58 protein-coding genes, 1 other RNA gene, 1 pseudogene and 1 other annotated feature (2 of these 61 cut by a window edge) are annotated in these 57671 nt (G+C 42.8%); of the genes and pseudogenes, 53 read left to right on the plus strand and 7 right to left on the minus strand.

Annotated elements, in window-relative coordinates:
* From safA to yajC, 10 genes and pseudogenes are all read left to right on the plus strand, one after another.
* Nucleotides 1-1001, plus strand: the 3' portion of a protein-coding gene (gene safA / locus G476_RS24005; RefSeq protein ID WP_051314661.1) for a SafA/ExsA family spore coat assembly protein. It extends 418 nt beyond the left edge of the window; the window shows 1001 of its 1419 coding nt (coding positions 419-1419); its start codon lies beyond the left edge, outside the window; its stop codon occupies nucleotides 999-1001.
* A 195-nt stretch (nucleotides 1002-1196) separates the two neighbouring features.
* On the plus strand, nucleotides 1197-2069 hold the full coding sequence (locus G476_RS0104845) for a YhcN/YlaJ family sporulation lipoprotein (RefSeq protein WP_026689087.1): 873 nt from the start codon (nucleotides 1197-1199) through the stop codon (nucleotides 2067-2069).
* Between the two features lie 100 nt (nucleotides 2070-2169).
* Nucleotides 2170-2865, plus strand: a pseudogene (locus G476_RS21285) (YebC/PmpR family DNA-binding transcriptional regulator).
* Nucleotides 2866-2970: 105 nt separating this feature from the next.
* Nucleotides 2971-3519 (plus strand): BofC C-terminal domain-containing protein, encoded by a 549-nt coding sequence (locus G476_RS0104855; protein ID WP_026689088.1) that lies wholly within the window; start codon nucleotides 2971-2973, stop codon nucleotides 3517-3519.
* Between the two features lie 144 nt (nucleotides 3520-3663).
* Nucleotides 3664-4281, plus strand: a complete 618-nt coding sequence (ruvA, locus tag G476_RS0104860) for a Holliday junction branch migration protein RuvA (protein WP_026689089.1) — start codon at nucleotides 3664-3666, stop codon at nucleotides 4279-4281.
* Nucleotides 4282-4506: 225 nt separating this feature from the next.
* Entirely contained in the window at nucleotides 4507-5508 is a 1002-nt protein-coding gene (ruvB, locus tag G476_RS0104865; protein ID WP_026689090.1) for a Holliday junction branch migration DNA helicase RuvB, read from the plus strand.
* Complete coding sequence (locus G476_RS0104870; RefSeq protein WP_026689091.1) at nucleotides 5508-5726, plus strand: DUF2905 domain-containing protein; 219 nt, start codon at nucleotides 5508-5510, stop codon at nucleotides 5724-5726. The genes ruvB and G476_RS0104870 overlap by 1 nt, the downstream gene beginning before the upstream one ends.
* Before the next feature lie 231 nt (nucleotides 5727-5957).
* The gene (queA, locus tag G476_RS0104875) at nucleotides 5958-6986 is read left to right on the plus strand and encodes a tRNA preQ1(34) S-adenosylmethionine ribosyltransferase-isomerase QueA (RefSeq protein ID WP_026689092.1); all 1029 of its coding nucleotides are present in this window, start codon (nucleotides 5958-5960) and stop codon (nucleotides 6984-6986) included.
* A gap of 24 nt (nucleotides 6987-7010) precedes the next feature.
* On the plus strand, nucleotides 7011-8150 hold the full coding sequence (gene tgt, locus G476_RS0104880; RefSeq protein WP_026689093.1) for a tRNA guanosine(34) transglycosylase Tgt: 1140 nt from the start codon (nucleotides 7011-7013) through the stop codon (nucleotides 8148-8150).
* Nucleotides 8151-8317: 167 nt separating this feature from the next.
* Nucleotides 8318-8581 carry a preprotein translocase subunit YajC gene (gene yajC / locus G476_RS0104885; RefSeq protein ID WP_026689094.1) on the plus strand — a complete coding sequence of 88 codons (264 nt, stop codon included), beginning with the start codon at nucleotides 8318-8320 and terminating at the stop codon, nucleotides 8579-8581.
* A gap of 81 nt (nucleotides 8582-8662) precedes the next feature.
* Here yajC and G476_RS0104890 read toward each other — a convergent pair whose 3' ends face one another.
* Nucleotides 8663-9049 (minus strand): TIGR04086 family membrane protein, encoded by a 387-nt coding sequence (locus G476_RS0104890; protein ID WP_026689095.1) that lies wholly within the window; start codon nucleotides 9047-9049, stop codon nucleotides 8663-8665.
* Between the two features lie 140 nt (nucleotides 9050-9189).
* Here G476_RS0104890 and G476_RS0104895 point away from each other — a divergent pair, with 140 nt between their 5' ends.
* The 3 genes from G476_RS0104895 (at nucleotide 9190) to G476_RS23485 (ending at nucleotide 11541) form a co-directional block, all read left to right on the plus strand.
* Nucleotides 9190-10476, plus strand: a complete 1287-nt coding sequence (locus G476_RS0104895) for an ArsB/NhaD family transporter (RefSeq protein ID WP_026689096.1) — start codon at nucleotides 9190-9192, stop codon at nucleotides 10474-10476.
* A 137-nt stretch (nucleotides 10477-10613) separates the two neighbouring features.
* Nucleotides 10614-11264: a DUF421 domain-containing protein gene (locus G476_RS0104900; RefSeq protein ID WP_245579630.1), complete on the plus strand. Its 651-nt coding sequence runs from the start codon at nucleotides 10614-10616 to the stop codon at nucleotides 11262-11264.
* 106 nt (nucleotides 11265-11370) lie between these two features.
* Entirely contained in the window at nucleotides 11371-11541 is a 171-nt protein-coding gene (locus G476_RS23485; RefSeq protein ID WP_156906519.1) for a hypothetical protein, read from the plus strand.
* 136 nt (nucleotides 11542-11677) lie between these two features.
* Here G476_RS23485 and spoVB read toward each other — a convergent pair whose 3' ends face one another.
* Complete coding sequence (spoVB, locus tag G476_RS0104910) at nucleotides 11678-13231, minus strand: stage V sporulation protein B (RefSeq protein WP_026689099.1); 1554 nt, start codon at nucleotides 13229-13231, stop codon at nucleotides 11678-11680.
* Between the two features lie 231 nt (nucleotides 13232-13462).
* On the opposite strand from spoVB, the gene G476_RS0104915 reads away from it, so the two are divergent.
* The 14 genes from G476_RS0104915 to ssrS all read left to right on the plus strand — a co-directional run bounded on the left by G476_RS0104915 (nucleotide 13463) and on the right by ssrS (nucleotide 29066).
* Nucleotides 13463-13954, plus strand: coding sequence for a COG2426 family protein (locus G476_RS0104915; protein WP_051314662.1), 492 nt, complete (start codon nucleotides 13463-13465; stop codon nucleotides 13952-13954).
* A 22-nt stretch (nucleotides 13955-13976) separates the two neighbouring features.
* On the plus strand, nucleotides 13977-14312 hold the full coding sequence (locus G476_RS21290; protein WP_051314663.1) for a post-transcriptional regulator: 336 nt from the start codon (nucleotides 13977-13979) through the stop codon (nucleotides 14310-14312).
* A gap of 238 nt (nucleotides 14313-14550) precedes the next feature.
* Nucleotides 14551-15861, plus strand: coding sequence for a protein translocase subunit SecD (gene secD, locus G476_RS23195; protein WP_084405618.1), 1311 nt, complete (start codon nucleotides 14551-14553; stop codon nucleotides 15859-15861).
* Nucleotides 15851-16783: a protein translocase subunit SecF gene (gene secF, locus G476_RS23200; protein ID WP_084405620.1), complete on the plus strand. Its 933-nt coding sequence runs from the start codon at nucleotides 15851-15853 to the stop codon at nucleotides 16781-16783. The genes secD and secF overlap by 11 nt, the downstream gene beginning before the upstream one ends.
* Nucleotides 16784-17208: 425 nt before the next feature.
* Entirely contained in the window at nucleotides 17209-18120 is a 912-nt protein-coding gene (locus G476_RS0104935; RefSeq protein WP_026689102.1) for a cation diffusion facilitator family transporter, read from the plus strand.
* 21 nt (nucleotides 18121-18141) lie between these two features.
* A complete protein-coding gene (locus G476_RS0104940) occupies nucleotides 18142-18471 on the plus strand; it encodes a LapA family protein (RefSeq protein ID WP_026689103.1) in 330 nt (109 codons plus the stop codon).
* Nucleotides 18472-18530: 59 nt separating this feature from the next.
* Nucleotides 18531-20876 carry a single-stranded-DNA-specific exonuclease RecJ gene (gene recJ, locus G476_RS0104945; protein WP_026689104.1) on the plus strand — a complete coding sequence of 782 codons (2346 nt, stop codon included), beginning with the start codon at nucleotides 18531-18533 and terminating at the stop codon, nucleotides 20874-20876.
* A 28-nt stretch (nucleotides 20877-20904) separates the two neighbouring features.
* A complete protein-coding gene (locus tag G476_RS0104950; RefSeq protein ID WP_026689105.1) occupies nucleotides 20905-21417 on the plus strand; it encodes an adenine phosphoribosyltransferase in 513 nt (170 codons plus the stop codon).
* A 369-nt stretch (nucleotides 21418-21786) separates the two neighbouring features.
* Nucleotides 21787-23970: a RelA/SpoT family protein gene (locus G476_RS0104955; RefSeq protein ID WP_026689106.1), complete on the plus strand. Its 2184-nt coding sequence runs from the start codon at nucleotides 21787-21789 to the stop codon at nucleotides 23968-23970.
* Nucleotides 23971-24098: 128 nt separating this feature from the next.
* On the plus strand, nucleotides 24099-24542 hold the full coding sequence (gene dtd, locus G476_RS0104960) for a D-aminoacyl-tRNA deacylase (protein ID WP_026689107.1): 444 nt from the start codon (nucleotides 24099-24101) through the stop codon (nucleotides 24540-24542).
* 70 nt (nucleotides 24543-24612) lie between these two features.
* Nucleotides 24613-24789 carry a hypothetical protein gene (locus G476_RS23790; RefSeq protein ID WP_169720873.1) on the plus strand — a complete coding sequence of 59 codons (177 nt, stop codon included), beginning with the start codon at nucleotides 24613-24615 and terminating at the stop codon, nucleotides 24787-24789.
* A gap of 71 nt (nucleotides 24790-24860) precedes the next feature.
* Nucleotides 24861-25117 (plus strand) — a binding site (T-box leader).
* A gap of 167 nt (nucleotides 25118-25284) precedes the next feature.
* Nucleotides 25285-26565 (plus strand): histidine--tRNA ligase, encoded by a 1281-nt coding sequence (hisS, locus tag G476_RS21300; RefSeq protein WP_035186123.1) that lies wholly within the window; start codon nucleotides 25285-25287, stop codon nucleotides 26563-26565.
* Nucleotides 26566-26567: 2 nt separating this feature from the next.
* Entirely contained in the window at nucleotides 26568-28349 is a 1782-nt protein-coding gene (gene aspS, locus G476_RS0104975; RefSeq protein WP_026689108.1) for an aspartate--tRNA ligase, read from the plus strand.
* Between the two features lie 532 nt (nucleotides 28350-28881).
* Nucleotides 28882-29066, plus strand: a non-coding RNA gene (gene ssrS / locus G476_RS23205) — 6S RNA.
* Between the two features lie 252 nt (nucleotides 29067-29318).
* Here the strand turns inward: ssrS and G476_RS0104980 are convergent.
* Both G476_RS0104980 and G476_RS0104985 read right to left on the minus strand, forming a co-directional pair.
* Nucleotides 29319-30041, minus strand: a complete 723-nt coding sequence (locus tag G476_RS0104980) for an RsfA family transcriptional regulator (RefSeq protein ID WP_026689109.1) — start codon at nucleotides 30039-30041, stop codon at nucleotides 29319-29321.
* Nucleotides 30042-30372: 331 nt separating this feature from the next.
* Nucleotides 30373-31701, minus strand: coding sequence for an AAA family ATPase (locus tag G476_RS0104985; RefSeq protein ID WP_026689110.1), 1329 nt, complete (start codon nucleotides 31699-31701; stop codon nucleotides 30373-30375).
* 160 nt (nucleotides 31702-31861) lie between these two features.
* On the opposite strand from G476_RS0104985, the gene G476_RS0104990 reads away from it, so the two are divergent.
* The 21 genes from G476_RS0104990 to G476_RS0105090 all read left to right on the plus strand — a co-directional run bounded on the left by G476_RS0104990 (nucleotide 31862) and on the right by G476_RS0105090 (nucleotide 51678).
* The gene (locus G476_RS0104990) at nucleotides 31862-32509 is read left to right on the plus strand and encodes a YczE/YyaS/YitT family protein (protein WP_035186126.1); all 648 of its coding nucleotides are present in this window, start codon (nucleotides 31862-31864) and stop codon (nucleotides 32507-32509) included.
* Nucleotides 32493-32912, plus strand: coding sequence for a cysteine metabolism transcriptional regulator CymR (cymR, locus tag G476_RS0104995; RefSeq protein ID WP_026689112.1), 420 nt, complete (start codon nucleotides 32493-32495; stop codon nucleotides 32910-32912). The genes G476_RS0104990 and cymR overlap by 17 nt, the downstream gene beginning before the upstream one ends.
* Nucleotides 32913-33051: 139 nt before the next feature.
* Nucleotides 33052-34194 (plus strand): cysteine desulfurase family protein, encoded by a 1143-nt coding sequence (locus tag G476_RS0105000; protein WP_026689113.1) that lies wholly within the window; start codon nucleotides 33052-33054, stop codon nucleotides 34192-34194.
* Between the two features lie 36 nt (nucleotides 34195-34230).
* Nucleotides 34231-35322 carry a tRNA 2-thiouridine(34) synthase MnmA gene (mnmA, locus tag G476_RS0105005; RefSeq protein ID WP_205620301.1) on the plus strand — a complete coding sequence of 364 codons (1092 nt, stop codon included), beginning with the start codon at nucleotides 34231-34233 and terminating at the stop codon, nucleotides 35320-35322.
* A gap of 24 nt (nucleotides 35323-35346) precedes the next feature.
* Nucleotides 35347-36012, plus strand: a complete 666-nt coding sequence (locus G476_RS0105010; RefSeq protein ID WP_026689115.1) for a tetratricopeptide repeat protein — start codon at nucleotides 35347-35349, stop codon at nucleotides 36010-36012.
* Nucleotides 36013-36051: 39 nt separating this feature from the next.
* Nucleotides 36052-38355, plus strand: coding sequence for an SF1B family DNA helicase RecD2 (gene recD2 / locus G476_RS21305; RefSeq protein ID WP_035186129.1), 2304 nt, complete (start codon nucleotides 36052-36054; stop codon nucleotides 38353-38355).
* A gap of 26 nt (nucleotides 38356-38381) precedes the next feature.
* Nucleotides 38382-38855 carry a PRC-barrel domain-containing protein gene (locus G476_RS0105020; protein ID WP_026689116.1) on the plus strand — a complete coding sequence of 158 codons (474 nt, stop codon included), beginning with the start codon at nucleotides 38382-38384 and terminating at the stop codon, nucleotides 38853-38855.
* Between the two features lie 20 nt (nucleotides 38856-38875).
* Complete coding sequence (locus G476_RS0105025) at nucleotides 38876-39070, plus strand: hypothetical protein (protein WP_026689117.1); 195 nt, start codon at nucleotides 38876-38878, stop codon at nucleotides 39068-39070.
* A 17-nt stretch (nucleotides 39071-39087) separates the two neighbouring features.
* Nucleotides 39088-39285 (plus strand): hypothetical protein, encoded by a 198-nt coding sequence (locus G476_RS0105030; protein WP_026689118.1) that lies wholly within the window; start codon nucleotides 39088-39090, stop codon nucleotides 39283-39285.
* 161 nt (nucleotides 39286-39446) lie between these two features.
* Nucleotides 39447-40526 carry an AI-2E family transporter gene (locus G476_RS0105035; RefSeq protein WP_026689119.1) on the plus strand — a complete coding sequence of 360 codons (1080 nt, stop codon included), beginning with the start codon at nucleotides 39447-39449 and terminating at the stop codon, nucleotides 40524-40526.
* Nucleotides 40527-40859: 333 nt separating this feature from the next.
* Nucleotides 40860-43496 (plus strand): alanine--tRNA ligase, encoded by a 2637-nt coding sequence (gene alaS / locus G476_RS0105040; RefSeq protein ID WP_026689120.1) that lies wholly within the window; start codon nucleotides 40860-40862, stop codon nucleotides 43494-43496.
* Nucleotides 43497-43571: 75 nt separating this feature from the next.
* Entirely contained in the window at nucleotides 43572-43838 is a 267-nt protein-coding gene (locus G476_RS0105045; protein WP_026689121.1) for an IreB family regulatory phosphoprotein, read from the plus strand.
* 2 nt (nucleotides 43839-43840) lie between these two features.
* Nucleotides 43841-44266, plus strand: a complete 426-nt coding sequence (ruvX, locus tag G476_RS0105050) for a Holliday junction resolvase RuvX (RefSeq protein WP_026689122.1) — start codon at nucleotides 43841-43843, stop codon at nucleotides 44264-44266.
* 55 nt (nucleotides 44267-44321) lie between these two features.
* On the plus strand, nucleotides 44322-44630 hold the full coding sequence (locus G476_RS0105055) for a DUF1292 domain-containing protein (RefSeq protein WP_026689123.1): 309 nt from the start codon (nucleotides 44322-44324) through the stop codon (nucleotides 44628-44630).
* A gap of 469 nt (nucleotides 44631-45099) precedes the next feature.
* Entirely contained in the window at nucleotides 45100-46233 is a 1134-nt protein-coding gene (gene mltG, locus G476_RS0105060) for an endolytic transglycosylase MltG (RefSeq protein WP_026689124.1), read from the plus strand.
* Nucleotides 46234-46368: 135 nt separating this feature from the next.
* Nucleotides 46369-47034 (plus strand): O-methyltransferase, encoded by a 666-nt coding sequence (locus G476_RS0105065; protein ID WP_026689125.1) that lies wholly within the window; start codon nucleotides 46369-46371, stop codon nucleotides 47032-47034.
* Nucleotides 47035-47039: 5 nt separating this feature from the next.
* Nucleotides 47040-47969: a peptidase U32 family protein gene (locus G476_RS0105070; RefSeq protein WP_026689126.1), complete on the plus strand. Its 930-nt coding sequence runs from the start codon at nucleotides 47040-47042 to the stop codon at nucleotides 47967-47969.
* 13 nt (nucleotides 47970-47982) lie between these two features.
* A complete protein-coding gene (locus tag G476_RS0105075; RefSeq protein WP_026689127.1) occupies nucleotides 47983-49245 on the plus strand; it encodes a peptidase U32 family protein in 1263 nt (420 codons plus the stop codon).
* Nucleotides 49245-49880 (plus strand): uridine kinase, encoded by a 636-nt coding sequence (gene udk, locus G476_RS0105080; protein WP_026689128.1) that lies wholly within the window; start codon nucleotides 49245-49247, stop codon nucleotides 49878-49880. The genes G476_RS0105075 and udk overlap by 1 nt, the downstream gene beginning before the upstream one ends.
* Nucleotides 49881-50206: 326 nt before the next feature.
* Nucleotides 50207-50680: a transcription elongation factor GreA gene (gene greA / locus G476_RS0105085; protein ID WP_026689129.1), complete on the plus strand. Its 474-nt coding sequence runs from the start codon at nucleotides 50207-50209 to the stop codon at nucleotides 50678-50680.
* Nucleotides 50681-50916: 236 nt separating this feature from the next.
* Entirely contained in the window at nucleotides 50917-51678 is a 762-nt protein-coding gene (locus G476_RS0105090) for a YrrS family protein (protein WP_026689130.1), read from the plus strand.
* A gap of 148 nt (nucleotides 51679-51826) precedes the next feature.
* Here G476_RS0105090 and G476_RS0105095 read toward each other — a convergent pair whose 3' ends face one another.
* Nucleotides 51827-52033, minus strand: a complete 207-nt coding sequence (locus G476_RS0105095; protein WP_026689131.1) for a DUF2536 family protein — start codon at nucleotides 52031-52033, stop codon at nucleotides 51827-51829.
* 144 nt (nucleotides 52034-52177) lie between these two features.
* Between G476_RS0105095 and G476_RS0105100 the strand changes: the two genes are divergently transcribed.
* The 4 genes from G476_RS0105100 to G476_RS0105115 all read left to right on the plus strand — a co-directional run bounded on the left by G476_RS0105100 (nucleotide 52178) and on the right by G476_RS0105115 (nucleotide 56516).
* A complete protein-coding gene (locus G476_RS0105100; RefSeq protein ID WP_026689132.1) occupies nucleotides 52178-53587 on the plus strand; it encodes a sodium/glutamate symporter in 1410 nt (469 codons plus the stop codon).
* Nucleotides 53588-53684: 97 nt separating this feature from the next.
* Nucleotides 53685-54386: a 5'-methylthioadenosine/S-adenosylhomocysteine nucleosidase gene (gene mtnN / locus G476_RS0105105; RefSeq protein ID WP_026689133.1), complete on the plus strand. Its 702-nt coding sequence runs from the start codon at nucleotides 53685-53687 to the stop codon at nucleotides 54384-54386.
* Nucleotides 54387-54488: 102 nt separating this feature from the next.
* On the plus strand, nucleotides 54489-54725 hold the full coding sequence (locus tag G476_RS0105110) for a YrhC family protein (protein WP_051314664.1): 237 nt from the start codon (nucleotides 54489-54491) through the stop codon (nucleotides 54723-54725).
* Between the two features lie 306 nt (nucleotides 54726-55031).
* The gene (locus G476_RS0105115) at nucleotides 55032-56516 is read left to right on the plus strand and encodes an MDR family MFS transporter (protein ID WP_026689135.1); all 1485 of its coding nucleotides are present in this window, start codon (nucleotides 55032-55034) and stop codon (nucleotides 56514-56516) included.
* Here the strand turns inward: G476_RS0105115 and G476_RS0105120 are convergent.
* The gene (locus G476_RS0105120) at nucleotides 56513-57130 is read right to left on the minus strand and encodes an NUDIX hydrolase (protein ID WP_026689136.1); all 618 of its coding nucleotides are present in this window, start codon (nucleotides 57128-57130) and stop codon (nucleotides 56513-56515) included. The two genes, G476_RS0105115 and G476_RS0105120, sit on opposite strands and share 4 nt — an antisense overlap.
* A gap of 150 nt (nucleotides 57131-57280) precedes the next feature.
* Between G476_RS0105120 and G476_RS0105130 the strand changes: the two genes are divergently transcribed.
* Nucleotides 57281-57526 (plus strand): HPr family phosphocarrier protein, encoded by a 246-nt coding sequence (locus G476_RS0105130; protein WP_026689137.1) that lies wholly within the window; start codon nucleotides 57281-57283, stop codon nucleotides 57524-57526.
* 33 nt (nucleotides 57527-57559) lie between these two features.
* On the opposite strand, the gene G476_RS0105135 is transcribed toward G476_RS0105130, so the two are convergent.
* Nucleotides 57560-57671: the end of a S9 family peptidase gene (locus G476_RS0105135; protein WP_035186135.1), read on the minus strand. 1871 nt of this gene lie beyond the right edge of the window; 112 of the gene's 1983 nt are visible here — the last part of the coding sequence; its start codon lies off the right edge, out of view — the gene reads right to left on this strand; the stop codon is at nucleotides 57560-57562.

Raw genomic sequence — 57671 nt, forward strand, 5'->3', positions numbered from 1 at the left:
TTCCGAAAGCTGCCGCTCCACCTAAAATGCCAAAACCTAAAGAGGAGCCAAAAAAAGTAGCTCCTGCTGCCAAGGAAGAGCCTAAGAAAGCTCCTCCAAAACAGCAGCCAAAGCAACAACCTAAAATGCAACCAAAGCAGCAACCTAAAATGCAACCGAAGCAACAGCCGAAACAACAGCCAAAGCAACAACCTCAAGTAGCTGCGCAACAAGCGCCTAAAACAATGAAAGGCGATCAGGCTCAAAAAGCAAGCCCGAATCAAATGATGCCAGGGCAAGTAATGGGAGCTCAAATGCAGCCGAATCAAATGATGCCAGGGCAAGTAATGGGAGCTCAAATGCAGCCGAATCAAATGATGCCAGGGCAAGTTATGGGAGCTCAGATGCAGCCGAATCAAATGATGCCAGGGCAAGTGATGGGGGCTCAGATGCAACCAAACCAAATGATGCCTCAGCAAGTCATGGGAATGGAGATGCAACCAAATCAAATGATTCCGCAAGTGATGGGGCAGCAGATGATGCCACAAGTGATGGGTCAACAAATGATGCCTCACCATCATTGTTATCCATATCCGATCAGTCCCGTCATGCCAGGATGTGCGTGTCAAGGTGGGATGATGCCACAAGTGATGGGAGCGCAGATGCAACCAAATCAAATGATGCCAAATATGATGATGCCAAACCAAATGATGCCGCAAGTGATGGGCCAGCAAATGATGCCAAATATGATGATGCATGAAAACATGATGATGAATCACGACGACCTTATGAATGATGATGATTTTGAGATGAATGAAGCTGACCTATCTGGTTTATACCAACCAGGAGATATGGCACATATGTATGGGGATCTGACTGAGCAACAGTTTCAACCCCAACAGATGCAATCGTTTATGCAGAATCCGTACGGGTATGTTGCCCATAGTGGAATGAATGGTTACCAAATGCGCCAACCATTGTATTATCAAGGATGGAACCAAGCACAAGAAAACGAAGATTAATCGACGATTAAAAAGGTACTCATTGAGCTCATTAACATGCTCTATGGGTTCCTTTTTTTATGTTCAAAAACAGGTGTTTATTCATCCTTTTAATGACATCTAATTTGTTCAAGGTAATGGCGCGGTTTCCTTTAACTAACAGAATCAATTCTCCTCAACCACCACATCCTATATGGTGAAAGGAGGGTTACAAATATGAAGAAATGGTTTATGAGCTTAACGGCGGCTGTAATGCTTGTTGTAGGTCTTACAGGTTGTGGTGGTGATATGAACGAAGAAGGTGACCAGGAGGGCTTTTTCACACGGGGGTACAATAACCGTACTACCGGACAAGACGCTGGTTATATGAATCGTCGTCAAGGTATGACTGGAAGCTACTACGGTCAGAACTATGGTTATAAAAACTATGGGATGAATCGTGGGCGTGAAACAGAGCGCTATGGCAACAGAGCAGCTAATTACGGAAATCCGATGACTGGGTACAAAACTCGTGCAAGAGGAACGGATGGGCGTAATACAGGTTTTCTTGGCATGAACCGTCGCGGTGGTATGCAGGGGCAAGGTCGAGGAATTGTTGGTAATGACCGTGCTGGATACGTTGATAACAATGGAGTCCTAAATCGATTCCAAGCTCGAGGTAACCGTTTGGGTGGTTATGATAATCACCAACGTTTCTCAACTAAGAACCAAAGAGGTCTTGGGAACCGTTACTCTGGGTACTATGATGGAGAAGAAGGACACAAAGCCCGTCGTATTGCCAATCGTGTAGAAGATATGGACAATGTAGATGATTGCCGAGTTATTGTTAACGGTAATGATGTTGTTGTCGGTCTTGACACACACGGCGACAGCCAACGTACTGAGCAAAAAGTTCGCAAGCTGGTTTCAAACATGGACGATGATTTCGATGTTTACGTTGTAACAGATCGTGAACAGCTTGATCAAGTCCGTACAATGGACGATCGCCTTCGTGCGGGAGAGCCATTTGAAGAAGTGGGCGCTACGTTTAATGACATGGTTCAAGATCTTGGAAGAGCCATTCAACGACCGTTCCAACGTTCACGATAATATGGATGGAGGCAGATTGCTTTTTGCAATTTGCCTCTTTTATTTTTTCTTTTTACGATCTCCTTTATAATTTAGGTAAATATTTTTAGGGGGGAGAATAATGGCCGGTCATTCAAAGTGGTCGAACATCAAGCATCGCAAAGGTAGACAGGATGCGAAGCGAGGAAAAATCTTTACCAAAATTTCAAAAGAAATATTTACGGCAGTGCGTAACGGTGGAGAGGACCCTGCCACTAATGATGCCTTAAAGTCTGCATTAGCCAATGCGAAAGCGGCAAATGTGCCAAATGAGAACATAGAAAGAACGATAAAGAAAGCGACAGGAAATGTAGATGGGGTTACATATGATCAAATCACGTATGAGGGTTATGGGCCAAACGGTGTAGCCATATATGTAGAAGGGCCAGCAGAAGTACGACTTGCCTTTAACAAAAATGGAGGCAACCTAGGGGAAAGTGGTTGCGTAGCGTTTCTGTTTGAAAGAAAAGGTTATCTTGTCGTTGAAACCGATAACAATGAAGATGTTACTTTGATTGCGATCGATAGTGGAGCGGAAGATGTGATTGAGCATAAAGGACACGTGGAAGTGGTAACAGATGTGGAAGCCTAATCAAAAGTGATCGAAGCACTCGAAAGAGAAGGAGTTGCGATTGAAGAGTCTGAACTTGCCATGATTCCTAACATGAAGACGGCTTTAACCGGAGAGAAGGCACAAGAAGTGTTGCAACTTATTGAAGCACTTGAAGATAGTGATGACGTCCAAAGTGTCTATCACAATATGGAATTACAAGAGTAAAGCGGATAAAAGGTTCCACCCTTGGAAACACTAAGTGTAGCTACGGGGTGGGCTTTTTTGTGCCCATTGTAGTTTTCACTTAATTTGTCTATTTAGGAGGCTTCTATGCTTAAAACACTGAATTTACATAATACCAAAATGATCTTAGCCTTGGTTGTAGGTCTATTCTTCCTTGGTCTGTTCACGCACCAACCCACCACAGAAGCAAAAGAAGTTCAAGAAGGTGGTGCGTATGAGGTAACTGGTCCTTTGACGATGGAAGTTATTTTACAACGGGAATATCTTGATGGGGAGGTCAGTGAGGAAACGGTAGAAGAGGTTATTTGGTCAATGGAAGATTTCTGGGCATTTTATAGCAACTGGCAGCTTGTTGGCCAATCTTCTGATAAGGTCGTTTTTAAACAAGATGTGAATGACATTTCCCCCCTATTAAAACTAAACGGCTACTTCGGGTTGTCAGAAGAAGGGACATTGAGTATCTTTAACGGCAAGCCTGAGGAAAATGACGTGATTCAATCCTTTTTTCAAATAAACACAGATCGATTAAAAAGCCAGTCAGAAACCGAATTAAGAAATGGGATTCCGGTCTCTTCCAAAGACCAATACTTGGATGTCATCCAAATGTATGAAAAGTACGCGAAGAAGGGCCTATAAAAGAACGTTCCCTTCATAAAAATATATTGAGTGTGACATTAGCGGTTTAAACAGTGCCCACCAAAGTGGGTACTGTTTTTTTAGTCCCTCTTTGTTCGTATGTATGCTAAAATAAGTATATATGTTCGCATGGGGAGAGATATCGTGATTGAATTTATTAATGGAAAAGTAAGCTATATTGATACAGAATACATTGTTATTGATGTAAATGGGATCGGTTATCTCGTTTATTGTGCAAACCCGTTTAGCTTTCAAAAAAATGAGGGTGAATCGATTACCATATATACATACCAGCATGTTCGAGAAGATGCCCTAAAGCTGTTTGGCTTTCATAATCGGGATGAAAGAAGACTTTTTGAAAAGCTTCTGCAAGTGTCAGGTATCGGTCCGAAAGGGGCTCTTGCCATCCTTGCATCAGGAGCTCCGGAGCGCGTTGTTCAAGCCATTGAAGAGGAAGATGAAAAATTCTTGGTCAAGTTCCCGGGTGTGGGTAAAAAGACCGCCCGTCAGATTATTCTTGACCTTAAAGGAAAACTTCCTGAGTGGATGCCGTCATTACTTGATCATGATGGTCAACCTGTGGATGAAGCTGGCCATAAACGTTTTGCAGGAAACAAAGAGTTGGATGAAGCGATGGAAGCTCTAAAAGCACTAGGTTATGTAGACAAAGAGATCAACAGAGCTTTACCTGTACTCAAAGAAAAAGACATGACAACGGACGGTTACATTAAAGAAGCGTTGAAGTTAATGCTCAAAGTCTAGCTCCTGTGCGCACGAGGAGTAGGCGCTGAAAAAGTTCGGACTTTAACCTTTTCAATGCCTTCGAAGCAATGACCGTAACGGTTGCATTTTTAAAAGCCTGATATGAGTGGTTTTCTCGCAACAGATGCGCAATCGAGTGGAGCCATTGCCATTCAAATAAAGGCACTGAAAAAGGCGAGTGTGCTTTTTCAGTGGCCTCCACGAGAGGGATCGGAGGAAATGTGTATGGAAGACAGAATTGTGAGTGGAGAGACGCAGAGAGAGGAAGAATGGGCAGAGCTATCCTTGAGGCCTCAGCGGCTTTCCCAATATATTGGACAACAAACCGTTAAAGAAAACTTAACCGTGTTCATTGAAGCTGCAAAAATGAGAGAAGAATCTCTCGACCACGTGTTGTTGTATGGACCTCCTGGATTGGGTAAAACGACACTGGCTACGATAATCTCCCATGAGATGGGCGTGAATATCCGTACGACGTCAGGGCCTGCAATTGAACGACCGGGGGATTTAGCGGCGATCTTAACTGCACTTGAGCCAGGTGACGTATTATTCATTGACGAGATTCACCGTTTGAATCGAGCAGTAGAAGAAGTGCTATACCCGGCAATGGAGGACTTTTGCTTAGATATTGTGATTGGTAAAGGTCCTTCCGCCAGGTCGGTTAGACTTGATTTACCGCCGTTTACTCTTGTTGGAGCAACGACTCGAGCGGGGATGCTATCAGCTCCATTACGGGACCGCTTTGGCGTAGTGAGTCGACTGGAGTTTTACACTCATGATGAGTTGACCGAAATTGTCACGAGAACAGCTGATGTGATGAATGCGTCGATCGATAAAAAGGCAAGCAAAGAGATCGCCAGGCGTTCGAGGGGAACACCGAGAATAGCGAACAGGTTGTTAAGACGTGTTCGGGATTTCGCTCAAGTACGTTCTGACGGGAGTATCAACGACAAAATTACAAATGAAGCGTTGGAATTGTTGCAAGTTGATAAAGAAGGACTGGACCATATTGATCACAAGTTATTGTTGGGAATGATCGAGAAATTTAAGGGTGGTCCTGTTGGTCTAGATACAATTGCAGCTACCATTGGTGAAGAATCTCACACCATTGAAGATGTGTACGAACCTTATTTATTACAAATTGGGTTTTTACAACGAACGCCAAGGGGCAGAATGGTAACGTACAAGGTATATGATCATTTTAACCTGGAGGTGCCAGACGTTTGATTAGCAGTATCCCAAAGTTACTGATTACATTAGGAGTTGTTCTAATCATTGTTGGACTGATATGGCAAGTGGGTGGAAGGTTTATCAACCTGGGAAAGTTGCCTGGAGATATTCTGTTCACAAGAGGTAATACGACCGTCTACTTTCCAATTGTTACATCAATTGTGATCAGTATTGTTTTGTCATTACTCTTTTACTTTATCGGTAGAATGAGATAAAAGTCGGACTCGGTCATGCCGGGTTCTTTCTTTATGTATCGCTATTCAGTCTCAGGGAATTCGACGCTATCCATGGCGCGAAGGGTCGTCCCAGCTACAAGAGTTTCAGGCCTCACTTTTTACTTTATCGATGAAGACAGCTTTTTGAAAAGAAAGTGGCGGTTTAGTCTCGTTTTTACTATACTAAGTAGGCACATATTTTTTTGGTAAAGAAAGAAGAGGTACGAAGTTATGGATGTTTCACAATTTGATTTTGAACTTCCTGAACGTTTAATCGCACAAACACCACTAAAAGATAGAACGGAATCACGTCTTCTTGTGATGGAAAAAGAAAGTGGTTCGATTGAACATCGGAATTTTACAGATATGTTAGGTTATTTGAAGCAAGGAGATGCCCTCGTAATCAATAACACTCGTGTCATTCCTGCTAGGTTGCTTGGGATTAAAGAAGAGACTGGGGCAAAGATTGAAGTCCTCCTTTTAACTGAAAATGGTGAACACACGTGGGAAGCCCTCGTAAAACCAGCTAAGCGCCTAAAAGTTGGAACGAAAGTAAGTTTTGGAGACGGGAAGCTTGTGGGCACTTGTGTAAAGGAGCTTTCGGAAGGACGAAGGGAAATTCGCTTTTCATTTGAAGGCATTTTCCATGAAATCTTGGACGAGCTTGGCCAAATGCCTTTGCCTCCATATATTCAAACCCAACTTGATGAAAAAGAGCGTTACCAAACCGTTTACGCAAAGCATCGTGGTTCGGCGGCTGCTCCTACTGCAGGTCTTCATTTTACTGAAGAATTACTCAAGCAGGCAAAGGAAAAAGGAGTGAAGATTGTGAACATCACTCTTCACGTAGGTTTGGGAACGTTTCGACCTGTTTCTGTAGATGACGTGGAATCCCACAAGATGCACGCCGAGTTTTATCAAATGGATGAAGATGCTGCCAGGACCTTAACAGATGTGAAAGAAGAAGGGGGGCGTATCATCGCTGTAGGTACGACATCAGCTAGAACCCTTGAAACGATCACCCGTGATCATGATGGTACGTTTGTAGCGTGTTCCGGCTGGACGGATATCTTTATTTACCCCGGCTTTACGTTTAGAGCACTCGATGGCCTACTTACGAATTTTCACCTCCCGAAGTCGACATTGGTCATGCTCGTAAGTGCGTTTGCTGGTCGTGAGTACATTATGAATGCGTATAACGAAGCCGTACAAGAAGAGTATCGTTTCTTCAGCTTTGGCGATGCGATGCTTTTGATTTAAGGAAAACGTAAGGAAGTGAATGAAATGCCACCAATCACATACGAACATATTAAAACATGTAAACAATCAGGAGCGAGACTGGGGCGTGTTCACACTCCCCATGGTTCATTTGAAACACCGGTATTTATGCCTGTAGGAACCCTTGCTACTGTTAAAACAATGAGCCCCGACGAGTTAAAAGAGCTCGGAGCCGAAATTATTCTTAGTAACACCTACCACCTATGGCTTCGCCCAGGTCATGAGATCGTGAAAGAAGCAGGTGGGCTTCACAAATTTATGAATTGGGATAAGCCAATTTTGACCGACTCTGGTGGCTTCCAAGTGTTCAGTTTAAGTGATATGCGCAAGATTACGGAAGAAGGAGTAGAATTTCGTAATCATTTAAGCGGTGAGAAGATGTTCTTATCACCTGAAGGGGCAATGGAGATTCAAAACGCATTAGGTCCCGATATTATGATGGCATTTGATGAGTGTCCCCCATACCCAGCTGAACACGACTATATGAAAGCCTCGGTGGAACGAACATCGCGCTGGGCAGAGCGTTGCCTAAAAGCACACAAACGTCCTGAAGACCAAGGTCTATTCGGGATCGTTCAAGGTGGAGAGTATGAAGATTTGAGGCGTCAAAGCGCAGAAGACCTTGTATCTCTCGACTTCCCTGGGTATGCCATTGGAGGCCTTAGCGTGGGGGAGCCGAAAGACGTGATGAATCGTGCTCTTGAATTTACGACTCCTCTCTTACCACAGGACAAGCCTCGATATTTAATGGGCGTAGGTTCTCCGGACTCATTAATTGATGGTGCCATCCGAGGTGTGGACATGTTCGACTGCGTATTGCCCACGAGAATTGCAAGAAATGGAACACTTATGACAAGTGAAGGTCGTCTCGTTGTAAGGAATGCTAAGTTTGCCCGTGACTTTAGACCACTTGATGAAAAGTGTGAATGTCACGTATGTAAAAACTATTCAAGAGCTTATATTCGTCATTTGATTAAAGCGAATGAAACGTTTGGATTCAGGCTTACAAGCTATCACAATTTGTACTTCTTGGTGAATTTAATGGAAAATGTGAGACAAGCAATTAGGGAAGACCGCCTTCTTGATTTTAGGGAAGAGTTTTTTGAAAGCTATGGTTTTAATAAGAAAGACGCTAAAAACTTCTAGAAAACTAGGTCCTTTTTCAACATTTTTGAGTGTTTTCCATGTTTTCATTGATTTTGGTACCTAAACTTGTCTACAATAGTACGGGAGAGTCAACACTAGATAATAAAGTCAACTCTGATGTACGCATGAATACAGACGACCCGATGAGTTGAAAGGGGTGAAAATAAATGGAAATGTTAAGCGCTATTGTACCATTACTACTAATGTTCGCGATCTTTTATTTTCTTTTGATCCGTCCACAGCAAAAACGCCAGAAGAAGATTCAGCAAATGCACTCTTCCCTTCAAAAAGGTGACAAGATCATCACAATCGGCGGAATGCACGGAACGATTGATGCACTTGATGAAGACCGCATTATCGTCGCTGTTGATAATGGAAGTAAACTTACATTCGACCGTCAAGCGGTTCGTGATGTAACTAACAGAGACTAATACAGTAAAAAACCAGCTTCTCATTGAATGAGGGCTGGTTTCTTTATTTTGACAAAGGATAGGATTGTTATAAAGTTTGTGTTAATCTTCCCGTGAACCTCTGACTAGGTTGACCCCAACAATCCCTCCTAACATACTCGCTACTGTGTAGCCCGCGTGCATTAAGGATTGCTGCAAATCAAACATTTGATTGTAGCCAAGGAATTGAACTAGGAAAATGATAAGGGAATAAAGAATCGCCGTTGTAGCCCCTACAAGCCAACCTTTTCGTTTTGCTTTTCCCCCTGCGATAAAACCCCCGATGAAGACAGCGATAAATGAAAAAATGACAAGGAACCATGCTACCGAACTTTCCTCTAATGAACTGAACCGTAAAAAAAGAGAAACGACAAAACTTGAAGCTAATACAAGAATTAATATGGCCAAGATCCCATACAAAGCACTTGAAAATAACTGGCGCTGTGCCATCTATTCCAACCTCCTCTTTCATTCACGTTTATTTCATTCTATTCGTCTTGTACAAAAATAGACGAGCAATTTTTGAGTTGAAACATGATTGTCCACTTGCGCTCATAGAATGAACGGAGAAGAGGAAGGGGCTGTCTGGAATGGATCTTATACTCACGTTTGTGATCTTTGTGATTAGCTACGTGTTTATTATTAGTGAAAAATATAACCGGGCACTCGTGGCATGCTTAGGTGGCGTTGCCATGCTTTTTGCAGGTGTGCTCGATTTAAATACCGCATTTATTGAACATATTGATTGGCACACGATTGTATTATTGCTCTCCATGATGATCCTGGTGTCAATCACAAGTCAAAGTGGCTTATTTGAATGTATAGCCATAAGTCTTGCTCGTTTGGTTAAAGGGCGACCGCTACCGCTTCTTATGGTGGTTTCCACCTTAACAGCTGTAGGCTCTGCTTTTTTAAACAATGTGACAACTGTTTTGTTGATCGTACCTATTGTATTTACCTTAACGAAGCTCTTAAAGATATCGGCTATTCCCTATTTGCTTGCAACCATTCTTGCGTCAAATATTGGTGGTACGGCAACACTCATTGGAGATCCTCCAAACTTAATGATTGGTCAAGCGGTAGAACACCTCACGTTCAATGCCTTCCTGATCCACTTAGGTCCTGTTGTTCTTTTTATATTTCTTGTGATTATGGCATGGGTGACATTTTTGTATAGAGGCCAGCTTCATGTTTCACTGGAAGATCGTAACGCACTTATGGAGCTTCGACCAGCTGCTTTCTTAAAACACAAGCGGCTATTGGTCAAATCTTTACTCGTTTTATCCATAACCACACTCGGTTTCTTACTTCAACCCCTTTTAAGTGTGGAGTTAACAAGTGTAGCGATGGCAGGAGCCCTATTGCTTATGTTTTTAACACACGATGAACAACACGCCGAAGAAGTCTTTCGCTCCATCGAATGGGTAACGTTGTTTTTCTTTGTTGGATTGTTCATGCTCGTTGGAGGCTTAAAAGAAGTTGGTATAATCGATCAAATTGCAAGCTCAATTATTCATTACACGGAAGGTGACATCCCGAAGACAGCGATGTTGATTTTATGGGTCTCAGGGTTTTTGTCGGGTTTTGTGGACAATATTCCTTTCGTTGCTGCTATGATTCCAGTCATCCTTGAGTTCCAGGATTATGGAATGACAAACCTTGATCCTCTATGGTGGGCGCTGGCTTTAGGTGCTTGTCTTGGAGGGAACGGGACACTCATTGGCGCTAGTTCAAATGTGATAGTGGCAGGGATGGCTGTTAAAGCGAAGCAACCCTTTACGTACATGGACTTCTTGAAAATAGGAGGCCCAGCAGCCATTGTATCCTTTATTATTTCAAGCTTTTATATTTATTTCAGATACCTCATTCACATGTAGTGACCGCGATTTGCGGTCTTTTTTTTTTATTTTGATAAATTCTCCCGTAACTGTTACCAACTATTTCAATGCACACTATCCAACGCTTGGGTGACACTAAAGCTAAATGAAGTTCGTTTTAGCGAGGAGCGAGAGTGGTGGATATAGGAACGATTGCAGCCAGGACGATCGTCATTTATTTTGTCATCCTTCTCGTGATGCGCATGATGGGTAAACGAGAAATTGGTCAACTTTCCATTGTCGACTTCGTTGTATCGATTATGATTGCAGAACTTGCGGTTGTATCCATCGAGAATACAACGGTACCAATGATTGAACAAGTTACTCCAATGGTAATCCTCATGTTGATTCAAATTTCGTTGGCATTTGTTTCACTAAAGAGTGATCGGATGAGAAAAATAATTGACGGGAAACCGTCCGTTCTAATTAATCGTGGTGAAATTGATGAGAAAGAAATGAGAAAGCAACGTTACAACTTTGATGACCTATTGATTCAGTTGAGGCAAAAGAACGTTCAATCTCCTGCAGATGTTGAGTTTGCCATATTGGAACCGTCTGGAAAACTGTCTGTTATTAAGAAGAAGAAGGGAAAGGAGAAAAAAGATATTCTTCTGCCCTTACCGATAATCTTGGATGGAAAAGTGCAAAACAAACACTTGGAACAAATGGGGAAGACCCCGTTGTGGCTAAGACAGGAACTAAGGAAGTTAGGGTATAAAGACATCAAGAAGATCTCCTACTGTATTTACACTGACGAAGGAAACTTTTTTATTGATGAGAAGGGCTAAGTTTTCCGAGTCGTCAGGGATGAGGCTGCTACACAAGTGTTACAGGATTTATGTTGTTTGGTGGTGGGCGGGATTTGTTGTAATTTGTCGTTTGGTCGATAAATCGATGTTAGAGGACGATAAAAGTGGAATAAAGCTCGATAAATTAGAAGTAGAGGACGATAATCGCGGAATAGAGCTCGATAAATTAGAAATAGAGGGCGATAAACGCGCAATAGAGCTGGATAAAGGATACGAGATCCCATTAATTAATCCGGAAAAAACCTTTAGCTTTTAAAATTAAGCTAAAGGTTTTTGGTGATTGCAACAACATGTGAAAATGGGTTGCCAACTATATCCTATAGCGATCGACCGCTGCCGTAAGAGATACATGAGTCGCCATCTATCGCTCCTAAGAGGAAAACGTCATTAGCTTACTTAAAATAACCTCCAATAATTGGAATCCTGCGAGCTTCTTCTTTTTTAATCAACTTAAACACGAACAGGAGAATCACATATGTGAGTGTAGTCAGACCAATTTGAGCCAGAGTCTCCCACAAAAGATTGTCATTCAAGTTAATAAACATAATTGAGAAGTAAGCAACGCTTCCGGATGCGATGATAATCAAAAGGACCTTGGCAAATTCTCTCAGATTGACAGTAAAACTAATGGTTTTGGCAAGTGTAGCAAAGTGAAGAAGGGTCACCAAAATGAAGCCTAGAACAATCGCTAGGGCTGCTCCCATAATCCCGAATTCAGGCCTAGAAGCTAACACGAAGATGGCTGCAATTTTGACAACTGCCCCAATCAAGCTGTTGAACATGGCGGCTTTTGCTAGGTTGAGTGCTTGTAATGCAGCTTGGAGAGGGCCCTGAAAATATAAGAAAATGCTAAACGGTGCCATAATCACGACGTACGTTGCTACTTCAGGTGCATTGTACATCAACGTCATGACTGGTTCTGCGAACATATACAAAATAACAGCAGCGCCACCACCGGAAACTAAAGCAAGCCTCAGTGCTTGGCCTAGTCGGTGATGGATAATCCCGTAATTCTTTTGAGAGGCTGCCTCACTGATTGCAGGGACCAGTGACACACTTAATGAGTAAGTGATAAAGGTAGGTAAAAGAAGCAGTGGGATTACAAACCCTGCCAGCTCCCCATACTGGGCAGTTGCAACGGCAGTAGCCACGCCAGCGATGGCTAAGCTTTGAGCGACGACAATTGGCTCAAAAAATAAGGAAACGGAGCCGATCATACGACTTCCTGTGGTAGGGAGTGCGATCGCCATCAAGTTGTTAAATGTCGTTTTTGAGTCTTTCACATAGGTGAAGAATTGTTTACGTACTTTAAAATTTTTGCGGCGTTTGAACTGATAAATCATATAAAGTAATGAAACGAGTTCTCCGATTACAACGGAAATCATAGCACCAGCTGCAGCATATTCAATTCCATAAGGTAAAAGAGCTGTCGTAAAGGTGGCTACGAGTGTGATCCGTACCACTTGCTCAATGACTTGTGAATAGGCGGTCGGCTTCATATTCTGAAGACCTTGGAAGTATCCTCGTAACACAGAAGATAGGGCAACAATTGGAACGATAGGGGAAATAGCAACGAGTGGATAAAACGCCCTTTCATCCGTAAGCAAGGTTTGTGAAATGAGTGGAGCTGCCACAACCATGGCTGTTGTAAAAATGACACTTAAAACAGCCGTTACAGATATGGATACAACGAGAATTCTCTTGATTCTTGTGCGATCACCTTGTGCGTCTGCTTCTGCCACGAGCTTTGAAATGGCCACAGGTAAACCGAGTTGTGTTACCGTAATGATCAATAGTAGTGTAGGGACAGCCATCATATAAAGCCCAACGCCTTCTGCTCCCATGATCCGTGCGACTACAATCTTATTCACGAAGCCAAGGACTCTCGTAATGAGTCCCGCGATGATTAGAATAAACGCTCCCTTTAAAAACGACTGTTTAGTCATGAAATAGCCCCTGCCTTTTAGGAATGATATCCTGTACTTTTCAAAGGATTTGTCTGACGAATTGCTGTCTTGATGTAGATTTTTTCCTTAAAGATGTATATGCTGAATAGGGGACCAAGCATGACAACTTGTCTATCTCCTGTAAATAAAGAGGTACATATTATCATTGAAAAATACAGATGTTCTCGGTAAATTAAAGAGACATCGCATATGTAAAAGGAGCGACATTCATTGAAAGAAAGATTGACGGAATTTTTTGTGGAGAACTTTTCATTTTTACCACCTGAACTGCTCGTTGTTCTGGTGTCGGCAATGCCGATCCTTGAATTGAGGGGAGGTATACCTTTAGCGGCACTTGGATTTGGTCTACCTTGGTACGAAGCCATTTTTTACGCAATCATTGGTAACTTATTACCGATTCTTCCGATCCTTATTTTGTTTCGACCAATTAGCCAATTCATGATGCGTTTTGCCATCTATAAACGTTTTTACGATTGGTTGTATAAGCGAACGATGAAAAAGAGCGATAAAGTGGAAAAGTACGGTGCGATGGGACTAATTTTGTTTACAGCTGTCCCCCTACCTACTACTGGTGCATACTCCGCTTGTTTAGCAGCCATTTTGTTTTTCATTCCGACTCGATTAGCATTTATCGCGATTGGTACAGGGGTTCTAATTGCAGGAGTTGGTGTTACAGCCGTTACATACGGGTTATTCGGTTAAACGTCTGAGAGGAGAGTTGAACATGAGTGAGATGAACTTCGACGAGTGGAAAGATGAATTAATGCCTGCACTTTCCAGTAAAGCGGAAGAGTGGCAAATGCTCGGATATGAAAAAGTCACGGTAGAAGACGTGTGGCAATGTATTACGGTCAAGTGGCGAAAAGACATAAAGCGAGGCGACCTTGAAGAGCCATTGCGTGTTCATAGACTCATTGGAGACGTATTTAGTTTAAAGTCATCGGAATACATGAATTTTTTAACGATTGAAGCATATAAAGCCCCTAACTTTTTTGAGCAAGAAGGGGAAGAAGCATTTAACATTGATGATTTTAATATGAAGGATTTTTCGAAGAGATAGAGAGTTGTATATCGTTGTTGTAGTGATTACCTTGAATACAGGGGTTAAAGGTGTTGTGACGGAAGTCCGTCTTCTTTAAAAGCACAGAAATAGCACAGACTTCCGGTACATATTTTAAAAACGAGTTAATTGAGCTATAATGAAAATATTGGATTTTTAACAGGGCGACTTCACTCGGTTCACGGATTAGGTAGATCGCGTTCAGTCATCGTCTTGGTTTAAGGAGGACAAGCAGGACATGAATAAGAAAAGGGGCGTCAAGAAGTGGCGGATTGTTGTTTTCTTCGCAATTGTCGCAGCGCTTGCTGGGTTGATTGCAACAAACGTCATGGATCACGCAGATGATATTAAACTTGGCCTTGATTTACAAGGTGGGTTTGAAGTACTTTATGAAGTTAATACGATTGAAGAAAATCAAGAGATTGACAGGGAATTGTTGACTGATACGGTCAGTGCGATCAATGCCCGAATTGACGTACTCGGTGTTTCTGAGCCAAATGTACGGATTGAAGGGGATGACCGGATACGTGTTCAACTGGCCGGTGTCACCGATCAACAAGCTGCCCGTGAGTTATTGTCTACCGAGGCAAGGCTATCATTTAGGGACGTAAACGATAACGTCATGCTTGATGGATCGGATCTTGTGGAAGGGGGAGCCCGTCAGAGCTTTCACCAAGATACGAATCGTCCGATTGTTACGGTAACCGTTAGAGATGCGAATCTCTTTGGAGAGGTTACAAGAGAGATCATGAATATGCCCGATAACCGTATGGCAATCTGGCTTGATTATGATGAAGAGGATTCCTTCGATGAAGAAATGATGAAAGAAGACTCAAAAATCATATCCGCGCCAACCGTTAGTGAAGTTCTAAGAACAACAGATATCATGATTACGGGTGATTTTACGATTGAAGAAGCTCAAGATTTGGCAGGTATCCTCAACGCTGGAGCATTGCCGGTAGAACTTGAAGAGATTTATTCAAACTCTGTCGGGGCTTCTCTAGGTGAAAGAGCGATGGATTTAGCGATTACAGCTGGGTTTATCGGCATTGCATTGATTTTCGCTTACATGCTGCTTTACTACCGTTTTATGGGTATCATTGCGGTCATAACGTTAAGTGTTTATATTTACTTTGTTTTAGTGGTCTTCAACTGGATGAACGCTGTTCTTACGTTACCGGGAATTGCAGCTTTGATCTTGGGGGTTGGTATGGCCGTTGACGCGAACATTATTACTTACGAGAGAATCAAAGATGAACTTCGCTCTGGAAAGTCAACAATGAGTGCCTTTAAAGCAGGAAGTAGAAGAAGTCTATCGACAATCCTTGATGCGAACATTACAACGATTCTTGCAGCCGGAGTATTGTTCTACTTTGGTAATAGTGCCGTTCAAGGGTTTGCGATTATGCTAATTACGAGTATTCTTGTGAGCTTTATTACAGCCGTATTCGGTGCGAGACTCCTTCTTGGCCTGTGGGTGAACAGCCGAATCTTAAACAAAAAGCCTAAGCTGTTCGGTGTAAAGGAGAGTGAAATCAGTGAACTTTGATCATCAAGAGACGAAGCTGGATTTTGTCAAACATCGTAAGAAATTCTTCCTGTTTTCAGCGACATTACTTACTTTAGGGATCATTCTCCTTTCAACCATCGGACTGAACTTGGGGATCGATTTTAGTAGTGGTACGACAATTGATGTACTAGCTGATGAAACAGTGACCGAACAAGAAGTCATTGATGAGTTTGTTTCAATAGGGCTTACGCCTGATGATGTTATCTTAGCAGGTGACAACAATGACGTAGGTCGTGCCAGCTTCATTGGCGTTCTCGGACAACAAGATGTGCTAGAGGCTCAGCGACATTTCGAAGATGTATATGGAAACACGCCAACCGTGAGCAGTGTAACGCCAATCGTCGGTGAAGAGCTTGCGAGAAACGCTTTAATTAGTGTGTTAATCGCAACTGTCGGGATTATTATATACGTGTCCATTCGATTTGAGTTCTGGTATGGAGTAGCGGCTATCATTGCCCTTTTCCACGATGCCTTGTTTATTTTGGCATTCTTCAGCATCATTCAAATGGAAATAAATATTCCATTCATTGCTGCCGTTCTCACGATTATCGGTTATTCGATCAACGATACGATCGTGACGTTTGACCGGATCCGTGAAAACATGAAACTTGAGAAGAGGGTCAAAGACTTTGAGGATGTGGCCCGTGTTGTAAACAAGAGTCTTGTTCAGACACTTGCCAGGTCCATCAATACAGTATTGACGGTTGTATTTGCAGCTGGAGCTTTATTGATTTTCGGTGGAGAAGGCATTCGTACGTTCTCACTAGCACTTGTTGTAGGTTTGGTAGCCGGAACGTACTCGTCTCTTTTCATCGCAGCTCAATTGTGGTTGGTATTTAAGTCACGCCAGCTAAAACGCGCAAAGTTTAAATCAAAACAGCTTCAAGAAAGCGAAGTATAAGAGAAAGCACTCTGTCCGGGGTTGGGCAGGGTGTTTTTTTTAGAGATGAAGGGAGGAGACGCACGGACTCGGCAAAGGGGAGGCAACTGGATTATGGACGGAGCTAATTCGACAAAAGGGGAGGCTAACTCGACTAAAGGCGGAGCTAACTCGACTAAAGGCGGAGCTAACTCGACAAAAGGGGAGGCTAACTCGACTAAAGGCGGAGCTAACTCGACAAAAGGGGAGGCTAACTCGACAAAAGGGGAGGCTAACTCGACTAAAGGCGGAGCTAACTCGACTAAGTCCAGAACTAACGCGACTTAATCGAATGTCTTTCGCATGATTACACGACCACAAGTAAACGATATAAAAAGAAAGTCTGATTAATTTTTACATATAATCGTGTAGAATAAAAAGATACATATTATGAGGGAGCGACTGCCATGACAACTTCAACGACCGATCCGGACATTCGGTATAAAAAGGTAAGGTTTGGGGCGTGGGTAGGCATTATAGGTAATATCATATTGGCAGTTGTGAAAGCCATTATCGGGATTACAGCTAACAGTAGAGCGCTTGTTGCGGACGCTGTTCACTCTGCATCAGACGTTGTTGGCTCGGTAGCGGTCCTTGTTGGCGTAAGAGCTGCTAAAATGCCTCCTGATGAAGATCACCCATATGGACACGGGAAAGCCGAGACAATTACAGCGATCATTGTAGCGGTCCTTTTGTTTGTGGTCGGGTTAGAAATTGCGATTAATGCGATCAAAGCGTTGTTTGAGCCGATCTTCGTTCCGGGTACAATAGCCATTTATGCGATTGTTTTCTCGATCATCGTAAAAGAGTTGATGTTTCGATATAAGATCCATTTGGGTAAAAAATACAAGAGTGATGCATTAATTACAGACGCTTGGCACCACCGTTCCGACGTTTTTTCTTCGTTGGCAGCATTACTTGGAATCGGCGCTTCTATTATCGGTGGTAATATGGGGATTGATTGGCTCGTGTATGCCGACCCGGTTGCAGGTTTTTTCGTAGCCATTTTAATTGTGAAAATGGCATGGAAGCTTGGGAGTGAAGCGATTCACAATGCACTTGATCATGTTTTGCACGAAGAAGACACAAAAGAAATGTTTGCTGAAGCCCAACAAGTACCAGGTGTGTTGGCTGTCAATGAGCTCTATGCAAGAGAACACGGGCATTATGTGATTGTTGATATTAAAGTTGCAGTGAATCCTCTTATCACTGTGGAAGAAGGCCACAGTATTGGAAAGCAAGTAAAAGCCAGGTTAATGGAAGATGAGTACGTGCAAGATGTTCGTGTACACATTAATCCATATTCGGATGATTCGTAATCACAAAGGAGATGGTGGATGTTGAAAGGACAATGGGGACTGATCATCGGTATCGTCGTAGTACTTGTAATTTCAATTTTTGCAGTTATTAACGTAGATCCAGTAGAAGTGAATTATCTCTTCGGTCAAAATGAGTGGCCTCTCGTTCTGGTAATCATTGGCTCTGTACTAATGGGTGGGTTAATCGTAGGAAGTGTGGGAATGTATAAAATCTATCGCTTGCAGCAACAAGTCAAAAGGCTGGAAGCGGAAAATAACCAATTGAAACCGGATACGTCAGAGCGCTCACGTGTGAAAGAAAGACATAAAAACAAAAAAGACGTGGACGTGTCCGAATCAGAACAATCGTAATTTCAACGTTGTCACCCCTATAACCCTCTTGTATAATGAGTGGGTCAGGGGTGTTTTTTATGCTTAAATCTAAAGCTAGATGGAACATTGAAACGATAGATGAGTCTCTTGTTAACGGGCTGGCAAAGGACTTGAACATATCCGCGCTCGCTGCAAGGCTCCTTGTTCAGCGAGGGTGGACAGACTCAGAGGAAGCCCGGTCATTTTTGAAAATGGACGAAACGGCTCTTCATGATCCGTTTTTATTAAAAGATATGGACAAGGCTGTTGAGCGGATTCAGCAGGCGATTCAAAATAAAGAAAAGATCTTGGTTTTTGGAGACTATGATGCAGATGGTGTAACGAGTACATCAGTCATGTTCCTAACTTTGAGAGCGCTCGGTGCAGACGTAGGCTACTACGTCCCTAATCGTTTTACAGAAGGGTATGGCCCAAACGAGCCTGCTTTTAGAAAGGCAAAAGAAGCCGGGGTAAGTTTAATCGTGACTGTTGACACGGGGATATCTGCGGTCAACGAAGCAACGGTGGCCAAAGAGCTGGAAATGGACTTGATTATTACGGATCACCATGAACCACCTCCAACGTTGCCTGATGCGTATGCCATTGTTAATCATAAACAAAAAGATTGCACATACCCTTTTAAGGATCTTGCGGGTGTAGGTGTCGCACTGAAAACGTCTCAGGCGTTACTTGGTCGATTTCCAGATGAGTATTTGGACCTCTACACACTAGGGACGATTGCCGATCTTGTACCTCTTGTCGGAGAAAACCGATACTTAGTGCAAAAAGGCTTAACAGCCGTGTCACAAACAACACGTCCCGGCTTGAGAGCATTAATGGAGCTCTCTGGTGTGGATACGGATGGCGTAACAGAAGAACATGTCGGCTTTGCAATCGGCCCTCGTTTAAATGCTGCGGGGCGTCTTGACTCAGCTGATCCGGCTGTATCTCTTCTAATCACGGAAGATAGTGAAGAAGCAGAACAAATTGCTGAAGAAGTAGATGCGCTAAATAAAGAACGTCAAAAAATCGTAAATGATATTACGAAAGAAGCGATTGCCCAAGTCGAGCAAAAAGGGGCAGGATCCGTCATTATCGTAGGGCAAGAAGGATGGAATGCAGGTGTTATCGGCATTGTAGCTTCAAGGCTGGTAGAAAAGTATTACCGGCCTACCATCGTTTTAAGCTTTGATCCAGAAACCGGCCTCGCTAAAGGCTCTGCCAGAAGTATTGAAGGGTTTGATATGTTTAAGAACCTCTCACAGTGCCGTGAGTGGCTTCCTCATTTTGGGGGACATCCGATGGCAGCAGGTCTAACAATGGAAATGGAGCATATCGATAAGCTCCGTGCAAAGCTTGGAAGGCTTGCAGACGAAGTCTTAACAGAAGACGACTTTATCCCAACTAAAAAAGTAGACATTGTTGCCAAAATTAGTGAAGTCACGGTGGATGCCATTCAGGATTTGAATAAGCTGGCTCCATTCGGTGTTGGTCATCCTGCACCAAAAGTGATGATTTCCGAAGCTAACCTTGACCAATATAAAAAAATCGGCTCTAACAAGGATCATTTAAAAGTAACGTTTGAAGATGACGGTGCCAAACTTGATGGGATCGGGTTTCGGATTGGTGATTTATATGAAGAGATCACACCGCTTGACTCTGTATCCGTTATTGGGGATGTATCGATTAATGAATGGAACGGTCATGTGAAACCTCAGCTGATTATAAATGATATTAAAGTAGAGGGCTGGCAGTTGTTTGACCTTAGAGGCAAATACGTGAACTGGACTTCTTTCCTTGATCAAGTGGAAGGGGAGAGAGTCGTTTACGTGAAATTTAGAGAAGACACGAACGTGCCGACTGCTTTTACAGGAAGCTCGGTTGAAGTCATGGACTACTCAGCTCTAGAACAAGGCGAGACAGACATTACGGGTGCGTATCTTATTTTAGGTGATATTCCGGTGACGGAAGACGATATTCCGACCTTAATGCAGGCTGGCAAACCAAGTCGAGTTTATGCTGTTTTTGCTCAAGAAGAGGATACATTCTTTAAGACGTTGCCTACTAGAGATCATTTTAAATGGTATTATGCATTTTTAACCAAACGTGGGTCGTTTAACTTGGAAAAGCAAGCACAAGACTTAGCCAAACATAAAGGTTGGACAAAAGATACGGTCGTTTTTATGAGTAAGGTGTTTTTTGAACTGGATTTTGTTACAATGGACAATGGGTTTGTAACGCTTCAAGATAAGCCTTCGAAGAAATCGCTAGGTGATTCAAGATTGTACCAGCAACAGCTGAAGCAAGGAGAGCTGGAAAATCAGCTCGTGTATTCATCCTATCGTGCATTAAAGCAATGGTTCGAACCGCTTATTCAAAAAAATGAGACAGAAATCATAGTATAAGTGTTCATAATTCTAGGAGGACAAAGAAATGGATTTTAAAAAGTACATTACAGTTGTTGAGAACTTCCCAAAGGAAGGCATTCGTTTTAAAGACATTACAACGCTTATGGAAAATGGCGAAGCATACAAAAAAGCCATTGATGAAATGGCGGACTTTGCAAAAGAAAAAGACATTGACGTTGTTGTTGGACCTGAAGCACGTGGATTTGTAGTAGGTTGTCCGATTGCTTACACGATGGGAATTGGCTTTGCTCCTGTTCGTAAAGCAGGAAAGCTTCCTCGAGAAGTCCTTGAAGTAGACTACGGGTTGGAATACGGAAAAGACAGCCTGAATATCCATAAAGATGCGATTAAGCCGGGGCAAAAGGTACTGATTGCCGATGATCTTCTTGCAACAGGTGGCACGATCGAAGCAACCATTAAAATGGTCGAAGAGCTTGGTGGCGTTGTAGCCGGTATCGTATTTATGATCGAACTCTCTTACCTTGATGGAAGAGACAAATTGAAGAATTATGATGTTTACTCTTTGGTTCAATACTAAAGACTAACGAAAAGGAGTGCTCAAAGTAGCACTCCTTTTCATAAATAGATGACCTAGAGAAAAGCATGGACTTTGCAATTGAAAAGTCGTTTGAACTACTGCTTTCCAATGGATTTCCTATTCTTTTCGCATTTAATATAAAAATAAAATGACACTTTCTCAAATACTATGTTAAGATAATGGCAATTCATAATTACGGCAAAAAAAAACAACGAATAGACTACAGGGGAAGACGTCTGGGTAATTCATCCAATTGAACTTCTGCTGATGACTCGGCATTGGCCGAGTTTTCTTTGATTGTCTTTTCGACAAAATTCTCATATCCTCCTGCTTTGATATGGAAGAAATCTTTAGATGTAAGGTGATTTCATGACAAGTGAACAAGTGCTTCAAATTGCAAGTGAATATCTTTCTGAACAGGACGTGACTTTCTTACGCAATGCGTATTTGATGGCTGAAAGATCACATAAAGACCAGTTCCGCAAATCCGGTGAGCCCTATATTGCTCATCCTGTTCAGGTTGCCGGCATTCTCGCTGATTTAGGAATGGATCCTAAAACGATAGCGGCCGCGTTTCTTCATGATGTTGTTGAAGATACGGACGTCCCTTTGGAAGATATCGCCAAAGAATTCGGTGATGAAGTTGCGATGCTCGTAGATGGCGTAACAAAGCTTGGGAAAATTAAATACAAGTCCAAAGAAGAACAGCAAGCAGAAAATCATAGAAAAATGTTTGTTGCCATGGCAAAAGACATCCGTGTTATTTTGATCAAGCTAGCAGACCGACTTCATAACATGCGAACCTTGAAGCATTTGCCACCTGAAAAACAGCGACGAATCGCGAATGAAACACTTGAGATCTTTGCACCTCTTGCCCATCGCCTTGGTATTTCCGCTATTAAATGGGAGCTTGAAGACACGTCTCTTCGTTACCTCAATCCGCAGCAATACTACCGGATTGTAAACCTTATGAAGAAAAAGCGTGCAGAACGAGAAACATATATCGATGAAGTGAAAGACAAAATTGTTGAACGTCTTGGTCAAGTAGGGGTAAAGGCAGAGATTAATGGTAGAGCCAAGCATATATACAGCATCTATCGAAAAATGGCCTTACAAAACAAGCAGTTTAACGAGATTTATGACTTGTTGGCAGTAAGGATCATTGTAAAGAATATTAAAGACTGTTATGCGGTTCTCGGTATTATCCATACGCATTGGAAACCTATGCCGGGACGTTTCAAAGATTATATTGCCATGCCAAAGGCGAATATGTACCAATCTCTTCATACAACCGTTATTGGACCTAAAGGAGACCCCCTAGAGGTTCAGATTCGTTCTGAAGACATGCACAAGGTTGCCGAATATGGTGTGGCCGCTCATTGGGCATATAAAGAGAAAAAGAATGTTGAAGATAACAACGAGACGCTTGAAACGAAACTTTCTTGGTTTAGAGAAATCATTGAATGGCAAAACGATACGAACGATGCACAGGAATTCATGGAGTCCCTTAAGATTGACCTGTTTTCTGACATGGTGTTCGTTTTCACGCCCAAAGGTGATGTCATTGAATTACCTAAAGGCTCCGTACCTTTAGACTTTGCTTATCGTATTCACACGGAAGTAGGGAACCGTTGTATCGGTGCCAAGGTGAACGGGAAGATGGTACCTCTCGATCACGAACTGAAAACAGGTGACATCGTTGACATTTTAACGTCCAAGCACTCCTATGGACCGAGTCAGGACTGGTTGAAGCTTACTCAAAGCTCTCACGCCAAGAACAAGATTCGTCAATGGTTTAAAAAGGAACGTCGCGAAGAAAATGTCGACAAAGGTCGTGATCTCGTTGAACGTGAAATTGAGCGTAAAGGTTACGAGTTAAAAGAAGTCCTAACAGTTGAAAACCTGGATCGTGTGGCAGATAAATTCAACTTCACGTCAGATGAAGACATGTATGCTGCAGTCGGATACAACGGCATTACTGCAGCTCAGATCGTTACGCGCCTCACAGATAACATTAGAAAGCAACAAGAAGAGGAAGCAGACAATCAAACGATTACAGAAGCTGTAAGCGACTTGAAATCGTATGCTACTCCTAAAAAAGGAAGTGTCGGTGTCCGGGTAAAAGGGATCGACAACTTGTTGATTCGATTGTCCAGATGCTGCAATCCAGTACCAGGAGATGAAATCATCGGGTACATCACGAAAGGGCGCGGTGTGAGCATTCACAGAAGCGACTGCCCGAATGTGGATAACAGTGAAGCGAAAACACGTCTCTTACCTGTTGAGTGGGAAGGGGATCAGCAAAAAACGAAGAACTATAACGTTGATATTGAAATCTCCGGCTTTGATCGCCGTGGTCTGCTCAATGAAGTTCTTCAAGCTGTTGCTGAGACAAAAACGAATATCAATGCCGTGTCAGGGAAGTCCGATAAAAATAAGATGGCGACGATTGATATGACAATTTCAATTCAAAACGTTGCTCATTTGCAAAAAGTAGTTGATCGCGTAAAGCAGATTCCTGATATTTATGCCGTTCGTCGGATTATGCACTAAGTGTGAAGATTGTAGGATTTATGAATGTAGGTGTTCTGACGTCGCTCAGAACACCTACTCTTAAATTAAGGCACTGAATAAGGTGGAACATGTCCTTTTCAGTGGTCTCTTACATAAGGAGTGGAAAGATGCGTATTGTAGTCCAACGCTCTAAAGCAGGGCGAGTCGTAGTCGATGGTGAGGTTGTTGGAGAGATAACGAAAGGCCTTATGGTGCTTGTCGGTGTTACCCATGAAGATACGAAGGATGACGTCATTTTTTGCGCGGATAAAGTAAGTCACCTTCGCATTTTTGAAGATGACAATAACAAAATGAACAATAGTGTCATTGATGCAGGTGGAGAAGTGCTTAGTGTTTCTCAGTTTACCCTTTATGGGGATTGTCGAAAAGGACGCCGTCCGAACTTTATGAGTGCAGCTAAACCCGATCAAGCAAACGAGCTTTATGAAATGTTCAATTCTCGTCTGAAAGAAAACGGCCTTCATGTAGAAACCGGTGTTTTCGGGGCGATGATGGATGTGGAGTTTACAAATGACGGTCCTGTTACATTAATCATCGACAGTAAAGAATAGCTTCCCTTCCGTCTAAACGTTTCTTCTTTTGGACATGCTAAAAGAAAGGAAACGGACGGAGGGAATTGTGATGAGAGACGGGCACAGTCAACGGGAAAAGCAGCACCAAGCCAACAATTATATGGGAGTTGATCTTCATCGATTTGCTGAACGAGGGGAGGATCACTCAAACTTCGAGTTGGCATGCGAGTTTGGTCTTTCCCTTCATGATGTTAAAACATTGAAGAAGAAATTGGGAAGAAATTGATTTCTCAAGATGTCCTTGACAAGAGCATCAATCTCTTCGTATGATAGATTCATCTTAAATTCAATACAACGTAAGAACCGATGATAGAGCAAAGTAGTTGAGATTCCTTTGTATCAGAGAAAAAGTGCCATAGGCTGAAAGCACTTTTCCAAGACCTCAATGAACGAACACTCTTTAGGTGTTTTTTTGAACGGACCACGTCTTATTAGAAAAAACCGCCATGAATGGCGTTATCAATGAAAGCGGAGTTTGCTTTTTTAACTTTCCATCAGACAAAAGCGTAACTCAACTAGGGTGGTACCACGGGAATAAAACTCTCGTCCCTGTTTCTAACAGGGATGGGGGTTTTTTGTATTTTCAAGACCTTTTATCGGTATAAAGAGTTGAACCGAATCATCAAACGGAAACACTTTAAACCAGAACTGCGAAGCCTACCTTTCACCAAACTCGGTTTCGCTTACCAAGAATACATAGAATAACAAGGAGGAAATAAAGATGAATTTTAAAATCCCTCGAGGAACGCAAGATATCTTACCTGAATCATCGGCGATGTGGAAATATGTGGAGCGAAAAGCACATGATCTTTGCCGCCGCTATAACTATAAAGAAATTCGCACTCCCATGTTTGAGCAAACGGAACTATTTCAACGTGGAGTAGGAGATACGACGGACATTGTTCAAAAAGAGATGTACACGTTTCAAGATCGAGGCGGCAGAAGCCTTACCTTAAGACCTGAAGGAACGGCTTCTACTGTTCGTTCTTACGTGGAGAACAAAATGTTTGGATGGGCCGATCAACCTGTAAAGCTTTATTACATCGGCCCGATGTTTCGTTATGAAAGGCCTCAATCGGGACGTATGCGTCAGTTCGTGCAGTTCGGTGTAGAGGCGATGGGGAGTGACGATCCGGCAATTGATGCAGAAGTGATTGCACTTGCCATGAGCTTTTACCAAGAGCTTGGCTTAAAAGGATTAAAGCTTGTTATTAACAGTCTTGGAGATAAAGAGAGCCGTAACAACCATCGTAATGCCTTGATTGAACACTTCAAGCCGAGAATCAGTGAATTTTGCGGAGATTGTCAAGGGCGACTCGAGAAGAACCCGCTCAGAATTCTCGATTGTAAAAAGGACAAAGACCACGAGCTTATGGCATCTGCTCCATCCATTCTTGAATATTTAAACGAAGAATCAAAGCAGTATTTCGAAAATGTACAATCCTACCTTTCATCAATGAACATCCCGTTTGAAGTGGATCCTGGCCTCGTTCGCGGTCTTGATTACTACAACAACACGGCATTTGAGATCATGATTGACGGGGAAGGCTTTGGAGCTATCACCACCCTTACAGGTGGTGGACGATACAACGGACTGGTTGAGGAAATCGGTGGACCTCAAACACCTGGAATTGGTTTTGCTCTAAGTCTCGAGCGATTACTAATGGCCCTTGAGACCCAAGGTGTTTCCCTACCAGTAGAAAGCAGTATTGATGCTTATTTAATAACAATGGGCGATGATGCGAAAAAGAAAGCGCCTGGATTACTCCACAAACTTCGAAGTGAAGGCATTGCGGTTGACACAGATTACATGGGTAAAAAAATGAAGGCGCAATTCAAAGCGGCGGATCGTCAACGTGCGTCGTTTACGCTTATTTTAGGAGACGAAGAGATTGCACAGGACACGATCGTTTTGAAGGACCTTAACAGTGGAGAACAAGAACAACTAACCTTAGATAAAGCGATTTTGAAGATCATTGAAAGCAAGAGAGGGGAAGAATAACAATGGCTAAACGTACACATACATGCTCAGAAATGGAAGAAGGGTTAATCGGAGAGCGCGTCACACTTCAAGGATGGGTAAAAAAACGCCGCGACCTTGGACAAGTCATTTTCGTAGACTTGAGAGACCGTTCAGGATTTGTTCAAGTCGTATTTAACGGAGAAAAAAATCCTGAAGCTTTTGCAGCAGGTGAAAAAGTCCGTAATGAATACGTGATTGAAGTAGAGGGTGAATTAATTGCTCGTGACGCTCAAAATGTAAATGAAAAAGTGGCAAGTGGTGCCGTTGAAGTCATGGTTGATCGCATCGAAGTATTGAATGCAGCGAAAGGGTTGCCATTCGTCATTGAAGATAAAGTGGATGTATCAGAAGATGTGCGTCTTAAGTATCGTTACCTTGATCTTCGTCGTCCTAAAATGCAAGAAACGATGTATTTGAGACATAAAACAACAAAATTCATCCGTGATTTCCTTGATGAACAAGCGTTTATGGAAATCGAAACACCAATGCTTACAAAGAGTACTCCAGAGGGCGCTCGTGATTATCTCGTTCCTTCTCGTGTACACCACGGTGAGTTTTATGCACTACCTCAGTCACCACAGCTGTTCAAACAAATGTTGATGGTGTCAGGGTTCGAGCGTTATTACCAAGTGGCACGCTGTTTCCGTGATGAAGATCTACGAGCAGACCGTCAGCCTGAATTTACTCAAGTGGATATTGAAGCATCCTTTATGCAAAAAGAAGACCTTCTTGAGATGATGGAAAAGATGATGGTAGATCTTCTTGAAAAGGTGAAAGGTGTAAAAGTGAAGCGCCCGTTCCAACGCTTGACTTACCAAGACGCCATGAACCGTTACGGATCAGATAAGCCAGACACTCGCTTTGGCATGGAGCTTGTTGACGTATCTGAGATTGTAAAAGAAAGCGGCTTTAAAGTGTTTGCTTCTACTGTAGAAAAAGGCGGGGCTGTAAAAGGAATCTGCGTAAAAGGTGTAGCAGACCAATACTCAAGAAAAGACTTGGATGGACTAGGCTCTTTCGTCGAGATTTACGGTGCAAAAGGACTTGCTTGGTTAAAAGTAGAAGCAGGTGGCGAACTAAAAGGACCAATTGCCAAGTTCTTCGAAGCTTCCGAGCGAGAAGCATTAATCCAGTCATTTGAAGCAGAAGAAGGAGACGTACTGTTCTTTGTTGCCGATAAAGTGAAAGTAACATGGGACAGCCTTGGAGCCCTTCGCCAAAAGTTTGCCAAAGATCATGACCTAATTGACAAATCGAAATACAACTTCTTATGGGTAACAGAGTTCCCGCTTCTTTCTTATGATGAGGATGAAGACCGTTATGTAGCGGAACACCACCCGTTCACCCGTCCAGTAAAAGAAGACGAAGAGAAGCTTGTAACAGAGCCTGAAAATGTTCGTGCGGAAGCTTACGACCTCGTCCTGAATGGATATGAGCTCGGTGGAGGCTCCCAGCGTATTTTTGAGCGAGACCTTCAAGAGAAAATGTTCAGCGCACTCGGCTTCTCCGATGAGGAAGCGAAAAATCAGTTTGGATTCCTTCTTGACGCATTTGAATACGGCACACCTCCACACGGGGGAATTGCCCTTGGTCTTGACCGACTCGTTATGATTTTGGCAGGGCGTTCAAACCTGAGAGACACCATCGCTTTCCCTAAAACGGCAAGTGCAAGTTGTCTTCTTACAAAAGCACCAGCCGGTGTAAGTGATGCCCAACTTGATGAGTTAAATCTCTCCATCAAGCCAAAACCGGAAAAAGAATAACAGATAAAGCCCGGCCTTCTATGGGAAAGAAGGCCGGGCTTTTGCGTGGCGGGGGCGTAACCGGTATTAAGAGGTGCGAAGCTGTGAATAAAAGTATGAAACCGTTGAATCATTGATCCTAACCTGTAAATATAAACATGGAAGTCGTTAATCTTCAGCTTCAACCTGTAAATCCAGAATAATGCATGTTGTTGGTATCTGTAATAGCGATCAAATTTATGAAGGAGTTTTTTCTTACATAGAGATGGCTGGAATTTTGTGTTGGAGGGGCTAACCCGTAAAAAATAGATACGAAGCCGTAAATAAAAGTATGGAACCGTTGTATTATTAAGCAGAACACGCAAATAAAAACATGGAAGCCGTTAATCTTCACCTCCAACCCGTAAATCCAAAATAGTGCATGTGGTCTGTAACCATAAAAGTGACTATATTTTTTAAAAAAGTTTTAAAAAAAGTGTTTAAGCTTTTTTCAAACGGGTACACATAGAATAAGACAAAGATAAGTCTCTCAAACGTTAAGAGATTTATAATAAGGGTCCTAGATTGACCGTGAAGCCTCAACGCATTGAGCCAACACAAGAACGTAGGGAGCTTAACCGTTCTATCGTGGAGTGCAAGCCTTGACCTACATAAAGGAAGCGTGAAGCGGAAGACAAAGCACCCACCTGTCATTGCAGGTTCAAAGCAAGAGCAATAAACGGCTATACCGGGATCCCTTATACTTTTAAATTTGAACCCGCTCAAAGTGAGCGGGTTATTTGTGTGTGTTTGAATGGAAATACTCAATTCGAAACGAGAGGGGCGTGAATGTGAAAAAGGGGAATAATAAACACTTCCTTAGGTATAATGAGTGGATTGGAGTGCTAAACCAATTTTGTGTTACTACCGCTTTTGCTGCATCCTCCGCCACACAAAAAGAGCTGCCTAAAAGGTGTTTTTCCCTTCATACAGCTCTGTTAACGATTTGAATTATTTAGCGATCTTTTCTAGATTTCCGTTTTTGTCCATTTTGAAAGCTGGGGCAGAACGGTCTTCCATGGATTCCTCTTCAAGAAGAGCCATTCGTCTTGCTCGGTTCATAATTTGGATGATGGATTGATAATCTTCTTCTACGACTTTGTGTTCTTCTTCCAACTCTTTTAAACGACCTTCAAGCTCGGTAACCTTGCGATTCAAGTAATCATTCTCACGAGCAAGTCTTTCGTTTTCAACTTTAGCAGTAGCAGACATGTAGTTATTTTGCGCCATACGCTCTAGGAATTCGATGACATCTGTTAGGGTCATCTCCCGTTTGCGAGACGTGATTGGTGGTAAAGACACTTCAACGATCTCTGCTTCTTGAGCCACTTCTGTTTGATAAGATTCCTCAGGACGGTATGTTTCTTGTGGTTGATACGCTCTTTCTGCAGCAACCGGTTCATGAACAGCTGGCTTTGTTACCGGCTTAGCTTCATGGGCCATGCGGCGTTTGCGTTCTTTACGATGTTTTTTTGCTAGTTTGATTGCATCGTTATATTTGTTTCTTACAACTGCGTTCCAACGGAAACCACATGCAGCAGATGTTCTATTTAATGCGTCTCCTACCTCATCAAAGGCATTGAGTTGCGTACTTCCCTCACGAATATGTCGTAGTACGGTTTCGGCTAATAGTAGATCATCTTCTTGCGACCATGCATCTTGTCTTACTTTCATTGTGGCACAACCCTTTCTTCGGTTAAGTTTACTACTAACATGGTCAGATGAACGGATAAATATACCAAACTCATTGAAAAATTACTAGCTTCTTCCATTTGGTAGTGTCGGTGATAGTAGGATTCAGGAATCGGGCTAGAAATAGTGACAAAGAATTGAACTAACTCGGGTGGAGGAAAAATGAATACGATAAGAATTTCCAAAATTGATGAACAAACCTCAAGATTCCCATAGTAGATAAAAGACCAACCCTCGTAGCGACGCTCCGTGAATAACAAACAAAACACCATCTCAACAAAAAAAGTCAGCCCAGAACTTGGGCTGACTCACTTTATTTTCCTTTTCGTTTACGATCTTCAAAGTAGTCAAGGCGTTTTTGGACTGTTTTTTCATAGCCGTTTGAAGAAGGCTCGTAAAAGGATTTGGTTTTTAGATGATCAGGCAGGTATTGTTGTGGGACGTAATGGTTTTCGTAATTGTGAGGATATTTATACCCTTCCCCGTGGCCTAGCTTTGCGGCCCCTTTGTAATGAGCGTCCTTAAGGTGAACGGGCACATCACCTCGTTTTTCTTTTTCAACAGCAGCTAGTGCTTTATCAATTCCAGTGATAACAGCGTTACTTTTAGGAGCGGTCGCCAAGTAAAGAGTTGCTTCTGCCAGTGGAATTCTCGCTTCTGGAAGCCCGACAAATTCTACAGCATGTGCGGCAGCTTGAGCGATTAATAAAGCGTTTGGATCAGCTAGCCCCACATCTTCTGCCGCATGGACGTATAATCGTCTGGCAATGAATTTGGCATCTTCCCCGGCGTAAATCATTTTCGCGAGCCAATATAATGCAGCGTCCGGATCGGATCCTCGGATACTTTTAATAAAAGCTGAAACCGTATCGTAATGATTGTCCCCTTGTTTGTCGTAGTGAACGACACGCTTTTGTATGGAAGCTTCAGCTGTATGAAGGTCAATCATGATTATATTATCTTCATTTGGGTCTGTTGTCAGGACCGCCAATTCAAGAGCATTTAATGCGGTTCTCGCATCACCATTCGCCACATCAATCAAGTGATCTCGAGCTTTTTTATCCAAATTGATGTTGTATTCTCCGAACCCTCGCTCTTTATCTGATAAAGCTTGGTCAATCACTTTACCAATCTCGTTGTCTTTTAGAGTAGACAACCTAAAGAGGCGAGACCGTGAGATCAGGGCTGGGTTCACCTCGAACATTGGGTTTTCGGTAGTGGCTCCGATTAAAATGACAGTGCCATCTTCTACGAATGGGAGTAATGCGTCCTGCTGCCCTTTGTTAAAGCGGTGAATTTCGTCTATAAAGAGAATGGTTTTTATTTGCTCGTACTTTAAACGTTCTTTTGCCCGATCGACAATCGCTCTGACATCTTTTATCCCGGCTGATACAGCGTTTAACTGCTCGAAGTGTGCGGAAGTGGAATTTGCGATGACTTGGGCTAATGTTGTTTTTCCTGTTCCGGGGGGACCGTGAAAGATCATCGCTGTTAATCGGTCCGCTTGGATGGCTCGGCGTAATAGCGTTCCTTCGCCAACGATTTCTTCTTGTCCGATCACTTCTTCAATTGTCCGCGGTCTCATTCTAGAGGCTAGTGGGCCTTTTGGTTTCGTATGTTGAGGATGGTCGAATAAATCCATAGGAATTCCCCTTTACTAACATTTATTCATTGCATTTATGGTAAAACATCGTTAAAATGCTAGTGGTTTGCAATAACCTGATCATAACACGATATGTGCTATAATATAAGAAACTGAAACCTTATAACAAAGATGTTTTATTAGGTGAGAGGAGCAATAAATGAAAGGGGCGGCACCACGGGAGTATCTGGTTTTTAGGTGGTTTGTTTACATTTTAGGTCTTATCATCATGAGCCTGGGGATTTCTTTGACCATTCAGGCAGATCTTGGCAGTGCCCCTTGGGATGTCCTTCACATTGGACTAACCAATCAATTTGGTCTCACCATTGGAACATGGACGATTATTATGGGTTTTATAACACTCATTACGGCAACCCTGTTAGTAAAAGAATGGCCTAAGGCGGGAGCCTATATAAATATGATCCTTGTTGGGGTCTTTGTTGATATTCATTTATTTATCCTAAGTACGCCAGCATCATTACTTGGGCAAGGGATTATGCTTGTTGCGGGAATTATCATCATGGGCTTTGGAATTGGTTTATACATAAGCCCACGTAGAGGAGCAGGTCCCAGAGACAGCTTTATGCTGGCTGTATCCGAGAAAACAGGGATGACCGTTTCGAGAGTAAGAGGTTTAATGGAATTGGTTGTTCTTGGAGCCGGTTGGTACATGGGAGGACCTGTATTTATCGGAACCATACTCTTTAGTTTGACGATAGGCCCTATAACCGGGAAATGCTTAACACTATGTCAAGGTTGGATGGACCGAAGAATGGAAAGAGGGATGAGCGTTGAAAATATCCACTAAAGGAAGATACGGACTAACGATCATGATGGCTTTAGCAAAAAAATACGGTGAAGGACCAATATCACTTAAATCGATTGCTAAAGACCACAAGCTATCAGAGCATTATTTGGAGCAACTCATCGCCCCATTACGAAACGCACAACTGGTAAAGAGCGTTCGAGGGGCATACGGCGGATATATGCTGGCTAAAGAACCAAAGGACATTACTGCGGGGGACATTATTCGCGTACTTGAAGGCCCAATCAGCCCGGTTGAAGTTGTGGACGATGAAGAGCCGGCGAAGCGTGATCTATGGATAAAAATTCGTGACGCTGTTAAAGATGTATTGGATAGCACGACTCTCCATGATCTTGCAAACTATGAAGGCCAAGGAGATCAAGAGTATTACATGTTTTATATTTAGTTAGAAAAGAACGGCTAAAAGTGAGGCCTGCGTTTTAGCCCTCACTTTTGTTATGAAAACATGTACTTCCCTTACACGCTCAGATGCTTGTGGGAAGCGTTCGATCATATGTGAATGGGACAAATAGAGGTGAAAGAAGATGAAACGGATTTATTTGGATCATGCGGCAACATCCCCTGTGTTACCAGACGTTGTAAAAGCGATGATGCCTTATTATGAAGACATGTTTGGAAATCCTTCCAGCATTCATCATTTTGGTCGTGAAGCTAGACGGGGTCTCGATCAAGCACGAGAACGAATAGCAAAGGGGATTAACGCTCGGTTCCATGAAATTATATTTACAAGCGGCGGGACAGAGGCTGACAATTTAGCCGTAATTGGCTATGCTACAGCTCATCAACAAAAAGGAAAACACGTGATAACAACTCAAGTAGAACATCACGGTATTCTACACACCTTTGAGTTTCTCGAAAAGCAAGGGTTTGACGTCACGTATCTTCCGGTAGATGAAACAGGAAGAGTATCAGCTGACCAAGTTAAAAAGGCTTTAAGAGATGATACCACCGTTGTATCGGTCATGTTTGGAAATAACGAAGTAGGAACCGTCCAACCTATTGCTGAAATTGGCCGTCTCTTAACCGATCATCAAGCTGTTTTTCATACTGATGCGGTTCAAGCTTTTGGTATGGAAGAGATCGATGTACGAGAGTTACATGTGGACATGCTTTCTGTATCAGCTCATAAAATTAACGGACCAAAGGGAATCGGCTTCCTTTTCTTAAAGGCCGGTTTATCCGTTACACCAGGTTTGTTTGGCGGTGAACAAGAGCGTAAACGCCGAGCTGGAACGGAAAACGTGGCAGCTATTGTTGGAATGGAAAAGGCGGTCGCACTGGCTCTTGAAGATCGTATAGAAAAGCGAGAAACCTATGAAGCCTTTCGTTCGCAACTATTGTCGATTTTTGAAGAAGAGGGACTACATTTTCATGTGAACGGAAATACGGAAAGCCACCTTCCTCACATTTTGAATGTCAGCTTCCCTGGGGCGAATGTAGAATCGATGCTTACGAATTTGGATATTGCGGGGATTGCTGTTTCAAGTGGTTCTGCTTGCACAGCGGGATCAGTTGAACCGTCTCATGTGTTATCAGCCATGTTCCCTAATGATGCAACAAGAAGCCAGTCTGCCATTCGCTATAGCTTTGGTGTAGGACTTACAAAAGAGGACATCACCCATGCTGGTAAGCAAACAGCTCGTATTGTAAAACGATTAGTAAAGTAAAGTAAAGTAAAGTGGAGGTGACACACCATGACTGAAATGAGAAAACCTGAAGATACCAGAGTCATTGTAGGGATGTCCGGAGGCGTAGACTCGTCTGTCGCAGCATATCTGCTTAAAGAGCAAGGGTATGACGTGATCGGGATCTTTATGAAAAACTGGGACGACACCGATGAAAATGGCGTGTGTACCGCAACAGAAGACTATGAAGATGTTATTCGTGTATGTAACCAACTTGATATTCCTTACTATGCGGTCAACTTTGAAAAGGAATACTGGGACAAGGTATTCACATACTTCCTCGAAGAATATAAAGCCGGTCGTACACCGAATCCGGACGTGATGTGTAATAAAGAAATTAAATTCAAGGCGTTTTTGGATCACGCTTTATCTCTAGGAGCGGATTACTTAGCTACCGGTCACTATGCTCGAATTGGGCGTGAAAACGGGAAAGTCCAGCTTTTAAGAGGTGTGGATAACAATAAAGATCAAACGTACTTTTTGAATGCTTTAAGCCAAGAGCAATTGCAGCATGTGATGTTCCCGATCGGTGAAATTGAGAAGCCCCGTGTTCGCGAGATTGCAAAGGAAGCAAACTTGGCTACGGCTACGAAGAAGGACAGTACTGGTATTTGTTTTATCGGGGAACGCAATTTTAAAGACTTCTTGAGCGAGTTTTTACCTGCTCAACCAGGTGAGATGCAAACCATCGAGGGCGAAGTCAAAGGCACGCACGACGGACTGATGTATTATACACTCGGTCAACGCCAAGGGCTTGGGATCGGCGGTGCCGGCGAGCCGTGGTTTGTAGTAGGAAAAGATCTTGAGAGAAATGTGTTGCTTGTGGGACAAGGGTACGACCACCCAAACCTTTATTCCAATGGCCTAAAAGCGGTAAAGGTGAACTGGATCGAGCCTTTGGAGCATACAAGCTTCTCTTGCACGGCAAAGTTTAGATATAGACAAGACGATCAAGAAGTAACCGTGAACGTCTCAGGTGAAAACCATGAAGACGCAGTCGTTATGTTTAACGAAGCACAACGAGCGATTACACCAGGACAAGCCGTTGTTTTTTATGACGGGGACGTTTGCCTTGGTGGGGGAACGATCGACGAGATTATCACAGAGTAATTTTTAACAAGGGGAGAAAGAAAAATGACAGACAAAAACCAGTTGGCTGTTAAAGAAATGAAAGAAGGGGATCTTGAAGCGGCCGCGAAATTATTGAATGAGGCAATCGAAGAAAACCCAACCGATCCGGTAGCCTATACAAACTTCGGTAATCTTTTAGCAGCAGTTAAGGAAGATGAGAAAGCTCTTCGTTTTTTTGAAAAAGCCATTGAGATCGATGAGAAAACAGCAGCGGCTCATTATGGAAAAGGGAACATTTTCTTTAATCAAGATAGCTTCGACCAAGCCATTGAGGCTTATCAACGTTCTCTGGAAAATGGCTTAAACGAGTCGGATGTCTATTACATGCTTGGACTCAGTCATTACCAGAAAGGGGACCTCTCCCGGTCTTTGCCAAGCCTACAGCGTGCAATTGAATTAAATCCGAAAGACATTGACGCGAACTTCCATTACGCACTCACACTTGCTCAACTTGAACTTGTAGACCAAGCGATCGAAGCGTTTGAAGATGTCCTTGTATTGGACGACAAGCATGCCGACAGCTATTTTAACTTAGGTGTCGCTTACGCATACAAAGAAGAACCTCAAAAAGCCATTGATATGTTTGATGCGGCGATCAAGATTCAGCCGGACCACGTGCTCAGTCATAACGGTAAAAAACAAATTGAAGCGCAACTGGAGAAGAAGTAAGAGGAGATCGAGGAAGCGCGGGAAAGCAGGTCTTTTACGATGACTGAACAAAATCAAGTGCAAACCAATTTCGCAAAAGGTGAGCTTCTTCACCTGATTTATCATAACGAAGACAGTTTATATACCGTTGCAAAAATTAAGGTCACAGATTCAAGCTTGGACTTACCCGACCGTGAACTGACGGTCGTTGGAATTCTACCCAAGCTTGAATACGATGTGACCTATCTTTTTCATGGGGAAATAAAGGATCATCCACGATTTGGTAAACAATTTAAAGCTGAGCAGTTCCGAAAAGAAGTGCCTCAAACGAAACAAGGGATCATTCATTATTTCTCAAGCGATCGTTTTCCTGGAGTAGGCCTTAAAACGGCAGAAAAAATTGTGGAAGTCCTTGGTGAACAAGCCATTTCTACCATATTGGAGCGAAAAGAAGCCCTTTATGAAGTGGAAGGATTAAAAAAAGATAAAGCGGATAAAATCTATTCCACACTCATAGAAGAACAAGGTGTCGAGCAAGTCCTTCTGACCCTTTATGAGTACGGGTTTGGTCTTCAACTTGCCATGAAGGTGTACCAAGCATATAAGCTTGATGCAATGAGGGTGATTGAAGAGAATCCTTATAAAATGATTGAGGACGTAGAAGGAATCGGCTTTGCCAAAGCTGACGCTATAGGGTACCACCGAGGCTTAAGAGGAAATCATCCAGACCGAATAAAAGCTGCTGTGATTTACGTCATAACTGAGCAAACGATGAATGAAGGGCATGTGTACACGTTTGTCAAAGACGTCCTTATGGCATCCAAAAGACTATTGAGCGATCGAGAGCGTGTTGAAGAACAAGACATTGCCCAGGCAATCATTGAGATGGGTGAAGAAGGCAAAGTGATGGTTGAAGAAGAGCGCATCTACCTACTCACCCTTTATTTTGCGGAAAAAGGGATCGTATCGAATTTGCACCGTCTCATTAGCCGAGGAAAATCGGTGGAAAATTTTCCGCAAGCGGAATTTCTTAAAGCGTTGGGCAAAGTAGAAGAAGAGCTCGGAATTGAATATGCGGATACACAAAAAGAAGCGATACAAACGGCTCTATCCTCACCTGTCATGGTTTTAACAGGTGGACCGGGTACGGGGAAAACGACGGTTATTAACGGCCTTGTGGAAGTGTACGGCAAGTTAAAAGGCGTATCTGTGAATCCGGAAGAGTATAAAAAGGATGATCAATTCCCAGTCATTTTAGCGGCCCCTACAGGTCGAGCTGCGAAGCGAATGACAGAGTCTACAGGCCTACCGGCATCAACCATTCATCGTCTATTAGGCTTTAAAGGGAATCAAGACGACTTTGAATACGGTGAACATCATCAGCTTGAAGGAAACTTGATTATTTTAGATGAAATGTCGATGGTGGATACGTGGCTTTGCAACCAGCTGTTAAAGGCCATTCCTGATGATATGCAAGTGTTGTTTGTGGGGGATGAAGATCAACTACCATCTGTGGGACCGGGACAGATATTGAGTGATATTTTAGCTACTGAACTTTTACCGTCTGCGCAACTGACTGCAATTTTCAGACAGGCTGAAGGATCGAGTATTATTACCTTTTCTCATGCCATCAAAGAAGGAAAGAATCTTCAAGAAGTGGATCGAAAATCAAGTGATCTTCGATTTATCCCGTGTCACATGCCACAAGTGAAAGGTGCCGTCACTCAGATCTGTGAACGAGCGATTGCAAGAGGGTACACGCCTAAAGACATTCAAGTCCTTGCTCCTATGTATCGTGGTGATGCAGGAGTGACAGCGTTAAATGACATGCTTCAAGAACTGTTCAACCCGGCGAAAGAAGGGAAACGGGAAGTAGCCTTCGGAGATGTTATATACAGGCATGGAGACATGGTGCTTCAGCTTGTTAACAACCCAGAGGAGAACGTATACAACGGTGACCGGGGAGAAATTGTCGCTATTTTTACGCCAAAAGAAACAGAGCAAAATCAAACGATGATCGTGATTTCCTTTGATGGGATCGAAGTGGCTTATTCGAAGTCGGATCTCAACCAGATCACTCATGCATATTGTTGTTCTATCCACAAATCCCAAGGAAGTGAATTCCCAATTGTGGTGATGCCGATCGTTCGCAGTTACAATCGTATGTTAAGGAAAAACCTTATATACACGGGTGTGACAAGGGCGAGGGATTTCTTATTAATGTGCGGGGAATGGCAAGCTTTGGAGACTGCCGTGAGTCGTGAGGAAGGGATCAATCGAAATACAACTTTAAGGGAAAAATTGAAACAGGCATTTTTGGAAGTGAATCACCAGCATGATAAAACGGGTGTTGCCAAAGACTAAGAAATGTTCAAGGAGTGTGATGCACTTTGCGAACATTTCAAAAGGTCAAGGGAACACCCGTTTTTTTACTTGAGAATGGTTCGACCGTGGGTAAAATAAACGATCTCTTTGTAGACGATGACGGTTGTGTGATCGGCTTTTGGGTAGCGGGCAGGAAGTGGTGGCGAAAGCGTAAATTCTTACGAATGGATGCCATCGTAAAAACAGATCCTTCAGCGATCTTTATTAAAGACGCAAACGATCTTTCTGTTTTACCTGATTCACTATTTCGCTTTCATGTCGGGAGAAATCATCTTTTTGGAAAGCCTTTGTTAACGGAAGACGGGGCCGTGACAGGACTTCTAGAAGATGTATATTTCCTTGACGATCTGGGCACGATTGTAGGGTATGAAGTGACCAATGGGTTTTACTCCGACTTTACTGAAGGTAAACATGTTGTGAAATCAACGATGCCTTTACAAGTGGAAAAAAATCGGTTGGTGCTGCGGACTCACAGTTAAGTGCTTGGAGGAGAGGCGTTATGCGTTGCCCAAACTGTAAAGGCAAGGACATCGGAAAAATTGGATCAAATCAATATTACTGTTGGAACTGTTTTATTGAACTCACGCTATCTAACGGTCGATTATCATTGCATCAAGTAGAAGCGGACGGGAGCTTAAGTTCTCTAGACGACCTGTTTGCAGAAGAGGAACGTCGTGTCGAAACAGACTTTTGACTGGTGGTGACAGACGAATGAGGTATTTATCCTTCATGGCAATCGGTGCCGGCGCTGCTTACTATGCGATGAGCATGGATAAGAAAACGCGTAAAAAGTGGAAAAAGCGAATGAGTAACGCGAATTTTCTAGAGGAATTTGCTTTGGATGATTACATTCCAAACAAACGCCAAATGAAACGTTACCAGCGAAAGTTTAAAAAAGCGATATCGTAACAAACAGAACCGGCAGGAACATTCCTGCCGGTTCTTCAGATTGTCAGGGGTCTGTCCCCGCACAAAATTGTGCGGGGACAGACCCCTGACAAGACCCCTGACAATTTTTTGAGTAAAAGGCTCGTCTTGGTTGCACCCTATATGGGTGAGGGGTGAATCTGATGAACGAGCGTCTTGTGAACAGACTTGTTAAGCTTAGTGCCATTGTATTATTACTTGTAATTATTGCTGTGGTTTACATGATGATTGTTGAGCTTACAACCCTATGGATCAAAATTGCCCGAATCGTGTTACCGTTCGTATTGGCTGTTTTTATTGCTTACCTTCTTCATCCAGCAGTGGAGTGGCTTGACCGTAAGAGAGTGCGCAGACCGTATTCAATTCTTTTAATTTTCGGTTTGTTCTTGGCTGTTTTCGTAACAGGGATCGTGAAAGCCACACCTTATGTTATCCAAGAAGGTCGGGACCTTATTGAACAATTGCCGCGGTTGGGTCGGACATATAGAGGGTTTGTTGTGAGCTTTCACGAACAAACAGAATGGCTACCGGACAATTTTCAAGACAAGATGGAAGCATGGCTTGATAAAGGAGAAGCATTTACAGCAGAGGCTCTACTCGGTCTAATCGATTTTCTTAGAACCGCACTGGATTTTTTATTTCTATTCATCGTCATTCCATTTATCGTGTTTTACTTACTAAAAGACATCCGGCTTGTTCATAAAGTGGTATGGTATTTTACCCCAAGACGTTTTAGAAGCGAGGGGAAACAGCTCATTAAAGACGTGGATGAATCACTCGGCAATTACATCAGAGGTCAGCTTCTTGTATGTATTGGGGTGGGTGTGGTTGCATTTATTGGCTTTTGGCTCATTGGTCTTCCTTATGCATCATTAATCGCTTTGTTTATTGCTGTGACAAACATCATACCTTACTTTGGTCCAATTATTGGTGCGCTCCCTGTACTGGTTATCGCTCTCACAGAAAGTATGAACATGGTTTTGTTAGCCATATTAATTGTGATTGTGGTCCAAGTAATTGAAGGGAATATCCTTGGTCCACTCATTGTAGGGAAATCCCTTCACATGCACCCGGTGCTTATTATCTTTGCCCTTGTTGTAGGCGGGGAACTGGCAGGAATAGTGGGGCTTATAGTAGCAGTACCTCTTTTGGCCGTTTTAAAAGTGTTCATTATTCATATACGAAAGCTACTTCGTGAAAAAAAGGAAGTCATTGAACGCTAAGGAGTTTGACAAACATAGAAGCAATTTTTATAATGACAAGTAGACAAGCATACACAACAAATTGTTGAAGGAACCAATATCGTTACAGCCCATCAAAGAAGAGAGGTACCTCCCAAGGCTGAAAGAGGTCCATGATGAAGAGTAATGATCAGCTATTCCGGAGAGCAGGTTAATCCCTGCCGGTTGACACACTGTTATTGTGTTACGAGGTGACAGGCATTCGTCTGTAACCAGGGTGGTACCGCGTGAGATCTCTCTCGTCCCTGTTTTTCAGGGGCGGGAGTTTTTTGTGTTTTAACAAAACGTAACGACAATTGAAGGAGGAAATAAATGATGAAACGACTAACATCTGCTGAAGTAAGACAAAAGTATTTGGATTTCTTTAAAGAAAAAGGACATGACGTGGAACCAAGTGCACCTCTTGTTCCCCATGAAGACCCGTCGCTCCTATGGATCAACAGTGGTGTCGCGACACTCAAAAAGTATTTTGACGGACGTGTGATTCCTAAAAATCCACGAATCGTGAACGCACAGAAGTCCATCCGTACAAACGACATTGAAAATGTAGGAAAGACGGCTCGTCACCACACGTTTTTTGAAATGCTCGGGAACTTCTCTATTGGTGACTACTTTAAAAAAGAGTCCATTCACTGGGCTTGGGAATTCTTAACTGATGAAAAGTGGATCGGATTTGATCCGGAAAAGCTTTCTGTTACCATTTATCCGGACGATGACGAAGCATTTCAAATTTGGCACGAAGAGGTAGGGCTTCCAAAAGAACGAATCATTCGATTGGAAGAAAACTTCTGGGATATTGGTGAAGGACCTTGTGGACCTAACACGGAGATTTTCTACGATCGTGGACCAGAATATGGCGATGATATGGACGATCCTGAAATGTTCCCAGGAGGAGAAAACGAGCGTTATCTTGAGATCTGGAACCTAGTTTTTTCTCAGTTCAACCACAACCAAGATGGTAGTTACACGCCTCTACCGAAGAAAAACATTGATACAGGAATGGGTCTTGAGCGAATGGTTAGTGTGATTCAAGACGCTCGTACGAATTTTGACACAGACTTGTTCATGCCAATCATTGAAGCAACGGAAACCATTGCTGACACAAAATACGGTAAGTCTCAAGAAGAAGATACTGCATTTAAAGTGGTTGCCGATCACATTCGCACAGTAACCTTTGCCGTTTCCGACGGAGCATTGCCATCAAACGAAGGCCGTGGATATGTGTTACGCCGCCTCTTGCGCCGTGCGGTTCGTTACGCAAAACAAATCGGTATCGAACGTCCATTTATGTATGAGCTAGTTCCTGTTGTCGGTGAAATTATGGAGCCGTTCTATCCTGAAGTGAAGCAAAAAGAGGCGTTCATCCAAAAAGTCATTAAAAACGAAGAAGAGCGCTTCCACGAGACCTTGAACGAAGGTCTCGCCATGCTAAACAAAGTAATGGACCAGGCGAAAGAGAAAGGCATCTCTGAAATATCTGGAGAAGATGTTTTCCGTTTATATGACACGTACGGCTTCCCTGTGGACCTAACAGAAGAATATGTGACAGATGCAGGCTTTACTGTAGATAAAGAAGGCTTCGAAGTGGAAATGAACAAGCAACGAGACCGAGCTAGAGCTGCACGACAGTCTTCCGGTTCCATGCAAACACAAGACGAAGTATTAGGTAACATTAAAGAGCCGAGTGAATTTATCGGCTATGATGTATTAGAGATCCCTTCCGTAGTCAAAGTGATTGTAAAAGACAAAGAGCTAGCTGAGCGTGTGGATGCTGGTGAGCAAGCACAAATCATCGTGGATCGTACGCCGTTTTACGCAGAAAGCGGTGGTCAAATTGCCGACCGAGGAACGTTCGAAGCAGACGGGGTTAAAGTAAACGTGTTACACGTTCAAAAAGCGCCAAACGGTCAAAACCTCCACACGGTTGAAGTGATAGAAGGAACACTCGCTCTAGATATGGGGCTTAGTGCAAAAGTTGATCCAGGAAATCGTAATGGTGTGATCAAAAACCATACAGCAACACACCTTCTTCACCAAGCACTTAAAGATACACTCGGTGAACATGTAAACCAAGCGGGCTCACTTGTAGAAGAGGGTCGACTACGCTTTGACTTTTCGCACTTCGGTCAAGTACAAGAGAACGAAATGAAAGCAATCGAAGAGATTGTGAATGAAAAGGTATGGAACGCCATTTCCGTTCACACCATGTATAAGAGCTTGGCAGAAGCAAAAGAAATGGGGGCAATGGCTCTTTTCGGAGAGAAATATGGAGATGAAGTACGCGTAGTTAAAGTTGGTGACTACAGCCTCGAACTTTGTGGCGGTTGCCACGTAAACAACACAGCTGAAATTGGTTTGTTTAAAATTGTTTCAGAAGCAGGAATTGGAGCAGGTGTACGTCGAATCGAAGCGGTAACCGGTAAACATGCGTATCTACACATGAACAACCAAGTAAACGTATTAAAGGAAGCAGCAACGAGCTTGAAGTCAAACCTTCAAGACGTGCCAAACCGAATTCAACAGCTTCAAAAACAGCTTAAAGACAAGCAAAAAGAAAACGAATCACTCTCTGCGAAGTTAGGCAATGTGGAGGCAGGCAACGTCTTAAACGATGTACAAGAAGTAGACGGTGTGAAAGTGTTGAGTGTTAAGGTAAATGCATCCGACATGAACGGCCTTCGTCAAATGGCAGATTCTTTGAAAGACAAGCTCGGATCAGGTATTCTCGTATTAGGAATGAATCAAGGTGAAAAAGTAAATATTGTAGCTTCTGTATCACAAGACTTGATTAAAGAAGGATACCATGCTGGGAAGATTGTCAAGGAAGTCGCTACACGCTGTGGTGGTGGTGGCGGTGGTCGCCCTGATATGGCTCAGGCAGGCGGTAAAGATCCATCTAAGCTTGAAGGAGCACTTCAAGCCGTACCGGAGCTTGTAAAAAGAAATTCCTAAACGTTCTTCTTTCGTGTACAATGAAAGTAGGTAAATTCACCACGTGAAGTGGGAGAAACTGGAGAGGTGTTTGTGATGAGTTCAATGGATAATACGATGAAGTTCAACTTTCACGATGACTCAATGGATGCAGACGTCAAAGAAGTTCTTCTTACGGTTTATGCATCTCTAGAAGAAAAAGGGTACAACCCTATTAATCAAATTGTCGGATATTTGCTATCGGGTGATCCGGCATACATCCCTCGCCATAATGACGCGAGATCGATGATTCGTAAAATCGAGCGGGATGAATTAATCGAGGAATTAGTGAAATCCTATTTATCACAGCACAAAGAGGAGTAGTAATGAAATCGTTGGGACTTGACGTAGGTACGAAAACGATTGGGGTTGCCGTAAGCGATGCGTTTGGATGGACAGCCCAAGGGGTAGAGACCATCAGGTGGAAACAAGGTGACGAAGAATCCTCCATTAAACGCATTGAGCACCTCATTAAAGAATACGACGTATCTACCATTGTAGTAGGATTGCCTAAAAACATGAACGGAACGGTCGGTGAACGAGGCGAAGCGTGTCTCCACTTTGCCGACCAACTTAAAGAACGAACTGGCCTTGAGGTAACCATGTGGGACGAGCGGTTGTCCACCGTTGCAGCTGAGCGGATGCTTGTGTCTGCAGATGTGAGTCGTAAGAAACGGAAAAATGTCATTGATAAAATGGCTGCCGTGATGATCTTGCAAGGGTATCTTGACCGTCAACAATCAACAAAGTAAATCGAACGCAACTTATGAACCGGTTGCGAAAAACGAAAAGAATTGAGGGTTTAACATGAGCGACGTACGTATGCAAAGACCAGAAGAACAAGAACAAATCGTGATCCCGGACGAAAGCGGAGAAGAGCATCTTTTTGAAGTGCTATTCAGCTTTGACGTTGACAGCACTGGTAGCTCTTATATCGTTCTAGCTCCAGCTGGCGCTTACGAAACAGACGACGAAGAAATTGAAGTACACGCATTCAAGTACGAAGAGCCGGAAGGTGAAGACATCGCTCTATTCCCGATCGAATCAGAAGAAGAGTGGGAAATGGTTGAAGAGCTTCTAAACACGTTCACAGCAGACGAAGACGAAGTAGAATAAAGGTAGTGGAACCGCCCCGAAGATGGGGCGGTTTTTGCGTTTTGTGGGGGAGTTGGGTTGGTGGAGGGGTAGAGAAGTGATTAGGAAATTCGGTGAAGTGATGGATAAACCGTCCAAAGTGATTGATAAATTGTGAAAGTGATGGATAAGTCGTCTAAAGTGATTGATAAATTGTGAAAGTGATGAACAAGTCATATAAAGTGATTGATAAATTGTGAAAGTGATGGATAAACCCACAATAATGATGAACAAAAACCCAAGTACCAGTCCATTCACCACCCCAACCCACCTTTCACTATTCCCCTTCTTAACTCCCCAAAAATCACCCATCCCAAATCACAATGAATTCCTTCCCATCAACAAATCCATACTACAATAGACCTGAACAATTACAAAAATTGTCGCAAAAAATATCGATACCCTGTCGGATTATAGTATAATAGAGGACGTGTGGAAGGGGGAGAAGGACTTGTCTGAAAAGAAAGACCAACAACAAAACGAAGAAAAACAAGTAAGTAGTAAACTAATTGAAAAACAAAAAGAAGCAAGCTTGGTGCGTAAAATTGTTCTCGCATGCTTCGTTATCATTTTACTTTCCGTTATTGGGGCAGGGATAGGTACATACGTTTATATCACAAATGCCATAAGCCCTGTTGACGAAAACTCCGATGAAGTGAGGACAGTCGAAATTCCAATTGGTTCATCAAGTTCAAGTATTGGTAACATCCTTGAACAAGAAGGCATCATAAACAATGCTTCGATCTTCCGTTATTATGTGCGTTATAAAAACGAAGGTGGATTCCAAGCTGGAAATTATGAACTCTCTCCATCAATGGATATGGATGATATTATCGAGGCGTTGAAAGACGGACGCATATATGAAGATTATCAGTTCAGCTTCACGATCCCGGAAGGACGCTGGCTTGAACGAATTGTTGAACACATCGCAGATAACTCTGAACATGACTACGATGAGTTTATGGAGCTGATCAGTGATGAAGAGTACATCACGGAGCTTATTGACCAATACGACATGCTTGAAGAGGTGATCTTGGAAGATGAAAATATCCGTCACCCAATAGAAGGATACTTGTTCCCGGCACGTTATGATTTCACTGAAGAAAATCCAGAGATGGAAGAAATCATTGAAGCGATGCTCGATCGTACCCAGGGGATCATGAACAACTTGGCTAGCGATATCGAAGAAGGTGAGTATTCCGTCCATGAGATCCTTACGATGGCCTCTGTCATTGAAGCGGAATCCATTGGAGACGATGAACGTGCTACCATTTCCGGGGTCATTTATAACAGAATCGAAGACGACATGCCGTTACAAATGGATCCGACGATTCACTATGCTTTAAATGAGCACCTGCCTAGAACGTTAAGGGAGCATACACAATATGAACACCCATATAATACGTACGTAAACAGAGGACTAATGCCTGGGCCAATTAACAACCCTGGACAAAACTCCATTGTTGCGGCAGTGAAGCCAGAAAGTCACAATTACCGTTACTTCTATCATTCGCCGGATGGACAATCGTTCTTTACCGAAACTTACGCAGATCATAATGAAGTTCTACGTGAGCACAGGGATTAACAAGTAAAAAAGCTTGGCTGAAAGGGAATGCCCTCGTGCATTTCCTTTCTTTTTATGTTAAAATTAGTCGGTGTTTATAACTGAATGTGTGAGATTTTTACTCAGGCGGCACCTAAAAAAGGAGGCCCTTTTTTTATGAACGATCACGAAAAGATGGAACATTATATAGAACAATTGCTACCTAAACGAGAAGGCATTCTTGCCGAAATGGAAGAGGTTGCAAAAGAAGATCGAGTGCCGATCATGGAGCAAACAGGACTTAGTGCTATGCTTCAAATGATGACTCTTCATCACCCGAAACGTATTCTTGAAATTGGTACAGCGATTGGTTATTCCTCTCTTCGTATGGTTGACGCTCTTCCTGATGCAACAGTCGTTACGATTGAGCGTGACCAAGAAAGATTGAAGCAGGCCCAAATGTATCATAAGCAGGCACATGTGGATAACAAGATTACAATAGTTGAAGGAGATGCTCTTGACGTAGCCGAGGAAGTAAAAGAACTCGGTCCATTCGATGCGCTCTTTATTGATGCTGCGAAAGGTCAGTACGAACGTTTTTTTGAACTCTATGAACCAATGGTAAAAGAGGGCGGGGTCATTTATTCCGATAATATCCTATTTAAAGGACTCGTAGCTGGAACACAGACACCTGAAAAGAAACGAATGGAGACGATGGTAAAACGACTTCAAACATACAATGAAACACGAATGAAAGACACCAGACTCCAAAGTATGATTTACCCAATTGGAGACGGACTTATGGTTAGTGTGAAAAAGAACGATCAAGAAGGGCTGGTGTAAAACACATGCACAAACCTGAGTTGCTTGTAACACCAACGTGTGTGGAAGATATAGAACCTTTAGTAAAAGCAGGTGCCGATGCCTTCATGATTGGGGAGCAGCGATTTGGGCTACGTCTTGCGGGAGAATTTGACCGTAATCAAATCACACAAGCGGTTCATACGGCTCACGAAGGTGGGGCGCGAGTCTACGTGGCGGTTAACGCTCTTTTCCATAACGACATGCTTCCAGCTTTACCTGACTATCTTACATTTCTAGCTGATGCAAAAGTGGATGCCGTAGTGTTTGGGGATCCTGGAGTTCTTATGATTGCAAGAGAAGCTGCACCGGATTTACCTTTGTTTTGGAGCACAGAAACTACCGCTACGAACTGGTATTCAGCAAACTATTGGGGACGAAAAGGAGCAAGTCGTGCTGTCTTGGCCCGTGAGCTGAACTTGGATTCCGTCGTTGAAATTAAGGAACACGCAGAGGTGCCCATTGAAGTCCATGTTCACGGGATGACGTGCATGTTCCAATCCAAACGGACACTTCTTGGCAATTATATGGAGTTCCAAGGAAAAGATTTAAAAGTGGAAGGCAGACGAAAAGATCGCAACCTTTTCTTGTTCGATCCAGAACGGGATTATAAATATCCTATATGGGAAGATCGAAACGGCACTCACATTATGAGTCCGAAAGATGTGTGCATGATCGATGAATTGGACGAGCTCATGGACGCTCAAATCGACAGTTTCAAAATTGACGGTTTATTAAAGGACTCCGTTTACCTTATAGCTGTGACGAAGCTATATAGAGAAGCGCTTAACCTTTATGCGGAAGACCCCGACCTTTATTTTGATAAAAAAGAGGAATTACTTGAACAGGTGAAAAAGGTCCAACCGAAAGACCGTTCGATCGATACGGGTTTCTTCTTTAAAGAAACGGTGTTTTAAGGGGGGAAAGAATGTGGCAAAGATCAGTGAAAAAACGGTTGAAGGTAAGCGAATCATAGTGAAAAAGCCTGAACTACTCGCCCCTGCAGGTAATCTTGAGAAATTAAAGATTGCCGTAGAATACGGTGCAGACGCTGTTTTTATCGGTGGACAAGAATTTGGACTCCGGTCCAATGCGGGAAACTTCTCCATTGATGAAATGGCCGAAGGAGTAGCATACGCCAATAAACACAATGCGAGGATTTATGTAACAACAAATATTTTTGCTCATAACGAAAACATGGAAGGTCTTGAAGAGTACTTAAAAGAGCTTGAGCGTGTTGGAGTGAGCGGGATTATCGTTGCAGACCCACTTATCATTGAAACGTGTAAAAGCGCAGCACCAAACCTTGAAGTCCACTTATCCACCCAACAGTCCCTTACAAATTGGCAAGCGGTGAAGTTCTGGAAAGAAGAGGGGCTTGAGCGTGTCGTACTCGCACGTGAAGTGAGCTTAGAGGAAATGCTTGAGATGAAGCGCCATGTGGATATTGAAATTGAAACGTTTATTCATGGTGCCATGTGTATTGCCTATTCAGGTCGCTGTGTTTTAAGTAACCATATGACGGCGAGAGACTCCAACCGAGGAGGCTGTTGTCAGTCGTGCAGATGGGATTACTTTTTATATGAAGGGAACGATATGGCAGAGACTGCTCTGTTTGACGATGGGGATGCTCCTTTTGCTATGAGTCCGAAAGATTTGAACTTGATTGAATCGATTCCAAAGCTTGTTGAAGCAGGGATTGATAGCTTGAAAATTGAGGGTCGTATGAAGTCGATTCACTACGTGGCGACGGTTGTAAGTGTCTATCGAAAAGTCATTGATGCCTATTGCGCTGATCCGGACAACTTCAAAATCAAGCGAGAATGGCTCACAGAGCTTGCAAAGTGTGCGAACCGACCAACGGCACCTGCATTCTTTGAAAACACACCTGGCCATGAGGAGCAACTGTTTGAAAATCACAAGAAACAAGCTTCTCACGACTTTACAGGCCTTGTGCTTGATTACGATGAAGAAACGAAGGTTGTCACGCTTGAGCAACGCAATATTTTCAAGCCTGGTGATGAAGTCGAGTTCTTTGGACCTCAAATTGATAATTTCACTCAGAGAGTAGAGACGATCTGGGACAAAAAAGGAAAAGAGTTAGATGCAGCCCGCCATCCGATGCAGGTTGTGCGATTTAAAGTTGATCGACCTCTTTATCCTAATAATATGATGCGAAAGGGAGTATTATAATGGATAAAAAGCCGATCATAATCGGTGTTGCGGGTGGATCTGGTTCCGGTAAAACAACAGTAGCAAACGAGGTATACTGCCAGTTTAAAGATCAATCCATCGTGATGATTGAACAAGATGCGTATTATAAAAACCAAGACAACTTGCCAATGGAAGAGCGTCTTAAAACAAATTACGATCATCCACTGGCATTTGATAATGACTTACTCTTGGAACATCTGAAACACCTCAAGAGCTCCGAGCCTATTAATAAACCGGTATACGATTATAAAAACCATACTAGAAGTGATGAGGTCATCCCGGTCGAACCAAGAGATGTTATCATCCTTGAGGGAATTTTGATTTTGGAAGATGAACGTCTTCGTGATATGATGGATATCAAACTTTTTGTAGATACAGATTCAGACATTCGTATTATTCGACGTATGATGAGAGATATCAATGAGCGAGGGCGCACAATCGATAGCGTGATCGATCAATACACAAGTGTTGTAAGACCGATGCACTTGCAATTTATCGAGCCGACTAAACGATATGCGGATGTCATTGTCCCAGAAGGCGGACAAAACAGAGTGGCGATTGATTTAATGGTCACAAAAATCAAAACCATTCTTGAAGAAAAAGCTATTTTATAATAGGATTAGGAAATAAGGAATCATTTTACAAAGCGAACAGCGTTCAGCACCCGGCAATAGGTGGGTGCTGAGCATTTCTTTATATGGCCAAACGTCTGAATTATATCCGTTTTATTTGCGTTTTGAACAAAATACCTTTATATTTAGACGTATTCATCATTTATGAGTACCCTGATTGTGTAATCATACTTTTACATTTCAGTCATATGACTTAGATAAACCCTTTGTCCATAGACGAAATCCATGACTCATTCATAATGATTAATTAGCCTTGTAAAAATGAAAGCGTTCGCTATGTGAGTAAATTGTTTGGAGGAGTGAAAGACATGGCAGAAGAAAAACACTATATGACAGTTGAAGGTAAAGAAAAGCTTGAAAAAGAGTTAGAGTACTTGAAAACCGAGCGACGTAAAGAGGTCGTTGAACGAATAAAAGTAGCTCGAGACTTTGGTGATCTCTCCGAGAACTCCGAGTACGATTCTGCAAAAGAAGAGCAAGCGTTCGTTGAAGGACGAATTAATCAGCTCGAAAAAATGATTCGTAATGCAGAAATTATTGAAGCGGATGACACTGACGCAAGTACCGTTTCCCTCGGTCGCTCCGTAAAATTCAAGGAGCTTCCTGACGGTGAGGAAGAAAGCTATCAAATTGTCGGTCGTGCAGAAGCGGACCCAATCGAAGGAAAAATCTCCAATGATTCACCAATGGCTCAAAGCCTTCTTGGTAAAACAATCGGTGACAAAGTAAGCGTACAAACACCGGGTGGAGAAATGGAAGTAGAAATTTTGGAAATTAGTTAATAAATCAGCCGCAACCAACGATCACCATCGTTGGTTGCGGTTTTTTTAGGAAGTCGGGAGGTAGAGGAAGATATCCTTTCGATGGGAGCAGAGTCTATCTTTATAAGTAAGGTACCAATGTGTAAAACTCTCTAACGACCCGCAAAGAGTAGATTTGCATCTCGAAATATTAGAGAAAATGGGCTATAATAACCTTGTATAATTTTGAGCGTAACTGGATAGAGGAGGTCTTTTAATTGGCTCAATATGGGAATTATGGTGGCCCAAACAGGGCAGAAATGAAAAAGAAACAGCGAATTAACCGTTTGTTAAACGTTGCAATAGGTGTTGTGGTCATATCTATCTTTGTTGTTGCAGGGATGACCATCTTTGGCGGAGGATCTGCACCGGCAACGACGGAAGAAGAACAAGAACAAACGGAAAACGAGGACAATGGCAACGCGAACGAGAACATCAATATCGAATCCGAAGAAGACGCTGACTCGGATGAAGCAAATCAAGATGGTGAAGCGCGTGAAGAAGATGAAGAAAGTGACAGCGAATTCGATTCAGCTGATTCTTCCGATTTAAGCGAAACCGATAGTAATGAGGAGTCTGAAGAGGCAACTGAAGAAGAGGATGCAACCTCAGAAGATGAAGAGGGTACAGAAGAAGAGGACGGCTCAGAAGAATCAGGCGCAGCTGATGAAGGTGACTGGCGTCCAGTAGGCACGTCTCAAAGTGAGCCATTTGCCTTGTCTGGTGATAGTTTTGATCGAAGCAGCACAAACTGGAGCGAAATGATGCAAGCTGTCCAGCAAGCCACAGGTTTAAATGAATCACGTGATGACGTTACATTGTGGCATATTGGAAACGGCGGTAATGCTCAAAGTGCCGTAGCTACGATTAGTGAAAGACCAGAGAACAATACCCCGTTTCAAGTTCGCATAGAATGGGTAGAGAATGAAGGATGGAAGCCTGTCTCAGTGGACAAATTATCTTCGAACCCTTACAACTAATTCCATTTTCTATTTTCCTAACATTGAAAGGTTAAATAGAATACACCTTATCTCATCATACAAAGACGTATGTAACATAGGAAAATAAAAAACGCCCGCTATGACTTGCTTCATAGCGGGCGTTCACACATAATGCACCTGCAATGATTTACTTGTTTGCTTTAAAGTGCACAACCGCTGTATACATTAAATACCCTTTTGGATGAATAGATACTTGGTGAGAGACATGGTGAACATTTAACATAATCGCTTGATTGTCCTCAATTTTTTTTTGGACTTGTTTTTCCAATTCAGTTAAGCTGCCCGCTTCAAAAAACTCTACTTTGTCTTTAAATGTTTCTGTATGTAAAAACATGTTTTCAACACCCCTGCTAATTTTTATCATACTAAGCATACTAAACGTTGCAGTAAAACAACAAGAGAACGAATAGAAAGTAATCGATTACTTTTATCTAAACACCTAGAAATATTGTATACCTAGTCGAAGGAGGGGACAGCCATGTCGCCGGAAATGATTGGTCTTAGTTTTATTATTTTGGGGTTATTTATCGTTATCGGTAAGTGGATCCGTGTTTTTTCACCGTTATTACAAAAGCTCTTCTTACCTTCATCCATTATCGCGGGCTTGCTTGCATTACTTGTTGGTCCTGAAGTATTGGGAAGGCTTGTAAGCTTATTTACATCAGACGACTTTATATTAACAAATGGATTCGTACCAGAAGAAGTAGTGGAAGTGTGGTCTACTCTTCCAGGTTTATTTATTAATATCGTATTCGCTTCATTGTTTTTAGGTAAAACATTGCCAAGCTTTAAGAAAGTATGGATCATAGGGGGACCTCAAGTCGTTATGGGCCAGATGGTCTCATGGGGACAATATGTTGTCGGTTTGCTATTGGCAATCTTCTTGCTTGCTCCTGTTTTCGGAGTAAACCCTATGGCTGGTGCTCTTATTGAGATCAGCTTTGTGGGTGGCCACGGAACAGCTGCAGGACTATCCGGTACATTTGCGGACCTTGGATTTGAAGAAGGTGCCGACTTGGCAATTGGACTTGCCACAATCGGTATTTTAACAGGTGTTATTGTGGGTATCATTTTGATTAACTGGGGAGCCCGCAAAGGACATGCGAAAGAAGTCGGTGGTAAGCAAGGCTTAGCAAGTAACGGTCGTAATGGAATTGTCGAGCTTGAGAATCGTGACAGTGCAGGTGAATTAACGACACGTCCAGAATCTATTGAGCCATTGTCCTTACACATCGCATACGTTGGTATTGCCATATTTATTGGTTTTATCCTTTTGGAAGGTCTCATCCTCCTTGAAGCGTTTACTTGGGGTGCTTGGACGGATACGTATCTCATGATTTACGTTCCTTTATTCCCACTTGCTATGGTAGGTGGTATCATCACTCAGTTAGTTTCAGATAAGTACGATCGATTCCGCTTAATTGACAGAAAGATGATTAATCGTATTTCCGGATTTTCGTTGGACGTCTTGATCGTAAGTGCTTTAGCCACAGTGTCATTAACAGTAATCGGAGACAATTTGGCGGCTTTCGTAACTCTCGCTGTCGCTGGTGTGGTTTGGAACGTGTTCGCATTTATCGTTCTCGCACCGAAGATGATTCCGCAATATTGGTTTGAGCGTGGAATCGGTGACTTTGGTCAAGCAACAGGGATTACAGCAACCGGTCTCCTCCTGATGAAAGTAGCCGATCCGGATAATAAAACCCCAGCACTAGAAGGTTTTGGATATAAGCAAATCTTGTTTGAACCATTCGTTGGTGGAGGATTGTTTACAGCAGCGTCCTTGCCGCTTATTTTCCAATTCGGACCTGTAGCCGTACTTATTTTTGCAAGTGTTGTTACGTTAGGTTGGCTCTTGTTCGGGCTCTTTTATTTCGGACGAAAATAACATCTTGTCTGTGCACCACTGATATACTATGATAAAAGTTGTGATTAAAAAGAAGGTTTTTAGCCTTTTGAATATGTAAAAAGAGAGGAAATGCCTTATGATCGTTGGAATTATTGGTGCAATGGAAGAGGAAGTCGAACTTCTGAAAAAGAAGATGAATGTTAGAGAAGAACAAGTGATAGCCGGGTGCGAGTTTTTCTTCGGAAAGCTTCAAGGTGTGGAGGTTGTTGTCTCGAAGTCAGGGATCGGTAAAGTAAATGCTGCTATCTGCACGACGTTGATGAACCAGCTTTACCATCCTGATGCGATTATCAATACAGGCTCTGCAGGAGGCTTTCATAAGGAACTTGCAGTAGGTGATGTCGTTATTTCAACAGAAGTGCGTTACAACGATGTAGATGCTACCGTGTTTGGTTATGAGTTTGGTCAAGTGCCACGTATGCCCGCTTTTTATGAGCCGAACGATGAGCTTAAAGGCATTGCTGAGAAGTGTGCTGGTGAAGTAGGGGTGCGATCAGTACCGGGATTGATCATTTCAGGCGATTCCTTTATGAGCGACCATGCTCGCGTGGAAGACATCCGTACGCGTTTTAACGATCCATACTGCTCTGAGATGGAAGCAGGAGCCATTGCTCAAGTCTGTCATCAGTTTCAATGTCCATTCGTTATTATTCGTTCTTTATCGGACATTGCCGGTAAGGACGCGAAAGTTTCGTACGACGAATTCCTTGAAACGGCTTCTGTTAACTCTGCAAGAATGGTTATTGCCATGTTGGAGCAAATTCGTCAACAGCGATAATCATGGCACCATTGGTGAGAATTGCTAAGGAAGTCCGATTCACCTCCATGATATACTAGAGTTGCTTTTGAAAAAGAGTAACTTCTTATGAGGTGATGGTCGATGTCACAACAACAAGTACAATCACTAAAAGCAAAAGTGACCGATTATAAAAGATATGCATTCGTCATGTTGGCGCTAAGTGTGTTTATGTTCATCGGCTTATTAATACCCAACGAGGCTTTGGCAGCCGAACAGCAACCTATTTTAATGGGTATGAATCTTGCAGCCTTACTAACAGCTGTTGTTTTTCATAGAATTGCAATGAGTACACAAAAAAAGCTCGATGATGAGCAATAGATTAAAAAGGACGTCCTAGTGGGGCGTTCTTTTTTTGTCGTTTTGGGGGAGGTGGTGATTATAGAGATGATGAAATTGGAAGCGGGATGAATGGAGTAGGATGAATGTGAAAATCGATGAAGAAGCTGCGGAAGTCGATGGATAAATTCCAAAGTCGATGAAGAACCGCCCAAACTCGAGAAATAAACCTGAAGCCCAATCAAGCTCTCTTAATAGGAAAATGCCAACTAAACCAACTCTCCTCCATGTTCCTCTCCAAGTGCTATAATGAAAGCAAAAAGAACTTTATAGACAGTTGGAGGGGTTATGGGGATTGTAAAAAAGCGACCGCTTATTCTAGGTTGCGTTATGCTGGCTATGTTTATGAGCGCTGTTGAAGCGACGATTGTTTCTACTGCCATGCCAAGCATCGTAGCCGATTTGGGCGGCTTTTCATTGTTCAGTTGGGTTTTTTCTACATATTTGCTTATGCAAGTGGTTACGATACCGATTTATGGAAAGCTTTCGGATATGTTCGGGAGAAAAATCGTATTTGGAGTCGGAGTAAGTATTTTTTTAATCGGATCAATTCTATGCGGCTTTGCTCCATCTATTGAATGGCTCATCGTGAGTCGAATTATCCAAGGTATCGGTGCTGGAGCTGTTCAGCCGATTGCTACAACCATCGTTGGTGATATTTACACGAAAGAAGAGCGGGCAAAAATTCAAGGTTATCTGGCAAGTGTATGGGGAATTTCCGCTGTGTTGGGACCTGTAATTGGAGGACTTATTCTTCAATTTGCTCATTGGCAGTGGGTATTTTGGATTAATATCCCGATTGGTATTTTCTCCGTGATTGGGATTACCGTGTACCTGAAAGAAAACGTCAAAAAAGAAAAAAAGCATATCGATTATGCCGGTACAGGTTACCTTCTTGTAGGTGTCAGTGCTTTAATGCTTGTGTTTATCCAAAGCGGTACAGCTTGGGCGTGGGCTTCCCCGCAAACATTGGGTCTAGTGTTGATCTTTGTTATAAGTCTTGTCTTGTTTATTAGACAGGAAAAAAGGGCAAAAGATCCGGTTATGAGTTTATCGATTTGGAATGACCGATTGATTAGGACGGCTAACATTGCGTCGCTTACTTTAGGTGCCGTGTTAATTGGAGTATCAAGCTACTTACCTACGTATGTTCAAATAGTTCTTGGAGAATCGGCTATGGTTGCCGGTTTTACCTTAACAATGATGAGCGTAGGTTGGCCGATTTCATCGACACTAGCAGGTAAGCTTCTTGTACCTCTTGGGTCTAGAAAGACAGCGATGCTAGGGGCATGTAGTTTAATGATTGGGGCTACCATGTTTTTGGCCCTAGCCTACGTACAACATCCCATATGGGCTGGGGTTGCCTCTTTTTTTATTGGAGGAGGAATGGGTTTTACAACGACGACTTTTATTGTATCCATTCAAAGCCAAGTGGCGTGGAATGTTAGAGGAGTGGCCACTGCATCGAACATGTTTATGCGATTACTCGGGAGTGCCCTTGGTGTTGCTCTACTTGGGGGATTGTTAAACAACCGCCTGGCCAGTTACTTAAGAGAAGAAGGGGCTGGGGTAGATATTCCCCAGACCCTCGATGTTGCTAATCTTATTTTGGACCCCGAGCAAAGGGGCAGATTTTCAAACGAAGAGATTGGCGTTCTATCTGATGGTGTTGCCTATGCTTTAAACAGTATTTACATTGGTGTTTTTATAATGGCGATTATTAGCGTTAGTCTCATTTTGTCTTTACCGAAACGTGATCGAATGAATAACTAAGGGAGAAGGTTTAACACATGCTTTAAGATGCGAGCTGTGAGACCCCAAATGACACGACCTTCATATTCATAAAAGTGTTCGTGAACGACGCCAGTGCGCCAATCGTAGTTTTCGCCACCTGGAATTAAGTGATAAGGAAATGTTTCTTCCGGTTGGACTTCCAGGTAGATGTTGTAGGTTTTTACGTCCATCTCTTTTAAGGCGCGAACGGGAACAGTGAACACTTCCTTTACTTCCTCGTGGTTGATCTTCAATTTGGCGTCCGATCGAATTTCACCTATAAAAGCGAACAGTTTGAAACGGTACGGTGTGATCATGTAATCAAGAGGGCCGTATGTGACAACGTCGTCCTCTTTCACACCGATTTCTTCGACGAGCTCCCGAACAGCTGCTGCTTCTGGATTTTTATCACCCGGATCTACTTTTCCACCGGGAAAGCAAATTTCTCCTGGCTGCTTAATGTTTTCTCCTCTCACTTGAAACAGTAAGTGAGGTTCGTTGTTTTTATAAATGAGGGGTACAAAGATGGCAAAAGAACGGTATAAGTCTTCATCTAAAAGACCTGCATTGCGGCTTTTAAAAAACTGCGACAAGTGTCGATTTGTTGGGTTCATGTAACGTAAACTCCTTTAGACAGGATATATTTATTATTAGTGTAGCAGATGGAGAGTAATCAAGAGAAGGACGAGACACATGATTTTTTGATTGTAAAAAAAGAAGAAGGTATTTATAATGAAATTTAGTAAACTGAGGAGGCGAAGGAAATGAAACTAGTGGTAAACAAACCAATTTTTGCAGAATCAGCAAGCACACTCGTTAATCATGCATCGCAATTTTCTTCTACAATTTTAGTGAAAAAGGACCACTGGGTGGTAGACGCCAAAAGCCTTCTAGGAGTCCTAGCGTTATCCCTTCAACCTGGTCAGGTTGTTGAATTTGACGTGCAAGGTGACGATGAAAAAGCGTTCATCGATGAGCTTGTAGCGACTGAGTATTTCTCAAAAGCGTAAAAAGAGGATGGTGCAGCGGCACCATCCTTTTTATTATCCTTTTAGATATTGATTGAACCAGTTTTCAAGCTCTTTTAAGCGTGCATAACGAAGCTTTGGTGGGCCGCTTCTTGAAAGCTCATGGTTCGCATTTGGAAAACGGACA

Origin of the sequence: Alteribacter aurantiacus DSM 18675 (assembly GCF_000429705.1) — a bacterium.
Classification (GTDB): domain Bacteria; phylum Bacillota; class Bacilli; order Bacillales; family Salisediminibacteriaceae; genus Alteribacter; species Alteribacter aurantiacus.

Excerpts from the sequence above, each read along its gene's own strand:
- G476_RS0105045 (WP_026689121.1), top strand. The coding sequence starts at position 43,572 with ATGAGTTCAATGGATAATACGATGAAGTTCAACTTTCACGATGACTCA.
- udk (WP_026689128.1), top strand. The coding sequence starts at position 49,245 with ATGGATAAAAAGCCGATCATAATCGGTGTTGCGGGTGGATCTGGTTCC.
- G476_RS0105070 (WP_026689126.1), top strand. The coding sequence starts at position 47,040 with ATGCACAAACCTGAGTTGCTTGTAACACCAACGTGTGTGGAAGATATA.
- G476_RS0105120 (WP_026689136.1), bottom strand. The coding sequence starts at position 57,130 with ATGAACCCAACAAATCGACACTTGTCGCAGTTTTTTAAAAGCCGCAAT.
- G476_RS21290 (WP_051314663.1), top strand. The coding sequence starts at position 13,977 with ATGAGTGAGATGAACTTCGACGAGTGGAAAGATGAATTAATGCCTGCA.
- greA (WP_026689129.1), top strand. The coding sequence starts at position 50,207 with ATGGCAGAAGAAAAACACTATATGACAGTTGAAGGTAAAGAAAAGCTT.
- G476_RS0104955 (WP_026689106.1), top strand. The coding sequence starts at position 21,787 with ATGACAAGTGAACAAGTGCTTCAAATTGCAAGTGAATATCTTTCTGAA.
- G476_RS0104985 (WP_026689110.1), bottom strand. The coding sequence starts at position 31,701 with ATGGATTTATTCGACCATCCTCAACATACGAAACCAAAAGGCCCACTA.
- G476_RS0104855 (WP_026689088.1), top strand. The coding sequence starts at position 2,971 with ATGCTTAAAACACTGAATTTACATAATACCAAAATGATCTTAGCCTTG.
- mtnN (WP_026689133.1), top strand. The coding sequence starts at position 53,685 with ATGATCGTTGGAATTATTGGTGCAATGGAAGAGGAAGTCGAACTTCTG.
- G476_RS0105055 (WP_026689123.1), top strand. The coding sequence starts at position 44,322 with ATGAGCGACGTACGTATGCAAAGACCAGAAGAACAAGAACAAATCGTG.
- G476_RS0104895 (WP_026689096.1), top strand. The coding sequence starts at position 9,190 with ATGGATCTTATACTCACGTTTGTGATCTTTGTGATTAGCTACGTGTTT.
- G476_RS0105030 (WP_026689118.1), top strand. The coding sequence starts at position 39,088 with ATGAGGTATTTATCCTTCATGGCAATCGGTGCCGGCGCTGCTTACTAT.
- G476_RS0104890 (WP_026689095.1), bottom strand. The coding sequence starts at position 9,049 with ATGGCACAGCGCCAGTTATTTTCAAGTGCTTTGTATGGGATCTTGGCC.
- G476_RS0104980 (WP_026689109.1), bottom strand. The coding sequence starts at position 30,041 with ATGAAAGTAAGACAAGATGCATGGTCGCAAGAAGATGATCTACTATTA.
- G476_RS0105025 (WP_026689117.1), top strand. The coding sequence starts at position 38,876 with ATGCGTTGCCCAAACTGTAAAGGCAAGGACATCGGAAAAATTGGATCA.
- tgt (WP_026689093.1), top strand. The coding sequence starts at position 7,011 with ATGCCACCAATCACATACGAACATATTAAAACATGTAAACAATCAGGA.
- G476_RS0104845 (WP_026689087.1), top strand. The coding sequence starts at position 1,197 with ATGAAGAAATGGTTTATGAGCTTAACGGCGGCTGTAATGCTTGTTGTA.
- queA (WP_026689092.1), top strand. The coding sequence starts at position 5,958 with ATGGATGTTTCACAATTTGATTTTGAACTTCCTGAACGTTTAATCGCA.
- G476_RS0104990 (WP_035186126.1), top strand. The coding sequence starts at position 31,862 with ATGAAAGGGGCGGCACCACGGGAGTATCTGGTTTTTAGGTGGTTTGTT.
- G476_RS0104950 (WP_026689105.1), top strand. The coding sequence starts at position 20,905 with ATGGATTTTAAAAAGTACATTACAGTTGTTGAGAACTTCCCAAAGGAA.
- yajC (WP_026689094.1), top strand. The coding sequence starts at position 8,318 with ATGGAAATGTTAAGCGCTATTGTACCATTACTACTAATGTTCGCGATC.
- ruvB (WP_026689090.1), top strand. The coding sequence starts at position 4,507 with ATGGAAGACAGAATTGTGAGTGGAGAGACGCAGAGAGAGGAAGAATGG.
- alaS (WP_026689120.1), top strand. The coding sequence starts at position 40,860 with ATGAAACGACTAACATCTGCTGAAGTAAGACAAAAGTATTTGGATTTC.
- recD2 (WP_035186129.1), top strand. The coding sequence starts at position 36,052 with ATGACTGAACAAAATCAAGTGCAAACCAATTTCGCAAAAGGTGAGCTT.
- ruvX (WP_026689122.1), top strand. The coding sequence starts at position 43,841 with ATGAAATCGTTGGGACTTGACGTAGGTACGAAAACGATTGGGGTTGCC.
- hisS (WP_035186123.1), top strand. The coding sequence starts at position 25,285 with ATGAATTTTAAAATCCCTCGAGGAACGCAAGATATCTTACCTGAATCA.
- G476_RS23790 (WP_169720873.1), top strand. The coding sequence starts at position 24,613 with ATGAGAGACGGGCACAGTCAACGGGAAAAGCAGCACCAAGCCAACAAT.
- G476_RS0105000 (WP_026689113.1), top strand. The coding sequence starts at position 33,052 with ATGAAACGGATTTATTTGGATCATGCGGCAACATCCCCTGTGTTACCA.
- recJ (WP_026689104.1), top strand. The coding sequence starts at position 18,531 with ATGCTTAAATCTAAAGCTAGATGGAACATTGAAACGATAGATGAGTCT.
- spoVB (WP_026689099.1), bottom strand. The coding sequence starts at position 13,231 with ATGACTAAACAGTCGTTTTTAAAGGGAGCGTTTATTCTAATCATCGCG.
- mnmA (WP_205620301.1), top strand. The coding sequence starts at position 34,231 with ATGAGAAAACCTGAAGATACCAGAGTCATTGTAGGGATGTCCGGAGGC.
- secD (WP_084405618.1), top strand. The coding sequence starts at position 14,551 with ATGAATAAGAAAAGGGGCGTCAAGAAGTGGCGGATTGTTGTTTTCTTC.
- G476_RS0105110 (WP_051314664.1), top strand. The coding sequence starts at position 54,489 with ATGTCACAACAACAAGTACAATCACTAAAAGCAAAAGTGACCGATTAT.
- G476_RS0104935 (WP_026689102.1), top strand. The coding sequence starts at position 17,209 with ATGACAACTTCAACGACCGATCCGGACATTCGGTATAAAAAGGTAAGG.
- G476_RS0105065 (WP_026689125.1), top strand. The coding sequence starts at position 46,369 with ATGAACGATCACGAAAAGATGGAACATTATATAGAACAATTGCTACCT.
- G476_RS23485 (WP_156906519.1), top strand. The coding sequence starts at position 11,371 with ATGTTAGAGGACGATAAAAGTGGAATAAAGCTCGATAAATTAGAAGTA.
- G476_RS0105010 (WP_026689115.1), top strand. The coding sequence starts at position 35,347 with ATGACAGACAAAAACCAGTTGGCTGTTAAAGAAATGAAAGAAGGGGAT.
- G476_RS0105035 (WP_026689119.1), top strand. The coding sequence starts at position 39,447 with ATGAACGAGCGTCTTGTGAACAGACTTGTTAAGCTTAGTGCCATTGTA.
- dtd (WP_026689107.1), top strand. The coding sequence starts at position 24,099 with ATGCGTATTGTAGTCCAACGCTCTAAAGCAGGGCGAGTCGTAGTCGAT.
- G476_RS0105095 (WP_026689131.1), bottom strand. The coding sequence starts at position 52,033 with ATGTTTTTACATACAGAAACATTTAAAGACAAAGTAGAGTTTTTTGAA.
- G476_RS0105130 (WP_026689137.1), top strand. The coding sequence starts at position 57,281 with ATGAAACTAGTGGTAAACAAACCAATTTTTGCAGAATCAGCAAGCACA.
- aspS (WP_026689108.1), top strand. The coding sequence starts at position 26,568 with ATGGCTAAACGTACACATACATGCTCAGAAATGGAAGAAGGGTTAATC.
- G476_RS0105115 (WP_026689135.1), top strand. The coding sequence starts at position 55,032 with ATGGGGATTGTAAAAAAGCGACCGCTTATTCTAGGTTGCGTTATGCTG.
- G476_RS0105100 (WP_026689132.1), top strand. The coding sequence starts at position 52,178 with ATGTCGCCGGAAATGATTGGTCTTAGTTTTATTATTTTGGGGTTATTT.